Annotated in this window: 51 protein-coding genes and 3 tRNA genes (1 of these 54 only partly in view); 16 read left to right on the top strand and 38 right to left on the bottom strand. The window is 42.0% G+C overall.

Features of this window, described 5'->3' with window-relative positions:
• Window positions 1-57: 57 nt before the first annotated feature.
• The 6 genes from C727_RS0105340 to ybeD form a co-directional block, all read right to left on the bottom strand.
• A tRNA-Phe gene (locus C727_RS0105340) sits at window positions 58-133 on the bottom strand.
• Between the two features lie 318 nt (window positions 134-451).
• Window positions 452-527 (bottom strand) — tRNA-Thr (locus tag C727_RS0105335).
• A 34-nt stretch (window positions 528-561) separates the two neighbouring features.
• Window positions 562-637: transfer RNA gene (locus C727_RS0105330), tRNA-Phe, on the bottom strand.
• A 354-nt stretch (window positions 638-991) separates the two neighbouring features.
• Entirely contained in the window at window positions 992-1969 is a 978-nt protein-coding gene (gene lipA, locus C727_RS0105325; RefSeq protein WP_017444598.1) for a lipoyl synthase, read from the bottom strand.
• Window positions 1962-2609 carry a lipoyl(octanoyl) transferase LipB gene (gene lipB, locus C727_RS0105320; RefSeq protein ID WP_017444597.1) on the bottom strand — a complete coding sequence of 216 codons (648 nt, stop codon included), beginning with the start codon at window positions 2607-2609 and terminating at the stop codon, window positions 1962-1964. The genes lipA and lipB overlap by 8 nt, the downstream gene beginning before the upstream one ends.
• A gap of 3 nt (window positions 2610-2612) precedes the next feature.
• Entirely contained in the window at window positions 2613-2876 is a 264-nt protein-coding gene (ybeD, locus tag C727_RS0105315; protein ID WP_017444596.1) for a DUF493 family protein YbeD, read from the bottom strand.
• A gap of 161 nt (window positions 2877-3037) precedes the next feature.
• On the opposite strand from ybeD, the gene C727_RS0105310 reads away from it, so the two are divergent.
• Both C727_RS0105310 and C727_RS18055 read left to right on the top strand, forming a co-directional pair.
• Window positions 3038-4168, top strand: a complete 1131-nt coding sequence (locus C727_RS0105310) for an FIST signal transduction protein (RefSeq protein WP_017444595.1) — start codon at window positions 3038-3040, stop codon at window positions 4166-4168.
• Window positions 4168-6000, top strand: coding sequence for a putative bifunctional diguanylate cyclase/phosphodiesterase (locus C727_RS18055; protein ID WP_017444594.1), 1833 nt, complete (start codon window positions 4168-4170; stop codon window positions 5998-6000). Before C727_RS0105310 ends, C727_RS18055 begins: the two co-directional genes overlap by 1 nt.
• Here the strand turns inward: C727_RS18055 and C727_RS0105300 are convergent.
• The 10 genes from C727_RS0105300 to leuS are packed head-to-tail and all read right to left on the bottom strand — an operon-like array spanning window position 5993 to window position 16555.
• Entirely contained in the window at window positions 5993-7147 is a 1155-nt protein-coding gene (locus tag C727_RS0105300) for a serine hydrolase (RefSeq protein ID WP_017444593.1), read from the bottom strand. The genes C727_RS18055 and C727_RS0105300 overlap by 8 nt on opposite strands.
• A gap of 55 nt (window positions 7148-7202) precedes the next feature.
• Window positions 7203-7976: a septal ring lytic transglycosylase RlpA family protein gene (locus C727_RS0105295; protein WP_017444592.1), complete on the bottom strand. Its 774-nt coding sequence runs from the start codon at window positions 7974-7976 to the stop codon at window positions 7203-7205.
• Window positions 7976-9085 carry a rod shape-determining protein RodA gene (rodA, locus tag C727_RS0105290; protein ID WP_017444591.1) on the bottom strand — a complete coding sequence of 370 codons (1110 nt, stop codon included), beginning with the start codon at window positions 9083-9085 and terminating at the stop codon, window positions 7976-7978. The genes C727_RS0105295 and rodA overlap by 1 nt, the downstream gene beginning before the upstream one ends.
• Window positions 9069-10973 carry a penicillin-binding protein 2 gene (mrdA, locus tag C727_RS0105285; RefSeq protein WP_017444590.1) on the bottom strand — a complete coding sequence of 635 codons (1905 nt, stop codon included), beginning with the start codon at window positions 10971-10973 and terminating at the stop codon, window positions 9069-9071. Before mrdA ends, rodA begins: the two co-directional genes overlap by 17 nt.
• 6 nt (window positions 10974-10979) lie before the next feature.
• A complete protein-coding gene (rlmH, locus tag C727_RS0105280) occupies window positions 10980-11450 on the bottom strand; it encodes a 23S rRNA (pseudouridine(1915)-N(3))-methyltransferase RlmH (RefSeq protein ID WP_017444589.1) in 471 nt (156 codons plus the stop codon).
• The gene (gene rsfS / locus C727_RS0105275) at window positions 11447-11767 is read right to left on the bottom strand and encodes a ribosome silencing factor (protein WP_017444588.1); all 321 of its coding nucleotides are present in this window, start codon (window positions 11765-11767) and stop codon (window positions 11447-11449) included. The genes rlmH and rsfS overlap by 4 nt, the downstream gene beginning before the upstream one ends.
• Before the next feature lie 26 nt (window positions 11768-11793).
• Window positions 11794-12438: a nicotinate-nucleotide adenylyltransferase gene (gene nadD, locus C727_RS0105270; RefSeq protein ID WP_017444587.1), complete on the bottom strand. Its 645-nt coding sequence runs from the start codon at window positions 12436-12438 to the stop codon at window positions 11794-11796.
• A complete protein-coding gene (gene holA, locus C727_RS0105265; protein WP_017444586.1) occupies window positions 12431-13480 on the bottom strand; it encodes a DNA polymerase III subunit delta in 1050 nt (349 codons plus the stop codon). The genes nadD and holA overlap by 8 nt, the downstream gene beginning before the upstream one ends.
• A gap of 4 nt (window positions 13481-13484) precedes the next feature.
• A complete protein-coding gene (locus C727_RS0105260) occupies window positions 13485-13961 on the bottom strand; it encodes an LPS-assembly lipoprotein LptE (RefSeq protein WP_017444585.1) in 477 nt (158 codons plus the stop codon).
• A 2-nt stretch (window positions 13962-13963) separates the two neighbouring features.
• The gene (gene leuS, locus C727_RS0105255; RefSeq protein ID WP_017444584.1) at window positions 13964-16555 is read right to left on the bottom strand and encodes a leucine--tRNA ligase; all 2592 of its coding nucleotides are present in this window, start codon (window positions 16553-16555) and stop codon (window positions 13964-13966) included.
• A 177-nt stretch (window positions 16556-16732) separates the two neighbouring features.
• Here leuS and C727_RS0105250 point away from each other — a divergent pair, with 177 nt between their 5' ends.
• Window positions 16733-17215: a zinc ribbon-containing protein gene (locus C727_RS0105250; protein WP_017444583.1), complete on the top strand. Its 483-nt coding sequence runs from the start codon at window positions 16733-16735 to the stop codon at window positions 17213-17215.
• A gap of 10 nt (window positions 17216-17225) precedes the next feature.
• Here C727_RS0105250 and C727_RS0105245 read toward each other — a convergent pair whose 3' ends face one another.
• Entirely contained in the window at window positions 17226-18059 is an 834-nt protein-coding gene (locus C727_RS0105245; RefSeq protein WP_017444582.1) for a CvfB family protein, read from the bottom strand.
• 146 nt (window positions 18060-18205) lie between these two features.
• Here C727_RS0105245 and C727_RS0105240 point away from each other — a divergent pair, with 146 nt between their 5' ends.
• The 4 genes from C727_RS0105240 to C727_RS0105225 all read left to right on the top strand — a co-directional run bounded on the left by C727_RS0105240 (window position 18206) and on the right by C727_RS0105225 (window position 22123).
• Entirely contained in the window at window positions 18206-18928 is a 723-nt protein-coding gene (locus C727_RS0105240; protein ID WP_017444581.1) for a YebC/PmpR family DNA-binding transcriptional regulator, read from the top strand.
• A 230-nt stretch (window positions 18929-19158) separates the two neighbouring features.
• Complete coding sequence (locus C727_RS0105235; RefSeq protein ID WP_017444580.1) at window positions 19159-21306, top strand: methyl-accepting chemotaxis protein; 2148 nt, start codon at window positions 19159-19161, stop codon at window positions 21304-21306.
• A gap of 158 nt (window positions 21307-21464) precedes the next feature.
• Window positions 21465-21755: a hypothetical protein gene (locus C727_RS0105230; protein ID WP_017444579.1), complete on the top strand. Its 291-nt coding sequence runs from the start codon at window positions 21465-21467 to the stop codon at window positions 21753-21755.
• Between the two features lie 2 nt (window positions 21756-21757).
• The gene (locus C727_RS0105225; RefSeq protein WP_017444578.1) at window positions 21758-22123 is read left to right on the top strand and encodes a hypothetical protein; all 366 of its coding nucleotides are present in this window, start codon (window positions 21758-21760) and stop codon (window positions 22121-22123) included.
• A gap of 4 nt (window positions 22124-22127) precedes the next feature.
• Here the strand turns inward: C727_RS0105225 and pyrC are convergent, their stop codons facing one another.
• The 10 genes from pyrC to C727_RS0105175 form a co-directional block, all read right to left on the bottom strand.
• Window positions 22128-23165 carry a dihydroorotase gene (gene pyrC / locus C727_RS0105220; protein ID WP_017444577.1) on the bottom strand — a complete coding sequence of 346 codons (1038 nt, stop codon included), beginning with the start codon at window positions 23163-23165 and terminating at the stop codon, window positions 22128-22130.
• Between the two features lie 26 nt (window positions 23166-23191).
• Window positions 23192-24634, bottom strand: a complete 1443-nt coding sequence (gene tldD, locus C727_RS0105215) for a metalloprotease TldD (protein ID WP_017444576.1) — start codon at window positions 24632-24634, stop codon at window positions 23192-23194.
• Between the two features lie 9 nt (window positions 24635-24643).
• Window positions 24644-25459, bottom strand: coding sequence for a carbon-nitrogen hydrolase family protein (locus tag C727_RS0105210; protein ID WP_017444575.1), 816 nt, complete (start codon window positions 25457-25459; stop codon window positions 24644-24646).
• A 17-nt stretch (window positions 25460-25476) separates the two neighbouring features.
• The gene (locus C727_RS0105205) at window positions 25477-29337 is read right to left on the bottom strand and encodes a YhdP family protein (protein ID WP_017444574.1); all 3861 of its coding nucleotides are present in this window, start codon (window positions 29335-29337) and stop codon (window positions 25477-25479) included.
• Window positions 29337-30812: a ribonuclease G gene (rng, locus tag C727_RS0105200; protein WP_017444573.1), complete on the bottom strand. Its 1476-nt coding sequence runs from the start codon at window positions 30810-30812 to the stop codon at window positions 29337-29339. The genes C727_RS0105205 and rng overlap by 1 nt, the downstream gene beginning before the upstream one ends.
• Window positions 30813-30814: 2 nt before the next feature.
• Window positions 30815-31378 carry a Maf family protein gene (locus tag C727_RS0105195; RefSeq protein ID WP_017444572.1) on the bottom strand — a complete coding sequence of 188 codons (564 nt, stop codon included), beginning with the start codon at window positions 31376-31378 and terminating at the stop codon, window positions 30815-30817.
• Window positions 31378-31854, bottom strand: a complete 477-nt coding sequence (gene mreD / locus C727_RS0105190; protein WP_017444571.1) for a rod shape-determining protein MreD — start codon at window positions 31852-31854, stop codon at window positions 31378-31380. The genes C727_RS0105195 and mreD overlap by 1 nt, the downstream gene beginning before the upstream one ends.
• Window positions 31855-32724, bottom strand: a complete 870-nt coding sequence (gene mreC / locus C727_RS0105185) for a rod shape-determining protein MreC (protein ID WP_017444570.1) — start codon at window positions 32722-32724, stop codon at window positions 31855-31857.
• A gap of 5 nt (window positions 32725-32729) precedes the next feature.
• Window positions 32730-33773 (bottom strand): rod shape-determining protein, encoded by a 1044-nt coding sequence (locus tag C727_RS0105180; protein ID WP_026052574.1) that lies wholly within the window; start codon window positions 33771-33773, stop codon window positions 32730-32732.
• Between the two features lie 124 nt (window positions 33774-33897).
• Window positions 33898-35820 carry a lytic transglycosylase domain-containing protein gene (locus C727_RS0105175; RefSeq protein WP_017444568.1) on the bottom strand — a complete coding sequence of 641 codons (1923 nt, stop codon included), beginning with the start codon at window positions 35818-35820 and terminating at the stop codon, window positions 33898-33900.
• Between the two features lie 142 nt (window positions 35821-35962).
• Between C727_RS0105175 and C727_RS18050 the strand changes: the two genes are divergently transcribed.
• The 3 genes from C727_RS18050 (at window position 35963) to C727_RS0105160 (ending at window position 40146) form a co-directional block, all read left to right on the top strand.
• A complete protein-coding gene (locus C727_RS18050; protein ID WP_017444567.1) occupies window positions 35963-38113 on the top strand; it encodes a 3-hydroxyacyl-CoA dehydrogenase NAD-binding domain-containing protein in 2151 nt (716 codons plus the stop codon).
• 1 nt (window position 38114) lies between these two features.
• Window positions 38115-39275: an acetyl-CoA C-acyltransferase FadA gene (fadA, locus tag C727_RS0105165; RefSeq protein ID WP_017444566.1), complete on the top strand. Its 1161-nt coding sequence runs from the start codon at window positions 38115-38117 to the stop codon at window positions 39273-39275.
• 82 nt (window positions 39276-39357) lie between these two features.
• Entirely contained in the window at window positions 39358-40146 is a 789-nt protein-coding gene (locus C727_RS0105160; RefSeq protein WP_017444565.1) for a TIGR04219 family outer membrane beta-barrel protein, read from the top strand.
• A gap of 36 nt (window positions 40147-40182) precedes the next feature.
• Here C727_RS0105160 and C727_RS0105155 read toward each other — a convergent pair whose 3' ends face one another.
• Together C727_RS0105155 and crp are read right to left on the bottom strand one after the other, a co-directional pair.
• Window positions 40183-41004, bottom strand: a complete 822-nt coding sequence (locus tag C727_RS0105155; RefSeq protein WP_017444564.1) for a hypothetical protein — start codon at window positions 41002-41004, stop codon at window positions 40183-40185.
• The gene (crp, locus tag C727_RS0105150) at window positions 40991-41623 is read right to left on the bottom strand and encodes a cAMP-activated global transcriptional regulator CRP (protein WP_017444563.1); all 633 of its coding nucleotides are present in this window, start codon (window positions 41621-41623) and stop codon (window positions 40991-40993) included. Before crp ends, C727_RS0105155 begins: the two co-directional genes overlap by 14 nt.
• 223 nt (window positions 41624-41846) lie before the next feature.
• Between crp and C727_RS0105145 the strand changes: the two genes are divergently transcribed.
• Both C727_RS0105145 and C727_RS0105140 read left to right on the top strand, forming a co-directional pair.
• The gene (locus tag C727_RS0105145; RefSeq protein ID WP_017444562.1) at window positions 41847-42686 is read left to right on the top strand and encodes a mechanosensitive ion channel domain-containing protein; all 840 of its coding nucleotides are present in this window, start codon (window positions 41847-41849) and stop codon (window positions 42684-42686) included.
• 16 nt (window positions 42687-42702) lie between these two features.
• The gene (locus tag C727_RS0105140; protein ID WP_017444561.1) at window positions 42703-43464 is read left to right on the top strand and encodes a DUF481 domain-containing protein; all 762 of its coding nucleotides are present in this window, start codon (window positions 42703-42705) and stop codon (window positions 43462-43464) included.
• Between the two features lie 32 nt (window positions 43465-43496).
• Here the strand turns inward: C727_RS0105140 and ftsX are convergent, their stop codons facing one another.
• The 3 genes from ftsX to ftsY are packed head-to-tail and all read right to left on the bottom strand — an operon-like array spanning window position 43497 to window position 46326.
• Window positions 43497-44480, bottom strand: coding sequence for a permease-like cell division protein FtsX (ftsX, locus tag C727_RS0105135; RefSeq protein WP_017444560.1), 984 nt, complete (start codon window positions 44478-44480; stop codon window positions 43497-43499).
• The gene (gene ftsE / locus C727_RS0105130; protein WP_017444559.1) at window positions 44477-45157 is read right to left on the bottom strand and encodes a cell division ATP-binding protein FtsE; all 681 of its coding nucleotides are present in this window, start codon (window positions 45155-45157) and stop codon (window positions 44477-44479) included. The genes ftsX and ftsE overlap by 4 nt, the downstream gene beginning before the upstream one ends.
• An 11-nt stretch (window positions 45158-45168) precedes the next feature.
• Window positions 45169-46326 carry a signal recognition particle-docking protein FtsY gene (ftsY, locus tag C727_RS18045; RefSeq protein WP_017444558.1) on the bottom strand — a complete coding sequence of 386 codons (1158 nt, stop codon included), beginning with the start codon at window positions 46324-46326 and terminating at the stop codon, window positions 45169-45171.
• A 128-nt stretch (window positions 46327-46454) separates the two neighbouring features.
• Here ftsY and rsmD point away from each other — a divergent pair, with 128 nt between their 5' ends.
• The 3 genes from rsmD (at window position 46455) to C727_RS0105105 (ending at window position 49356) form a co-directional block, all read left to right on the top strand.
• Entirely contained in the window at window positions 46455-47069 is a 615-nt protein-coding gene (gene rsmD / locus C727_RS0105120) for a 16S rRNA (guanine(966)-N(2))-methyltransferase RsmD (protein ID WP_017444557.1), read from the top strand.
• 7 nt (window positions 47070-47076) lie between these two features.
• On the top strand, window positions 47077-48987 hold the full coding sequence (locus C727_RS18040; RefSeq protein WP_017444556.1) for a TIGR00341 family protein: 1911 nt from the start codon (window positions 47077-47079) through the stop codon (window positions 48985-48987).
• A gap of 159 nt (window positions 48988-49146) precedes the next feature.
• A complete protein-coding gene (locus C727_RS0105105; protein ID WP_017444554.1) occupies window positions 49147-49356 on the top strand; it encodes a cold-shock protein in 210 nt (69 codons plus the stop codon).
• Window positions 49357-49532: 176 nt separating this feature from the next.
• Here the strand turns inward: C727_RS0105105 and C727_RS0105095 are convergent, their stop codons facing one another.
• Entirely contained in the window at window positions 49533-50081 is a 549-nt protein-coding gene (locus C727_RS0105095; protein ID WP_017444552.1) for an NUDIX domain-containing protein, read from the bottom strand.
• A 128-nt stretch (window positions 50082-50209) separates the two neighbouring features.
• Between C727_RS0105095 and tesB the strand changes: the two genes are divergently transcribed.
• A complete protein-coding gene (gene tesB, locus C727_RS0105090) occupies window positions 50210-51082 on the top strand; it encodes an acyl-CoA thioesterase II (protein ID WP_017444551.1) in 873 nt (290 codons plus the stop codon).
• Window positions 51083-51093: 11 nt separating this feature from the next.
• Here tesB and C727_RS0105085 read toward each other — a convergent pair whose 3' ends face one another.
• The 5 genes in view from C727_RS0105085 to C727_RS0105065 are tightly spaced (at most 23 nt apart) and all read right to left on the bottom strand, a layout consistent with a single transcriptional unit that may run on beyond the window.
• Entirely contained in the window at window positions 51094-52749 is a 1656-nt protein-coding gene (locus C727_RS0105085) for an HD family phosphohydrolase (protein WP_017444550.1), read from the bottom strand.
• 15 nt (window positions 52750-52764) lie between these two features.
• Window positions 52765-54996 carry a CHASE2 domain-containing protein gene (locus C727_RS0105080; RefSeq protein WP_017444549.1) on the bottom strand — a complete coding sequence of 744 codons (2232 nt, stop codon included), beginning with the start codon at window positions 54994-54996 and terminating at the stop codon, window positions 52765-52767.
• A 13-nt stretch (window positions 54997-55009) separates the two neighbouring features.
• Window positions 55010-55846 carry an MBL fold metallo-hydrolase gene (locus C727_RS0105075; RefSeq protein ID WP_017444548.1) on the bottom strand — a complete coding sequence of 279 codons (837 nt, stop codon included), beginning with the start codon at window positions 55844-55846 and terminating at the stop codon, window positions 55010-55012.
• Window positions 55836-57080 carry a FecR family protein gene (locus C727_RS0105070; RefSeq protein WP_017444547.1) on the bottom strand — a complete coding sequence of 415 codons (1245 nt, stop codon included), beginning with the start codon at window positions 57078-57080 and terminating at the stop codon, window positions 55836-55838. Before C727_RS0105070 ends, C727_RS0105075 begins: the two co-directional genes overlap by 11 nt.
• Before the next feature lie 23 nt (window positions 57081-57103).
• Window positions 57104-57671, bottom strand: the end of a protein-coding gene (locus C727_RS0105065) for a surface lipoprotein assembly modifier (protein WP_017444546.1). The gene runs 785 nt beyond the window's last position; the window shows 568 of its 1353 coding nt (coding positions 786-1353); the start codon falls outside the window, past its right edge — the gene reads right to left on this strand; it ends in the stop codon at window positions 57104-57106.

Below are 57671 nucleotides of genomic sequence, written 5' to 3'. Positions count from 1 at the left end.
CTAGTCAGGTTATCAAAAAAATAAAACGTCTGGGATAATTTATTAAGGTAAGATAAATGGTGCCCAGAGGCGGAATCGAACCACCGACACGGGGATTTTCAATCCCCTGCTCTACCGACTGAGCTATCTGGGCATACTGTGCAACAATGTTAAGGTCTAAAAACCTTACATCCATGTAGCCTGTTCCCGGTCTCAGAATCAACACAAAGGGTCGCTTTGCTTCATCCCTTTGTTTCTTCGACTTGTTCTTTCTCTGAAAGAACAACCAACTGGCTATCTGGGCATACTGTGCAACAATGTTAAGGTCTAAAAATCTTACATCCATGTAGCCTGTTCCCGGTCTCAGAATCAACACAAAGGGTCGCTTTGCTTCATCCCTTTGTTTCTTCGACTTGTTCTTTCTCTGAAAGAACAACCAACTGGCTATCTAGACTTAAGCGGGTGTTTTAAATGGTGCCGACTGCCGGAATCGAACTGGCGACCTACTGATTACAAGTCAGTTGCTCTACCAACTGAGCTAAGTCGGCACATTTAAAAACAAAACAACAAACAAAACTAAAATGGTGCCCAGAGGCGGAATCGAACCACCGACACGGGGATTTTCAATCCCCTGCTCTACCGACTGAGCTATCTGGGCATACTGTGCAACAATGTTAAGGTCTAAAAACCTTACATCCATGTAGCCTGTTCCCGGTCTCAGAATCAACACAAAGGGTCGCTTTGCTTCATCCCTTTGTTTCTTCGACTTGTTCTTTCTCTGAAAGAACAACCAACTGGCTATCTGGGCATACTGTGCAACAATGTTAAGGCTTAATGCTTTTACATTCACACAGCAAACACTTGTTTGCTTTAGCTCTGCTGCGGGCGTGTATTAAACGGATTTTGCCCTACCAAGTCAACCTATTTATTTAATTTTTTTTAAAAAAAACTCATCTGACAGGCGCACTGTTCAAAGCTTGAACAACTGCGCCTCAAATCGCGTAAAAATCAATCAAGGTGTTACTTTACCAACGGCTTCACCGGCTGCTTGCAAGTCAGCATGATAGCTAGAGCGCACCATAGGTCCACAAGCAGCATGACTAAAACCAAGCTTGTTGGCAGTCTCTTCTAAATAATTAAACTCATCAGGCGTAACATAGCGCTTGACTGGCAAGTGGTGTTTAGAAGGTTGTAAATATTGCCCTAACGTCAGCATGTCTACATCGTGCTCACGCAAGTCTTTAAGCACTTGCACTATTTCTTCGTTTTTTTCGCCCATCCCCATCATTAACCCTGATTTGGTTAACACTGAAGGGTTAGCGGCTTTAAATTCTTTTAACAGCTTAAGAGACCATGCGTAATCTGCACCTGGACGCGCCATTTTATATAATCTCGGGGCGGTTTCTAAATTATGGTTAAACACGTCAGGCGGACATTTATTTAAAATATCCAAAGCGATTTCCATTCTACCTTTAAAGTCTGGCACTAATACTTCAATTTTGATATCTGGGCTGTATTTGCGAATAGCAGCAATACAATCAGCAAAATGTTGTGCCCCACCATCTCTTAAATCATCGCGATCAACCGATGTAATTACCACATATTTTAGATTCATTTCGGCTATGGTTGTACCCAACTTTTCGGGTTCGTCTTGATCCGGTGGTAAAGGTTTACCATGAGCCACATCACAAAACGGACAACGGCGGGTACAAATATCGCCCAAAATCATGAAGGTCGCGGTACCATGGTTAAAACATTCAGCCAAGTTAGGACAAGACGCTTCTTCACAAACCGAGTGCAAGTTATTTTTTCGCATTGTTTGTTTGATATGTTCAATCTTGTCTGTCGTTCTTGGTAATTTTACCTTGATCCAACTCGGCTTAGGTAACATATCTTCTTTTTCGGTAGGCAGTACCTTAACCGGGATTAAACGCATTTTATCTTCATCACGCATTTTTACCCCGGCAACCGGGCGCATGGGTTTATTCATTTTCCAAACCTTTTACTTGCTGAATTTGCTCATAGCCAAGTGCTTGAATAAGGATTTGAGACAACTTATCTGCAGCCGTCTCCAGTTCGCACAGATCACTCAATTGACTACATTGAGTCATTTCAAGCCCCTGGTATCCGCAGGGGTTAATCCGATTGAATGGAGTCAAATCCATATTGACGTTGAGCGCCAAACCATGAAACGAACAGCCACGTCGGATCCTTAAACCTAACGAGGCAATTTTTTGTTCATTGACGTAAACTCCGGGTGCATCTTTTTTGGCATACGCGCTTACGCCTGATTCTTCTAACAAACGAACAATACTGTTTTCTATTATAGAAACTAAATCACGAACACTGATTTTGGCACGACGAATATCTATTAAGGTGTAACCCACAAGTTGACCAGGACCATGATAAGTGACTTGACCACCACGATCGACCTGCACCACTGGGATATCACCAGGCATTAATAGATGTTCACTTTTACCCGCCTGTCCCTGAGTAAAAACAGGATTATGCTCTACCCACCAAAGCTCATCCGCATTTTCGGCTGTTCTTTGTTGTGTAAAAGCTTGCATCTGCTGCCATATTGGCAGGTAGTCTTGTCGCCCTAAGTGACGAATAATCAGTGTCGACATTCGTTATAAAACCATTCTTACTGTATCTATGTCAGACAAAGCTTGATAGAGTGACTCAATCTGAGATTTACTCGTTGCAGTAATGGTAATAGACACTGATTGATAATTCCCTTTACCACTAGGTTTTGATGTCGGTCGATAATCACCAGGCGCATACTTTTGCACAACTGCAACCACTTTATCAATCAGTTGCTCGTCGGTATGACCCACTACTTTAAACGGAAATTGGCACGGAAATTCCAGATATTCATCAAACTTTGTTTTCATTCGATTAAAGTACTCAAGTTAAATTCAAACAGTATTTTTAGAAAGCAAATTGTAACATTGATATCGGTGAATTAATATTCATACTTGTTTATAGGTTATATTCTTGCAACAGCATAAAGATAAGCTAGACTAAAGCTTAAAACCTGTATACAAGGAAGCGTATGGTGGCTGTTGTTTATTCATGGCACTCCGAACAATCAGACCTATCAGAACTGTACCAAGCAATTATAGCTGCTGAACAAGCAGGGGCTGGCTGCATCTTATTATTAGCTTGCGCCGAAAATGACATCGACTCACAAGATTATGACCAGCTTTTAACTTCTGCCAACTGTGCAATCTTCGGCGGGATTTATCCGGGTTTATTTTGGCAAAATAAACTGTTGCGTAAAGGTCATATTGTAATTGCTTATCAAGCTAAGTTTTCTTTACATTTGTTTACAGACATTAGTCACCCAGAGCAGCTCAACGACGTTAAACTAGAGCAAACAATCGAAGAACAATTAGATTGTAGCCAACAAAACTATCTTATTTTTAGTGATTCAAATGCGTCTGGATTAGAAACTTATATCGAAAAATTATATTTATGTTTAGGTGCCGCAAAAGTTATCGGCAGCGGCGCAGGTTCACTATCGTTTGATGCCAGACCTTGCATTTTTACCCCGCGAGGTATGCTTGCCGATGCCCTGTTAGTAGTAGCGCTGCCACATCCACTGAGCACAACCACGGCGCATGGCTGGGAAGCCATAAGCGATCCTTTTTTGGTCACTTCAGCAGAACACCATAACGTGCATTCAATCAATTATAAATCCGCATTTGACGTCTACTGGTCTGCGGTTGAAAAACTGACCGGACAAAAATTGAATACGTCTGAATTTACTCGAATTGCACAGCAATTTCCGTTAGGCATACTAAGCGAAAGTGGTCAGATGATAGTCCGGGATCCAGTAAAAACCAATGGTAACACATTGGTTTTTGTTGGCGATATGCCCAACAACTCCCTCATTTATATTTTACAAGGCAAACCCAAACATTTGATTAATGATGTTAAAGAAAAAACGCTCACGTTAAAAAGTGCTATGCCCCTTAGTGAATTCGATAGCTTATTTATTGTCGATTGTGTTAGTCGGGCGATTATTATGGAAGATCAATTTAAACAAGAATTGGATGTTATTTATAACACGGCAGGTAGAGTCAAGTATACTTATGGTGCCTTATCTATCGGTGAAGTCGCAAATAGTTTATCGGGTGCTTTTGTATTACTGAATAAATCCACTGTGCTTGGGGCTTTTTAATGAATCAAGCACTTTTTATCATCTCTTTGCAGCATGAGCTGTCAATGCTGATCGGCAGTCAATTGGATTTATCTTTAGTTTGCAAACGTTTTTTAAAAGTGTGCAATCATCGCATGTCGCTCAATAGCTGCCATGTGATTTTGAAAAACCAAAATAAACTGTTTTTACCCAATTGGCACGCCACTCGGAAAGATTTAATTTATAGTATGCCCAAACGGTTTGAAGGTGCGCCATGGACCGAATCTAAACTTGCAATGGCGCAACTAGATAATATATTAGAAAATCATAATCGCTGCGAGCAAGCAGTTATCTCTAAACAAAGTCAGTTAGGGGTATTAACCTCATTCCGGTTAAAAGACCTAGGTTATTTAATTTTACATACTCAAGTCCAAGTGCGGGATGAATTAGTTCATTCTTTATTGCCGATTACAGAAAAACTCGCCAATTTTTGTTATTCCTGCTGTATTCAGCAACAATTGGTTGCCGAGATGCAAGCTCGAGAGCAAGCTGAACATAAAATTAAACATCAAGCAACGCACGACAGTCTGACCAATCTCTATAACAGGGAGCATATCAGTGTACTGATACAACAAATTGCCAAACATGCCGAAACAAACGGCACCCAATCCGCATTAATCTTTACCGATCTCAATAACTTTAAACCAATTAATGATACTATGGGCCATGCGATGGGAGATCAGATCCTCATCCAAGTGGCCTATCGTTTACATAGGCTTAAAAATAACAAAATCCACATTGCTCGATTTGGTGGTGATGAGTTTATCATTGTTGTCAGTGATCTGGCTCAATCGGTTGCCGAAGCTAGATCTAAAACATTTAATTTTATTGAGCAAGTGCAGCAACTATTTAGTTTGCCAATCAGAGTGCAAGCCAAGTCTTATCAAATATCTATGAGCATAGGTTTTTGCTTGTTTCCTTATGCTGCAAAAACACCTGCCGACGCCATCACTTTTGCAGATATTGCTATGTATGAAGCAAAACGCAGCAAAATTAGCGCGGGTATTGAATATAGTCCGAGCATGTCAGAAATATTAGCGACCAAAGCCGCCAACGTAGAAATTGTGAAACAAGCACTTGCAAATAACGGTTTTGCGCTCTTTTACCAAGCTCAATATCACGCAAACAAACAATTAATAGGCGCTGAAGCGCTTATCCGTTGGAACCATAGCTCAAACGAAAATTCACAAGCCAGTGAGATAATAGGGATTGCAGAAGAAAACAACTTGATTTTGCAAATAGGCGATTGGGTTTTAGATGCCGCTTGTGGCCATATTGCTCAGTTAGAGCGCCGAGGTTTACCAACCTATTTTGATGCTATCTCTATTAACATCAGTCCAAAACAACTGATAACAGACAATTTTTTTGAAAAAATACAGCTATTATTAAAAAAACACAAAATCCAAAACCATCATTTAAAACTTGAGATCACAGAAAACATTCTCATTGAAAACTTTGATCAAATCGTCCCCGTCATAAAAGCATTAAAAAGCTTAGGTGTGCAAACTTCTATTGATGATTTTGGTACGGGTTATTCATCTTTAACTTACTTAAAAAGCCTGCCAGTTGATGAACTTAAAATTGATCGAAACTTCGTTGTGGGTATTCATAACAACCCAGAGAGTCAAGCGATTGCGCAAATGATTATTGCGTTAGGAAATACCTTGAATATGCAGGTTTTAGCTGAAGGCATTGAAGACGAAGCCGAGCTTATTTGTTTAAAAGCGCTCGGCTGTCACCTATTCCAAGGTTATTATTTTGCTAAACCCGCGCCGTTTGAACATTTAGCGGGTTCAGTACTACAACCTATTTAAGTTTAAGTTTTATATAATCAATAGCCTTAGACATAAGGCCACCTTCTGGTACAGCTTCTAATGTGACCAGAGGGTATTGTGCAATGTCTTCGTCGTTGATGGTTAAAAATACCTGACCGACCACTTGCCCTTTCTCTAACGGTGCGGTCAACTCGTCATCTAATTGAATATTAGCTTGTAATTTTTTTCGTTGGCCTCTAGGCACTGTCACAGTCACTTCATGTGCAATACCTAAAGCGACCGTTTCTTGATCTGCCATCCAAACCGGCTGGTCCGCAAATTTAGTGCCTGCTTCATAAGGGGTAATAGTTTCAAAAAATCTAAAACCATAATTAAGTAGCTTTTTGTTTTCTTCTTTACGGGCTTGCGCTGATGTTGACCCCATTACTACAGAGATTAAACGCATGTCACCTTTGGTAGCCGATGTGATTAAACTATATCCGGCTTCTTCAGTATGGCCTGTTTTAATACCATCAACATTTAAACTTTTGTCCCATAACAAGCTGTTGCGGTTATATTGTTTAATGCCGTTGAAGGTAAAAGATTTTTCGGCATAAACAGCGTACTCATCCGGCACGTCTCGAATCAAAGCTTTTGCCAGAATGGCCATGTCGCGTGGCGTTGTAAAGTGCTCTGACGACGTTAAGCCGTGACTGTTAGCAAAGTGGGTTTGTGTCATACCTAATTTTTCGGCATGAGCATTCATTAAAGCGACAAATGCACCTTCAGTGCCCGCGATATGCTCAGCCATGGCGACGCACGCATCGTTACCGGACTGAACAATAATACCTCTGTTTAAATCCGCAACTGATATTTGTTTGCCAACTTCAATAAACATCTTTGAAGATTCAGGGAAGTTTTTTGCCCATGCATTTTCGCTAATAGTCACCATATCGGTTTCTTTAATGTTACCCGCCTTTAATTCCATACCAATCACATAACTGGTCATCATTTTGGTTAAAGAAGCGGGTGCTAATTGCATATCAGCATTTTCTTCAGCAATCACATAATCTGTCGTGTAGTCGATTAAAATATGCCCTTTTGCATTCACCTGCGGCGCTCTAGGTGTTAGCGCTTGAACGTTAAATTGAAGCAGTGTAAAACAAACCGCAACACCGAATGTAAGTTTTTGAATCATTTTTTTCATAAGTTAAATATTGTTAATTTCATTCTGGTGGTTAGATTTTTATATCATATCACCTTTATTGGATTGTCGCACCGACCGCCTCGACCTTGTTCAAATGTCGGGCATCTGGATAACCATAATCAAGTAAATCCTGTATGACTTTATCGGCTTGGGTAAGCTCGTCCATCGGACCTGCTACCAGCCAAAAAATTCCGTCACGCTGTAGAATTTTTGTAGGTACCTGGAACAAAGCAGCTATTGCCATGCTTTTTTCTTGCATATTTTCTGCGTCTTTACCTTTTGCCACTTGGATATAATACCCAGCAGCAGAATGCAGACTTTCTATTTTAACCCGCGCGGTACCTGTTTGATAAACCCCTAATTTAAAAGCAGCAGCATACGATAAATCAATGATACGGCCGGCGTGAAAAGGTCCCCTGTCATTAACACGTACTATGGCTTGTCGGCCATTCTCCAGGTTTGTAACTTTTACATAGGTGGGTAAAGGTAAGGTTTTATGAGCGGCTGTCATCTCGTACATATCATATGTTTCACCGTTTGATGTTAAGTGACCATGAAATTTTTTTCCATACCAAGAGGCTATGCCTTCTTCACTAAAACCATCCGCACTTTTTAAAACTTTATAATCTTTACCTAATAAGCGGTAATCGCTATTCCCACCTCGGGTAGGTTCTTCATAAACAGGGGTTGGATCAAAGAGCTCTTGTTCCAGCGGAGCCCGTTCTGGTGCAATATCTTGTTCTATTTTATAACGGCCAGCATTTGGATGTGGCTCCTTGGCACAACTGGCCAGCCATAGGCAAAAAAACGCGATAAACAACTTATCCATTAAGCATCTCGTAAAAATCTTTTATGGGTGCTGATAGCCATTAATATGCCAAAACCAGCTAACAGTGTCACCATAGAGGTTCCACCATAACTAACCAACGGCAGAGGCACCCCAACCACCGGCAAAATACCGGATACCATACCCATATTAACAAACACATAAACAAAAAACGTTAACGTAATACTGCCGGCTAATAATTTAGTAAACATATCGGGCGCTTGTGCTGCGATCACCATACCGCGAGCAATCACCCATAAATATAGCGCTAATAATACAATCACACCCGCCCAACCGAACTCCTCAGCAAATACCGCAAAAATAAAGTCAGTGTGGCGCTCAGGTAAAAACTCTAATTGTGATTGAGTGCCGGCTAACCAGCCTTTTCCCCAAAAACCTCCAGATCCTATTGCTATTTTTGATTGAATAATATGATAACCCGAGCCTAAGGGATCACTTTCTGGATTTAAAAAAGTGAGCACTCGCCGCTTTTGATAGTCATGCATGTAAAAGTACCAGACTAACGGTGCCAATGCTGAGACTAACAGCACAAAGCCAGCAATTAAACGCCAACTCAAACCAGCTAAAAACAATACAAAAATACCAGACATAGCAATTAACAATGAAGTGCCTAAATCTGGTTGCTTGGCAATTAATAAAGTTGGCATCACAACTAAAAATAAAGCAATGCCAGTATGTTTTATACTCGGGGGTAGTGGACGTTTAGAAATATAAGCAGCCAACATTATCGGCAGCGCCAACTTCATCAATTCTGAAGGTTGAATTCGCATAAACCCTATATCTAACCAACGCTGTGCACCTTTACCTACGGCCCCGAACAACAAAACCGCAACTAATAATAAACAGGCTAAGGTAAAAAATACCGCCGCTCTATGAGCTAAAAAGGACGGAGGTATTTGGGCAACTGCCATCATCACAAAAATGGCTAAACCTAACCGTATCGCTTGCCGAACGATTAAATCCATATTCTGACCCGAAGCACTATAAATGATAAATAAACCAACCACCATTAAACTGACTAACGCCAATAATAACTGGGCATCAATATGAATTTTTCTCAGCAAACTTTTTTCATCATTCATTGCTGACATTTTTATACGCCTCTAACGGGTTATCTGGGTAATTTGCAAAATAATAATCCATCATAATACGAGCAACAGGTGCTGCATTTTTACCGCCTCCACCTACGTTTTCAATAACAACCGCCACTGCAATACGTGGGTTATCAACAGGGGCAAAACCAACATAAAGTGCGTTATCTCGGTATTTTTCGGCAATTTTTTCAGCATCATATTCTTCATTTTGAGCGATGCGGATCACCTGCGCGGTGCCGGTTTTACCGGCTGATTCATATTCAGCGCCTTGAAAGGCTTTATGTCCCGAGCCTGTAATTTTGTCGACAACCCCATGCATCGCGGTTTTAATCACTTGCCAATTATGCTCACTCACCCCTTCCACCGGTTTACGATCAACAGCTGGCACGGGCAATTCACCGGTTTTTGTGCGGGTTGCATTGAGCATTTTTGGCTCATAAACCAGCCCTTGATTAGCGACTATGCTAGTGGCAAAAGCCAATTGCAAGGGCGTCACTGTCCAATAACCTTGACCAATGCCTATACTTACCGTGTCCCCGGCGTACCAAGGTTGGCGATATCTGCCGTATTTCCATTCACGAGACGGTAAAATCGCGGTGGATTCTTCATAAATATCTATACCTGTGTGCTGGCCAAATCCAAATTGCGACATAAATTCGTGGATCCTGTCCATTCCTAAACGCACAGCAAGATCGTAAAAATAAACATCACAAGATTCTTCGATTGATCGGTAGATATCAACCCATCCGTGCCCCCACTTTTTCCAATCACGATATTTATGGGCGATGTCTCTTATTTGATAATAGCCTGGGTCCCAAATCCGTGTTTTGGTCGTCACCATTTGATCGTGTAACCCTAATAATCCCATGATAGGTTTAATAGTAGAGGCAGGTGGGTAGCGCCCCTGAGTGACACGATTAATCAGCGGCCGGTCAGTATCATTTAATAATTTTTTATAATTTTTGCTGCTGATCCCGTGCACAAACAAATTAGGATCATAACTAGGATTACTGTACAAAGCTAAAACGCTGTTATCTTTAGTATCTAAAACGACAACAGCACCTCTATTTTCGCCTAAAGCGTCTTTAGCGACTTGCTGCATTTCAATGTCTAAACTTAATACTAAATCTTGCCCTGGTTCAGGTGCTTGTTCAGACAGAGTTCTAATAATGCGGCCGCGGTTGTTCACTTCTACTTTTTGATAACCGACTTCACCGTGCAGTAGGTCTTCATAGTATTTTTCTAAGCCCTGTTTACCAATATCAAAAGTGCCTTCATAACGAGCTGTTTTGCCTTCAAGCTCTAAATTATCAGCGTCTTTTCGATTGATTTTGGCAACATAACCGACCGCATGCGTGGTCAACTCTCCATAAGGATAATAGCGCTTTAACCTGGCTTCGATATAAGCGCCTTTAAGCTTGTGTTGGTTAACAGCAATGATAGAGGCTTCTTCTTCGCTGAGTTGAGATTTAAGCACAACCGCTTCAAACTTTCGCCATTGGTGTTTAACCTGCTCTCTAAAGTCGTCTAGCCGGGATTCTTCTATCGGTATTAACTCAGCAACCCGACTAAGCAGTTGGTCCATATCAGCGACTTCTTCAGGGACAATTTCCAGGCTATAAAAAGTCGCATTATCGGCTAAAATTCGACCAAAACGATCGTATATCAAACCTCTATTCGGTGGGCTTGGCAATACTTTTATTCGGTTACCATCGGCACGTGTTTGATAATCTTCGTATTGATCTATTTGAATGCTATGCAGATTAATCAACAAAATTGCACCTAAGATCACAATCACAAACAAGCTAAATAAGGCGCGCCGATTAAACAAACTGGCTTCGGCCAGGTGGTCACGCATCGCTAATCGTCGACGTCTATGCCACATAATTGGTTATTCTCTATGGTAGGGATGGTTTTGAGTGACACTCCATGCACGGTACAAACTCTCAGCAAGTATGACTCTAACCATAGGGTGCGGCAAGGTCAAATTTGACAGCGACCATTTTTGTTCAGCTTGCGCAATACATTCAGGAGCCAGCCCTTCAGGCCCACCAACCAACAAACTCACATCACGACCATCGAACTGCCAGCTTTGTAGCTGCTCAGCTAATTGTTCAGTACTCCAAGGTTTCCCTGTGACTTCTAACGTAACGATTCGATTACCTTTATTGACTGCTGCCAGCATCTGGCTGCCTTCTTTTTCAAGGATGCGTTTGATATCGGCATTTTTTCCCCGCTTCCCCGCAGCAATTTCCACTAGCTCAAGCGCACAGTCGCGGGGAAAACGTCTTTGATATTCATTAAAACCCTGGCTAACCCAAGATGGCATTTTTTGCCCAACTGCAATCAGCTGAATTTTCATTGCTGCCAGAGTTTTTCTAATTGATAAAGATCACGCATTTCTTCCGTCATCACGTGCAAAACCACTTCACCAAAATCAACTAACACCCACTCGCCTACATCTTCACCTTCGATGCCATACGGACGGATCTGTTCTTGTTTAGCTTCGTCAGCAACATGGCGGGCAATGGATTTAACATGCTGTTTTGAATTGCCTGAGCAAACCAGCATATACTCCGTAAATGTAGATTTTTCGCGTAAGTCCAACTCAGTGATATCATTGGCTTTTAGATCATCGGCTTTATCTTTAATAAAATCTTTAAATTTTTCTAATTGCAAAAGTTACTTACTCCTATGAATTCAACTCAGGTTGAATATAAATCATGTTCAATTATATACTGATTAACCGCCGGCGGCAGTAGACAAGTAGAGTTCAAACCTGCTTTTACACGAGCTCTTATCTCACTCGACGATATTTCCAATAACGGGCTATCAACAATAAAAACCCTACCTTGGCGCTGTGTTTTAAGCTCATCAACCTGCTGCACTAAACGTTGTTGCACAAACTCAGATACCGCTGCTGGCAGTTCTAATTGATATCCGCCACGCTGTAAAACGATGAGATGACAAAAATCTGTCAGTTGCTGCCATTGATGCCAAGTGGCGAGCTGTTGGAGCGAATCCATGCCTATTACAAACCCTATGGCCTCGTTTGCATAAGTTGCATGTAATATCTGCACTGTTTCTATTGTATAACAGGCTTTAGATCGTTGGAGTTCTCTGTCATCCAGCCGTAAACGGTGATCTATTGATAAACTAAGCTCACATAATTTCTGTCTTTGCACTGCCGTTTCATTCGGGGCTGATTTATGTGGTGGCAAATAATTAGGTAATAAAAATAATTGTTCTGCCTGACAGCTTTCCAATGCTTGAATGGCGCCATGCAAATGACCATTATGGATGGGGTTAAAAGTCCCCCCTAAATACAGTCTCAACGCATATTTAGACATGGTTCGCATCCGCTAGCTGAATTTTAGTCAACGCGGTGAGCTTTTCATCACCAGAAAATAACGCACAGATATGCATTAACTCAAAGTAGGGTTCAGCTATGCCACTGCTTTTATAGCTGAGCTCAAAATGCGCTATCGCCTGTTGAATCATTTCTAAATTAGCCAACGACAACCGCTGTAAAGCGCGTCGATATAGTGCTTTTCGATTCTCCCAAATCCTCAGCTTTTTACATTGCACATCAAAAGCTTGCCCCGCACTCGCAAGTTGACTAAGCGTATCTAGTTCTTTTTGCAGCATCCACAATATAATGACAGGCTCAAGTTCTTCACCAGCCAAACGGCGAAGTACTTGTGCTACTTTTTTACGATTATCGTTTAACAGATCATCAGCCAGCTGAAACACAGTAAAACGCGACTGATCGCCAACGACGGCGGCCACTTTATCAACACCTATTTTTTGTTGGTCATAAACTAACGCTAAACGTTCAACTTCTTGGCTTGCGCCCGCTAAATTGCCTTCAAATAAATCACAAAGCAGCTCAGTTGCTTGCCCAGTAACATTAAGCTGGTGTTTGGCAAATGCTTGATTAAACCACGCGGGTAATTTAGCTCTATCAATTTCATAAATTGGAAGATACCAAACATCAGCTTCGGGTAGCGATTTAAACCACTTGGTTTTTGTCTGCTCGGCGGCCATTTTTCCTCCCCAGACAATGAGCAGGTTTGGATTATCGGCTAACTCACACCATTGTTTAAAAAATTGCCCCCCGTCGCGGCCAGGTTTAGCTTTTGGCATTTCGACTTCGATAATTTTTTGGCTTGCAAATAACGACAATGCCTGCGTTTCATCTAACACTTGTTGCCAACTAAAGTTATCTTCAAAATGAAAACGCACCCGCTCATCAAACCCCTGCTGGCGACAAACTCGTCGAATTTCGTCCAATGCTTGCTGCTGTTGATAAACTTCATCTCCGAACAAGAGGATCAGTTTAGGCAAACCTCGCTGCAATTGCTGAGTAAGCTGGTTAACATACAACCGCATCAGCTTAACGGACCCCTACCGAAGATAATCGTAAGACGATTTGTTCTGCCGCATAGCGGCGAAGTTCGGCTTTTAAAATATCCATTTCTTTAGATTTTGCCATCACTGCGTCTGGGTCATCTTGATAATCACGAACAACTTCTGTGGTGTAGCTGTTGACCTTACCATCGACAAATACGAGCTGATATCTAACCCGATAATCAAGCTCGTACTCAGCAACCTGAGCGTTCGGAAATAACGATAATACCGAACGCTGTAAATCCACCGACTCAATGGTCAATTTAACACAATCTCGCTTGTCGTTTGACAAATTTACCTGACTGCGCTGCAAGCGCATCGCAAGTTCGCGTCCCAATTCAGGCGCAGCTTCAGCATCAAGACACATATTGCGTAAGTCTTGTGGCACTGTATAACTGCCGCGTAGATTAAAACCACAACTTGCAATACCAAAAAGCAATATCAATAAGGTAAATTTTTTCATTATTAGTTAGCCACTATGTTTAATAGCTTACCTGGTACATAAATTACTTTACGAACCGTTTTACCATCGATAAAACGTGCAACATTTTCATCGGCTAAAGCGAATGTTTGCACATCTGCCTGCGCAGCGTCTGCAGCAACCGTGATTTTACTACGGACTTTGCCGTTCACTTGCACAACAATAAGCTTTTCGTCTTCCACTAGAGCCGCTTGGTCAGCACTTGGCCAAGGTGCTGTTTCAATGGCTGTTTTCTGCCCCAAAGCCTGCCACATTTGATGGCACGCATGTGGAATAATCGGGTTAAGTAAAAGCACTAAGTTCTCAAGCGCTTCTTGCATCAAAGCCGTATCTTGAGCAGATTCAACTTTAAACTTACTGACCTGATTCATAAACTCCATCACAGCAGCCACCGCTGTGTTAAAGGTTTGGCGGCGACCAATATCATCCGATACTTTTGCAATGGTTTTATGCAACGAACGACGGAAGGCCTTTTGCTGGTTGTTTAGCTGTTCTACTTGCAAAGTTTCGTCTTTTGGACGCTGGCTTTGCTCATAAACAGCACGCCACAAACGTTTAATAAATCGGTTTGCACCTTCAACACCCGAATCAACCCACTCTAGTGTTTGTTCTGGTGGTGCTGTAAACATCATAAACAAACGAACGGTATCAGCACCATATTGCTCGATAACGGTTTGCGGGTCGATACCATTGTTTTTTGATTTAGACATTTTGCTCATACCAGCGACTTTCACTGGCTGACCGTCACTACGTAAGATGGCGTTTATAATTCGACCTTTGTCATCTAATTCTGTGTCTACATCGGTTGGTGCATACCAGGTTTTACCACCTTGAGCGTCTTCGCGGTAGTAGGTTTCGGCTAATACCATGCCCTGGCATAATAACTTTTTAAACGGTTCATCAGATTCAACCAGCCCAACATCACGCAAAAGTTTATGAAAAAATCGAGAATACAATAAATGTAAAATTGCGTGCTCAATGCCTCCGATATACTGATCCACTGGCAACCAGTAATTTGCTTTGTTTGGGTCTAACATAGCGTCATCAGAATTTGGCGAACAATATCTTGCGTAATACCAACTTGATTCCATAAAAGTATCAAAGGTATCTGTTTCTCGCTGCGCTGGTTCACCCTGATAATCGTATTTGGCAAATTCAGGATCTGATTTAATCGGCGAAGTGGTGCCATCCATAACCACATCTTCAGGTAGGCGAACCGGAAGCTCTGCTTCTGGTACAGGTACAGCATCGCCATTCGCTAAATTGATCATTGGGATTGGTGCCCCCCAATACCTTTGACGGCTTACCCCCCAATCACGTAAACGAAAGTTTACTTTCACCTCACCGGCGGCAAGTGTTTGCAATTTTTTAGCCACCGCATCAAACGCAGCGTCAAAATCTAAACCGTCAAATTCACCCGAATTAACTAAAACACCTTTTTCGGTAAACGCTTGTTCGCTTAAATCAACTTTACTGTCACTGCCATCAACAGGCGCAATCACTTGTTTGATTGGCAAATTGTATTTTTGTGCAAATTCATAATCACGCTGATCGTGTGCAGGCACTGACATCACTGCGCCTGTGCCATAATCCATCAGGACAAAATTTGCAGCCCAAACTGGCACTTCTTCACCGCTTATTGGGTGAATCGCTTTCAGGCCTGTATCCATACCTGCTTTTTCTATGGTGGCTAAGTCGGCTTCAGCTGTTTTAGTGTTTTTGCATTTTTCAATAAACTCAGCCAGTTCAGGGTTGTTGCTGGCAGCTTGCAAAGCCAGCGGATGCTGTGCGGCCACAGCAACGTACGAAACCCCCATTAGCGTATCTGGTCGTGTCGTGTACACTTTAAAAGTGTTTTTGCCGCTACTGAGTTTAAACTGAATTTCGATCCCTTCAGAGCGGCCAATCCAGTTGCGTTGCATCGCTTTTACTTGTTCTGGCCATTCATCGAGTTGATCTAAATCATCTAACAACTCTTGCGCATAATCTGTAATTTTAATAAACCACTGCGGGATCTCTTTTTGCTCAACCAAAGCACCAGAACGCCAGCCGCGTCCATCAATGACCTGCTCATTGGCTAATACCGTCTGGTCTACTGGATCCCAGTTCACGGTTGCCATCTTTTTGTAAACCAGCCCTTTTTCATATAACTTGGTAAATAACCATTGTTCCCAACGGTAATATTCTGGTTGGCAAGTGGCTAATTCACGTGACCAATCATAACCAAAACCCAGTTGTTTAAGCTGGTTTTTCATATAATCAATATTCTGATAAGTCCACTTTGCCGGGGCAGTTTTATTTTTGATTGCGGCATTTTCAGCAGGCAAGCCAAAAGCATCCCAACCCATAGGCTGCATTACATTTTTGCCTAACATGCGCTGGTAACGACTGATGACATCACCAATGGTATAATTACGCACATGCCCCATATGTAGCTTACCACTAGGATATGGGAACATAGAGAGGCAATAAAATTTTTCTTTGCCTGGCTGTTCTTTAACTTCGAAGACTTTATTTTGTTGCCAGTACTGCTGGACTTCTTGTTCTATTTTTTGCGGGTTATATTGCTCTTGCATGCATCGAATCCGAAATATTAACGTCTGAAAAGTAAGCTGATTTGCCTTTTAAGCCGTATAGGATAACTTACCAGTCGCTAAGACGCCAATAGCGGTTAAGCGGATAATTAAAAAATCTGCTATAAATAAATTAAACTCAGCAAATCAGGCAATAATATACAGAGTGCAGGAGGATTTATGCAATCATCAAAAAACGGCTATCAGTCTCTGCAAGAAAAACTCCGCGCTTGGCTAAACGAAGGCCAGCAGCAGACCCAATCTCTGGTCGAAGGCATTGAGTTTTTGCGCGAATACGTGCAAACCGGTTATGAAATAAACCGTGACGATTTAACACTCAGCCTAGAGTATTTGCAGCGTGATCTCGCTTATTTTTATGAAACCTACCACTACGAAGGGCAAGAGTCGGCTTTTTATTTAGCCGCAAAAGACAATTTTTGGCATACACTTGCAGAAATGACCGACCGAACTCAGCTCGAGTGGCGTGAATTTAGCTCAGATATGAACCACAAAGGCACCTATCAGGCGGGCGAAGAAGTGGCTTTTGGCCTATTAAAATGCCAGCACTGCGGCGAAACGATTGAAATTAATCATGTGCAAAAAATCCACCCTTGTTTTAATTGCCAGCACGAAAACTTTAGTCGCATCGCTGCAGCGCCATAGCGCTGAGGTATTAACTGTCGGTATTTAGGCGAATGCCATCATGCAAAATCACAATGCGTTTTTGTTTGTATAAGCTGCCAATGGCTTTTTTAAATGCACCTTTACTGATATTTAATATCGCTTTGATCTCAACTGGGCTGCTTTTATCGTGCAACGGCAAATAACCGTCATTTTGTTTTAGTTGCTGATAAATTAACTGGCTATATCTATCCATAGTTTCGCTATGTGATTGCAACATTAAATCGATTTTACCGTCATCACGAATATGTTTAATAAAACCTTGTTTATGGCTGCCAAAATATAAGGTTTCAAAAACTTCGTTGGCATAAATTACGCCTCTGTGTTGATGGTTAATGATGGCGTTATAACCTAAGTCGCTACGATTCAAAATCACGAGTTCAACGGCTTCGCCTTTTTTATAAGGTGGTGGCGTTAAATCTAAGTACTGATCAACTTTCGCCGTTGCTGTTAAGCGGTTTTGCTCATCAACAAACAAATACACCAAACAACGCCGATCAATTTCAACGCTTTGTTTTTGTTCACTCAACGGCAACAATACGTCTTTATCTAACCCTAAATCTAAAAATGCGCCATAAGGACTAATGGCAGAAACCCGTAAGCTAGCGAACTGACCAGCTTGGGCCGGCACTTTACGCATCGTGGCTGTTAAGCGATCTTTTGAATCGTAATATACAAATGCCTCGATTTGCTGATCGAGCTCAATCTTACCTAGAGCCCATTTGCGTGGTAAAAAAACTTCGCCATCTACCCCACCATCTAACCAAAAACCAATTTCAGATCCACGGATCACTGTAAGCCGATTCACGCGGCCGAATTTTAGCATACCTTACCCCAGTCTAATTTTATCGCCTATATCTTAACATTGTTTGCGTTTGATTAAGCTAATTTATCGGTTAGGCTGGCTTAATTTACCCGAATACCGTTAAAATACTCGGATAAAATTTCATAAACTAACCAATTGAGAAGAATATGGGACGAAGTTTCGAAAATCGTAAAGCCGCTATGGCAAAAACACATGGCGCTAAAACTAAAGTGTACTCGCGTTATGGTAAAGAAATTTATGTAGTTGCAAAAAATGGTGGCCCAGATCCAGATGCCAACTTACAATTGCGTCGTTTAATTGAAAAAGCTAAAAAAGATCAAGTACCAGGTCATGTTATCGATAAAGCGATTGATAAAGCGCAAGGTGGTGCCGGCGAAGACTATCAACCCGCTCGTTATGAAGGTTTTGGCCCAGGCGGTTGTATGGTGATTGTTGATTGTTTAACCGATAATTCCAATCGAACCTTTGCCGATGTTAGGAACTGTTTTACTAAAACTGACTCTAAACTGGGTGCACCTGGCTCTGTCATCCATATGTTTGATCACCAAGCCGTCTTTTCATTTAAGGGTGATGATGAAGACGCCGTATTAGAAGCTTTATTAATGGCCGATGTTGATGTAACAGACGTAGAAAACGAAGACGGCATGTTAACGGTTTTAGCCCCCCAAAGTGAATTTTTTAAAGTTAAAACCGCACTTTCCGAATCATTTGACAACCCAAATTTCGAAATTGAAGAAATCACCTTTAACCCTCAAACCACAACAGAGGTCTCGGGTGATGATGTAGCCACATTCGAAAAATTTATGAATATGCTCAATGATGTTGATGATGTTCAAGAAATCTATCATAACGCGGATATTATTGAGTAAAAAAGTTGCACCAAAAAACACCACAAATCACCAATGCAGTGCAACACTAGACACTGCATTGGCCTATCTTTTAGACATATTTTAGATTTTGCACAGTGAACAGACATAAACTTGTTAAATTGCACCAAGTTAATACGAATTTATAATCCTTTATTTAATTTTTAAAAGTTAGGCATTCTTATTGCATAACTTTATCAAACGTTCAATTTTATTCGTCTCAAGGTTTGCCGATGCAGTTAAAAAGTCGTTTGATGCAGCTCAGTTCTAAAGAAAAATCTTGGCTCCCCTGGTTTGGAGCTAATGGTAAAATCGCATTAGGTTGGTCATGTTTTGTTAACCGCAGCATGTACCCAGCCGTTGAGCAAACCTTTGAAGGCATAGCTGCCACCCGTGTTAAAATATTGCAAATGTGGGTGCGTTCTCATTGGGAACATCTGGAATCTGTTATTGAGTTATTAGACTTGCAAACGCTGAATAATAACCAAAGTTTGCTTCTTAAGAAAAAAGCCAGTGCGCCAGATATTTCTGAGTTATTTTTGCTCGACCCTGATGGCAAAGTCATTTTATCTACTTATTCAGGTCGCGCCGGCAAAATACATCAACAAAACAAAGCACTCCAGAGAGCAAAAGATAGCAAGTTCTTACATGGCCCCTATACCGACAATTTAACGCTTGAAATAGGCCCCTCAAGCTCCAAGTTTCACGACGAAGTGACACTGATGTTTTATCAACCCATTCGGATGGATGGGAAAACCATTGCGTTTTTGTGTGCTCGTGTACCCAATGATGTACTGGGCGATTTGATTCAACGTGAAGCGGGCCACATTTACCAAGAATCTGGCGATAACTATTTGTTTATGGTTAAGTCTGATTTTGATCCCAGCATCCAAATTGGCACGGCACTTTCTCGTTCAAGGTTTGAAGATAGTACTTTTAGTCATGGTGAAAACTTAAAGTCCGGTATTCATACCGGCTATGGTGTTGTTCAAGTTAGACGTCATACCGAATTTGAAATCCGCTTTACCGACCCAGCGACCGGCCAATTGCACCCTGGGGTGCGTGAAACCATACGCAACGGCGAAAACCTCTTTGTCACCTACCCTGCATATTCTGATTACCGTCATATTCCGGTGATAGGTAAAGGGGTTACCTTTTCACTTGAGGGATCTGATGATACCTGGGGCATGATGTGTGAAGGGGATTTAGAAGAAGTTTACCGCCGCCGCTCAATTAACCTGGGTTTAATGAAAGTTTATTTAACTATGCTGATAGTTATTTTAGGCACAGAGCACGCTTTATTAACCTTAACTGACTTACCACAATGGTTGGCTACTGGCATTACCGCTGGCTTAGCAATAGTCAGTTGTTTTGTTTTTTCCGCGTTTGGAACCAATAAAGTCAGTAAAAGACTGAATGAAATGACCTCAGTGATCCGAACAATTGCTGAAGGAGAAGGTAATTTAAGTCAACGTTTAGATGCCAGCCGCATCAAACATGACGAAACGGGTGATATGAGTCGCTGGATCAACAGTTTTATCGACAACCTAGATGGCATTGTCGGCCAGGTCATTAGTGCATCATTAAACGTAAAAGAAACAAATGAAACCATGGTCGAGCGGAATCAGGAAGCGCGCACGAGTTCTGCTCAGGTTCACCAATCGATGCAACATATGCAAGAGTTGATCGAAAAACAACGAGAAGTCATTTTAACGGCCGCAGATACCGCGGAAAATATGAAAACGACGATGGCAAATGTCGTTAAAAAGGCTAAAGAAGACTATCAAGATGCGCGCGCCGGCACCCAAGCGATACGGGATATCGTTGATAAAACCGCGCATAGTGTGCAGTCGATCGATGCGCGTATGGGTGAAATCGGCAATATCATTAATGTGATCACTGAAATTACTAACCAAACCAACCTACTGGCATTAAACGCCGCCATTGAAGCCGCAAGAGCAGGCGAACACGGACGAGGGTTTTCTGTGGTTGCCGATGAAGTGCGAGGGCTTGCTAGTCGCACCGCTGAAGCAGCACAAGATATTCAGTCTATGATTCAGGGTCTGCAAGGAGAAACTCAAGAGGCCGTAAACTTTATGGAATCAGGGGTTAAAGATGTTGATCAAAGCCTTAAATTAACCGAAGCGGCTTCAAGTGAAAACCAAGAGCTGCATGCGATTGTTGAGCAAATGTTTGAAACCATTAGTGTGATCGAGCAAAACAGTTCGCGTAATGGAGAAACAGCGCGTAACGTTACCGAAGTCAGTGCTAAAATGGCTAAAGCCATTGACGAACTGGCCGCTAGCTCTAACTTGGTTGACACGACCGCCAACCGCCTCCAACAACTTGTCAGCACCTTTGAAGTTAGCAGCCACAGATAGAGGGGTGCACCCCCCTCTTTTTTGCAAGTACAAATTTATCGACCTACCTATGGGCACTTTGATCAATTTTCTGTAAACTACTCATTTGTTTAAAATTACCTTATCTATTTTTAATGGTCTAAAATAGTTAAGTCGAAGTCAAAAACGAGGATCTCGGTTTGTTTGATAATAGCCAAACTTTTTCAGTTACCAACAGCACAATTCAGTTACGCGATCCAAGAAAAGAGCTTTTATTAATTACCGCACCTGAGTATAAAAATATTTTAGTGACACGCTATACTGTTGAACTGACAGACATGCAACCCGAGCGTCGTCCACACGTTAAGAACCTCTATTTGCACGAAGTTTTTAAACGGGAAAAAACCTTCTTTTTTGTTAAAACCGGTGAAACTGAATACCAAATTGATTTAAAATATACCGCCAAACCTATTTCTCAACTGAAGTTTTAAACATGTTCGAGCATATTTTGCAGTGGCTCTCTGAGAACCAGTTTTACGTTAATATAGCTTTTGTTTTTATTTCTTTTATCGCCTTATTGGTATTATTGCGGCCTCTGCTACTTTGGTATTTTGGTTATTATAAAACCCACCGAGAGCTGTCGTTGTTAAAACAAGAAGTGACGCAACAATCAAATCAAATTGCAAGCTTACAAGCTCAGCTTAATCACACCAGTGTCGCTAAAGATCCAACAGAGGCCAGTGTAACCATCGGCAGTGAGCAAGTGCCACAGTTAACGCATCAGATTGAAACGCCCAAAACCGAAAAAAATAAAAAAAAGGCCCGTGAAAAACACGAGCCTTGGTTAGATTTAAGTTAACTGTTTATTCAGCTGCTAGTTTCCAATTGACTTGCTGGCCGGCAAAAAACGGTACCATTAAACTGCCGTCAGCTAATGTTAATTGTTCTGGCAAAGTCCAGCTTTCTTTGACCAAGGTTATCTGACCTGAGTTACGGGGTAAACCATAAAAATCGGGTCCATTATGGCTAGCAAAAGCTTCTAATTTATCTAATGCGCCTAAATCATCAAATACCTGCGCATATAACTCAATCGCACTCCAAGCACTATAACAACCGGCGCAGCCACAAGCTGACTCTTTTTTAGATTTTTCATGCGGTGCTGAATCCGTGCCTAAAAAGAATTTTTTAGAGCCAGATTGCACTGCAGATCGCAACGCCTTTTGATGCGTATTTCGCTTTAATACAGGCAAACAATAGTTATGTGGTTTAACACCGCCCACTAATAAATCGTTGCGGTTTAATAACAAATGCTGCGGGGTGATAGTTGCCGCTAAATTATCTGGACCAGCAAGAACAAACTCTGCCGCATCTGCGGTCGTAATATGTTCAAAAACGACTTTAAGCTGAGGGAAACGGCTCACGATATCTTGTAAATAACGCTCAATGAATATTTTTTCGCGATCAAAAATATCAATTTCATGGTCAGTCACTTCGCCATGAATTAATAACAGCAACCCTTCCGCCGCCATAGTTTCAAATACAGGGTACAAAGCGGTTAATGTTTTAACTGCAGCATCTGAATTAGTCGTCGCACCTGCTGGATATAACTTGCAAGCAACTGCGCCAGCGGCTTTGGCCGCTTTTATATCAGCGGCTGTCGTTTGATTCGTTAAATATAACGTCATTAATGGTTCAAAGCTTTGCCCATCAGGCAGCGCTGCTAAAATACGCTCACGATAATTATTTAACATGTCCGCGTTGGTAACCGGCGGCACAAGGTTAGGCATAATGATTGCGCGGTTAAAACAGCGTGCGCTGGCTGGCACAGTTTCCTGTAACATAGCACCATCGCGCAAATGCAAATGCCAATCATCTGGTGTTTGTATGGTAATTTTATTCATTATTTTATTCCTGTATAGACTGCTGGCTATTGGCCTGTACCGCCAACGACTAATTCATCAAGCTTCAAGGTCGGTTGACCAACCCCAACAGGCACACTTTGGCCGTCTTTGCCGCATACGCCCACGCCTAAATCCAGTTTTAAGTCATTGCCAACCATAGACACTTTTTGCATAGCTTCTTTGCCATTGCCAATCAAAGTTGCACCTTTAACTGGTGCAGTGATTTTACCATCTTCAATTAAATAAGCTTCAGAGCTAGAAAAAACGAAATTACCTGACGTAATATCAACTTGACCGCCGCCAAAGTTTGGGGCATATAGGCCTTTTTTAACTGAGCGAATGATTTCTTCTGGATCGCTCTGCCCACCCAGCATATAAGTATTAGTCATTCGCGGCATTGGCAAATGAGCGTAACTCTCGCGGCGCGCGTTACCTGTTGAAGCCACGCCCATTAATCGAGCATTCATTTTATCTTGCATGTAACCACGTAAAACGCCTTTTTCTATCAGAACATTATAACCACCGGGTACACCTTCATCGTCAACATTCAGTGAACCTCGGCGATTGGCGAGTGTGGCATCATCCACAATAGTGCATAGGTCAGAAGCCACTTTCTGTCCCATCTGTCGACTATAAACAGAGGAGCCTTTGCGATTAAAATCACCTTCTAAACCATGACCAACAGCTTCATGCAACAAAACACCAGGCCAGCCAGAGCCTAATACGACCGGCATGCTTCCGGCCGGTGCAGCGACCGCTTCAAGGTTCAATAGTGCTTGGCGCACCGCTTCTTTCGCATAACTGTGATATCTAGGTTGCTCACCGTAAGGTTCAAAAAAGTAGCTATAATCAGTACGACCGCCTCCGCCACAAGAACCTGATTCGCGACGCCCATTATGATCGACCAATACAGTACAGTTTAAGCGCACCAGAGGCCGCACATCTGTCGCTAATGTGCCATCACTCGCGATAATTAATACTTCTTCGTAAACAGCAGATAAACTGGCGATCACCTGACTGACTTTATTGTCTTGCGCGCGCGCAACCGCCTCAAGATCTTTTAACAACTGAACCTTTTGCTCTGGTTGCAAACTGCTAAAAGGGTCTTGTGCTTGATAAATCTTTTTATAACTGACCTCAGGTGCCGTTTTAACGCGAAAGCTCGCACCTGAACGGCTGATACTGCGTGCGGCATCGGCCGCTGCGCGCAATGCAGTGGCGTTGATTTCATCTGAGTAAGCAAAACCAGTTTTATCACCATCTACGGCTCTTACCCCCACCCCTTTTTCTAGGTTAAACGAAGCTTCTTTAACAATACCGTCTTCTAATACCCAAGATTCGTGACGACTCGATTGGAAAAATAAATCAGCATAGTCCAGTTTATGCTGATGCATAAAAGATAAATTTTGTTCTAGCGTATCAACATGCAGATCGTTTGCGATCAACAGGTTATCAACAATTGTGCTCATACGACTCACTTAAAATAGTTTACGATGTTTTAAATTAGGCATTTTTGCCCGTATTTCATTCAACCGGTTTAGCTCAACCGTGGATTCAGCTAGGCCTGTAGCCATTTTTTGACAATGTAAAATTTCGCCCCAAGGGTCGACTACCATAGAATGACCATAGGTTTGACGACCATTTTCATGTTGGCCTGTTTGATTAGCTGCTACCATAAAAACTTGATTTTCTATCGCACGGGCTTGCACCAAGGGTTGCCAGTGAGCGGCCCCTGTCAACTGGGTAAACGCACTTGGTACACAAATGATATCGGCACCTTGTGCTTGCATCGCGCGGTAGAGTTCGGCGAACCTGAGATCATAACAAATACTTAACCCTATTCTGCCAAGCTCAGTATCCACCACCACAATTTGCTCGCCTGCTTCAGTCGTTGCACTTTCATGGTAATGACGTGTTGAGTCAGCCACTTCAACATCAAATAAGTGCATTTTATTATAATGTGCAACACAGCTTCCATCGGGCGAAAATAGCAAGCTTGCCGCCAGTATTTTATTGTTTTGTTTGCTTTTTAACGGCATGCTACCAGCAAGGATCCAAACCCCTTTTTTTTTCGCTTGGTTGGCAATAAAGTGTTGAATTGCACCTTGGCCAAACTCTTCAGCAACCGTTAATTGCGCATTTTCATTGCCACCAAAACAGGCGAAACATTCAGGCAATACGACCAAAGTAGGTAGGGTTTTATTGAATTGATTGAGTTGCTCACCCAGCCAACGAAGGTTTTTTTCAACAGAAGGTGCTGAAGTCATTTGCACGGTAACTAACGAAATCTTCATGTTTGCCCCCATTGCGTTTATTTTTTAGTGTTTTTTAACTGTTTATTTTTCGGGATTTTAATTTCTTTGCTCTCCCGTCCAGTTTCAACTACCTTAGGAGTGTCAATAGTACCATGAATTACAAATTCTATTTGTGAAATTACATCAGCCGATTCGATCACCTGATCTATAGCTAACGCAGCAATACCAGTGACAGGGTTAACCATCCAAGCAATTAAAACCGGTAAGCTTGACGTTATTTTTGGGCTAAATTTAACTTTATAATTGAGAGTTTCATCAACTAAATTGGTACTACCACGAATATCCATATTCCCGGCCACACCATCCATATGTGTATTGTCAGTATGCACCACCCCATTTTGAATGGTTAAATCTCCTTTCAAACTGTTGTAGAACAGGCCTTTACTAAAAACGTCCCGAAAATCTAAGCGGAGCTTTCTGACCAAAGAATCAAGGCTTAATAAGCTTAATAAACGTGCACCTTTATCTGAAACTTCGGTTAAATAACCTTCACCTAAACGCCAATTAACTTCCCCATTCATAAGACCAGTTTGCAAAGACATAGGTGCATTTGGCCAACTAAAACTAAATTCAGCATCTGCTCTAGAGTCTCTAATCGCAGAGCTTAGCTGATAATCACGCAACCACCAGCCAAAATCATCACTGTGCAACTTGCCTTTTAGCCTAGTTTGACTTTTATTATTCGCTCCCATTCGCCAAACGCCATTGGCTTCAACCCAATTACCACGATAATTTAATTTAAAACCCTGCAACGAGATATCTTGTGGGGAAGTACGGACTAATTTTAAATCAACTTGGCCAAGATTTTTTTCTCTAAATTGGCATTGACGGCAAGTTAAACTAATATCTGGCAAACTGTTAAAAATATCTCGAATCTCTTGCTCGTCATCCGCACTTGGCACTTGTTCAACTAACTCTGATAACTGAGGATCGAACCGCATACGTTCAGCTGATATTTGAATACCCTCTCGGTATAAATCAGTATTGAAAGTGATTAACCCATCAAACTGCTCTGCACGCAATTTAATTTGCCAATTGTCGTTGCGGCGCTGCAAATCAATATCTGTATTATGCCAATTCAGAGGACCTAAGCTGAATTCGCCCAAACGACCACGTACCCGCTCAGGTAAATCTATCACTGGCTGTTCACTACTTTTTTGCTGTCGTTCACTATCTTCAGTGATATCGCTGAGTAAACTTAAATACGATGAAAAATCAGCTTGTGGCAGGTATACAGCAATGTTGAAACCTGTCGCTGGTTGCGATAACAAATCTTGCCCGAGCACCAAATAGGCTCGGCTAAAACGAGCCATTTGATGCGGAAGCACGGCATTAAAGAATAAATTTTCTCCTGACTCTAGTTCGATTTGGCTGATGTTTTGGTCACCTTTGACCAAGAGTCGGGTAAAGCGCTGAAAGTCTTTGTGTTTGTTGTAAGGTTGCGGCAGTGAAATTTGAACCCCTTGCAGATCCGACACCATATCGAGACGATAACTAAAACCTTCGTTAGGAAAAGTTAACGCTAAATGTCCTTCAACCTTGGCGTTGCCTTTCAGTCTATCAGACATTTTTAAATAACCCGTTTGCGCCAATATGGCATCAACAGGCCAGTCGCCAGATAAAGCTAAATCAACCTGATACCCTGAGTCTAATTGTTGGCCAGTTAAATCCACTTGGTAAGGGACTGGCCCCCAATCAAAAGACAATTTTTTGGCATCTAGCTCGTCCATATCAAATTTGAGCAAACCATTAATATGAGTGAGTTCAAAGTCAGGTCCGCTGATGGTCATTTTATTATTGGCAAACCAGATCTCACCACTTGCATTTAAATCACGACTACGTTGCAAAGGTATCATAAGGTTAAGCCTGTGTTTAATGACACCTTCAATATTGAGCTGTTCCAATGCTGTGCCAACTGACGTTTTCAAACTGCTATTTAAAAGAATATTAGTTGCTTGGCTGGCTTCAGCTTGAACGTCGGCGGCAATCGTTAATGTAATATCTGGGTCCAATAAATCTGGAATATTGGCGTTAAACTTAATTAATTTGGCCCCTAATAACTCACCTTGTTCGCTCGTGAGCGATAAACTTTGGTTGTTAAACGTAAGTTGCATCGCCAAATCATTCGCTACCGGCCAATCAGGTTGAAATTCAAATTCACTGTTTTGCAGTGTCAGTCGAGCCAACATTTTTCCGCTATGATTATTTTCAAACGGAAAATCGACTGGAGGCCCTTCAAAAACCAATTGTGCCTCGGCGAGTTGGCCGCTTATTAAGGAACGTGATAAATATGCGTAGGTTTCAGCGCCCAGAATTTTTTCTGGCAATAACTTTTTAACGTCTGTCAGTGCCATTTCGGGTAACGATATAAACATCGACAATTGGTTTTCACGCTCTATTTCATTATGCAATACAACAGAAAAATCAACGGCATGATGGTTAAATTCAAATAGCTCAGGTTGCACTAAAAAACGCCAGTTTTGCTCGCCAAGCTGTTTCAACCGAGTAGTAAACTGGGCCGCCAGGGTAACTTCATTATCCGCATAAATCGCTGGCCACTGCACCGATTGTTCAGGCACCTGCCAAGCGACATTAACAAAGGATTGATCGCCGATAAATTCGGCGGTGACATTATCTAGTTTGGGCAATGACATTTTTGGTTTTAATGAAAGGTCGATCAGGCGACCACGAGTTAACCAGCGTTCATCATTAAAATACGAAAAATATACAGATTCGAGTGCAGGCTGCCCACCTATCGCTGACATCAGTTCGCCGCTCTTAGCTGGCAAGTCTAACAGTGGTAAAATACTTTTAAGCGGCTGAAGGTTTAGGCGTTCACTGTACATATGCCAGTTTTGTTTTTGTTTACGTAGCTGTAAATTAATATTCGCCCAATACTCATCTCCTTGAGCGATACTTAAATCTTCTAAATAAAAGCGTGCTTCTCCTTCACTAAACGCACCTTGCAAGTGACCACTAACTAACTCTAGCTGAGCTGATTTGTCACCGATAAACCAGCTAACTTCACTTGGCTCTAGGTTTAATAAAAAATCCTGCGGTCGACTATCAGCAATGTTAAACCAGCCTTCAAACCTGACTTTACTTTGCAAATTTTTAACGTTTTGGTTTAAAAAAGGTTTTAACCAAGGCACTAAGTTTACGCCATCTGACTTAAGATAAAATTGGCCATCATATTGGCTTTCTGAGCTACCGTTGAGCTCTATCATAAACGCTAATTTATCTTCATTTAGCCCTTCTAAAGAAAATTCCCCAATACTTTTATGTTGCTCATCCTGATTAGACCATTTAAGTTGATGAACTTTAATTTGATGTGCTTCGCCACTGGTGGAGATCAAAGTAATATAGCTGTGGGTTACATCAAAACGATGAAAACGTTCTAGAAAAATTGACTCTAGTAGATCAAGTACTGCAATTTCTTCACCAGTTTTTTGTGCTTGATTCACTTTTTGCAAATCAATCACTAGCTCCACCCCATCCAATACAAAGTTATTCACTATGGGTTTTTGGTTTAGTAGGCTCTGCCAAAAATTAAGCTCTAAATCGACTGAATCAATAGATACTTGGACACCGGTTTTTTCACTTTGCTCAACGATAAAAGAAAAGTCTTGCAGCCTAGCTACCGGACCTGTTGCATTCCAGCCTGCGGATAAAGATTCAACGGCAATGGGTTGCTCAATTTGCGCTGATACCCAATCGACTAAGTAGTTTTTATATTGGCTAGTGTATGGTAATAATAAGCGCGCTAAACTCAATAATAATGCGAGTGTTACCAGCAGCAAAGCAGCTGTTAGCCAGATTTTATGAATGATAAAAACAAGCGCGCGTGTGATTTTCACTAAATCATAACCACGTCATAATGTTCTTGGCCATATAAGGCTTCCCCTTGCACCTTAATTTGTTTGCCAATAAAAAGCTCCAATTCAGCCATCGAATGTGACTCTTCACTGAGCATATACTCACAAACACTGGGTGCGGCATAGATGATGAATCTATCTGCATCATAAGCTCTGTTCACTCTGACCACCTCACGCAGAATTTCGTAACATATGGTTTCAGTCGTCTTCAAGCTACCTCGCCCTTGGCAACAAGGACAGGCATCACACAAAATATGCTCCAAACTTTCGCGGGTTCTTTTGCGAGTCATTTCAACCAAACCAAGTTCAGAAAACCCATGCACATTGCATTTAGTTCGATCGTGTGAAAGCGCTTGCGTTAAGCTATGTAGTACGCGTCGTCGATGATCTTCTTTAACCATATCGATAAAATCAATAATAATGATACCGCCCAAGTTTCGTAACCTAAGTTGTCTGGCGATCGCCTGCGTTGCCTCTATATTCGTATTAAATATAGTATCTTCTAAATTACGATGTCCAACAAAGGCACCTGTATTAATATCAATAGTGGTCATGGCTTCGGTTTGATCTATGATCAAATAACCACCCGATTTAAGCTGTACTTTACGCTCTAGCGCACGCTGGATTTCGTTTTCGACATCAAAAAGGTCAAAAATAGGTCTAGCACCAGGGTAATATTCCAGCGAACGACTTAAATTAGGTACGAATTCATTTACAAACTCAAACAGTTGTTCGTATGCCAACTTAGAGTCAATTCGAATACGCTCTGGCTCAGTGCCAATAAAATCCCTTAAAATTCGAAACGCCAGGGTGAGATCTTCATACAAACAGCGAATTTTTCCGCTACTTTTTTTACGTTTAAGAATTTTATTCCAAACCCGTTGTAAAAATTGCGCATCCTGAATAAGTTCTTCTTCATCAGCCCCTTCTGCGGCTGTTCGGACAATGAAACTGCCATTTTCGTCATTCAACTGACTGACTAATTGTTTTAGCCTATCTCGCTCTTCAGCCGATTCAATCCGTTGTGAAACACCTAAATGTTGAGCGTCCGGCATGTACACTAGATAGCGTGAAGGTATAGTAATGTCTGTTGTCAATCGTGCCCCTTTGGTGCCGATAGGATCTTTGACAACTTGCACCACTATGTCTTGACCTTCTTTTACCAGCTCTTTTATATCACGAACAGGCAGTTGGCTCTCGTCTAGTGCTTGCTCTGTATCTATTTCATCGTGGATACGAATATCAGAGGCGTGCAAAAAAGCCGCTTTTTCTAAACCAATATCGATAAAAGCCGCTTGCATTCCAGGTAAAACTCGACTGACACGGCCCATATAAATATTACCAACGATGCCACGATTGCCTTGGCGCTCAATATGGACCTCTTGCAGACTGCCATTTTCAACCACTGCGACCCGGGTTTCTGTTGGGGTGACATTAATTAGCAGCTCAGCACTCATAGTTAGCCTATCTTTTTTAATAATTCTGATGTTTGATATAAAGGTAATCCAACAATCGCAGAATAACTGCCATTGATGCTTTTGACAAAAGCGCCGGCCAGCCCCTGAATGCCATAACCGCCGGCTTTGTCTGCTGGCTCACCCGTTTGCCAATAGGCCTGCATTTGGCTTGTACTCAAGGTGGCAAATTCAACGTCACTGATGACAAGTTCATGATGTAATTGCTCACCATGGCAAATAGCGACGGCTGTCATAACCTGGTGGGTTCGACCAGATAGAGACTGCATCATGTGTAAAAAATCTTGCTCGCCTTTAGGTTTCCCAAAAATCTCTTGTTCGCATACTACTATGGTATCGGCACCTAATACCCACCGGCTCTGATCACTATTGTGCCAACCTCGTTGCGCTTTTTCGTTGGCTAAACGGACCACAAACTCAGCGGGTAGTTCCCCTGCCATACGACGCTCATTGATTTCGCCATCAATCGTGGTAAAAGTCACATTTAGTTGCTGTAAAAGCGCTTTGCGCCGCGGTGAGCGTGACGCTAAATAAATAGCGGTTTTCATTAACGGATCCTTAAACCTCGGCGATATTTTCTTAATACAACAAAAATAACTGGCCACATCAATAAGTTAATTAAAATTGACCAAAGTTCCTGCGGGATAAAATACGCTGTGGTTAAAAAGTGCTGAACCCAATAGTCAGTTAAATGATAAAATGCACTGACCAAAGCAACAATAAAAGCCTGTTGCCATAACGATAAGTTCCTAATTTTTAGATAATTAGCAAGCGCTATAAATGCAATCATAGAATACACTAATGCATTAATGCCCAGCGTACTACCGAGTAAAATATCTAATAAAAACCCACATAACCAAGCAGTAACTATGCCACACCGATTTGGCAATGCTATCGTCCAGTAAAACAAAACCAATAACAACCAATCCGGTCGATAGGTATCTATTTGTTCTGGTAATGGTAACATTTCTAAAATAAGGGCTACCAATAATGTAATAATGATTAAAAACCGTGAACCTATCATTTATTTAACCCCACTCGCCATCGGGGTTTGATGCTTGTCGGTCGGTCGTTTTTGTGGTGGCCATAATAACAGCAAATACCGAACTCTATCTAATTGAGCAAACGGACGGGCGATAATACGAGCAAAACGTTGGCCTTCATTGGAGATCACAGAAGTGACTTGAGCGACGGGATACCCTTCGGGGTATCTTTGGCCTAACCCTGAGCTCAATAAAATATCACCTTCGCGGATATCGGTTGAATGAGGAACATAAGCTAACTCTAATCGCGATAGTGAACCACTGCCCACAGCAATACTGCGTACTTGGTTACGCTCAATCCGTACAGGAATTGCATGCGTATGATCAGTAATTAACAATACTCGACTCGTCGTACGACTCACTTCAGTAATTTGACCAACAATGCCATTCTCATCGAGCACAGGTTGCCCTTCAAATACACCGTCTGCAATGCCTCGGTTTAATACTAATTGATGGCTGGTTGGATTATTTTCGACCGCCATCACCTCAGTAACCATTTTTCTAAAATCTTGTCTAAGGGGCGAATCTAATAATGCCCTTAACCTGTCGTTTTCTCGTTGAATGAACTCCATTCTTTGAATACGTTCATTCAGGACCAAATAAGACTCGCGCAACCGTTGATTTTCGGCTAACAAGTCGCTGCGTGATGATAAAGATTCAGATGACCAGTTAAAAAACTTTTGAGGAAAATTGGCCGCATATATGATGGGACTCACAACAGAGTTAAGATAGGGTCGGACACGGTCAAAACCCTCAACCCTATGGTCAAGAAACATAACAACAAAAGCTAACAGCACTGCAAATAAAGCTCTCGTTTGCAGTGCTGGACCATTAGCAAATAATGGGGTCATTCGGTTTATTCATAAGCAAACAGATCGCCACCATGGACATCTATCATATCAATTGCTTTACCGCCACCACGGGCAACACAGGTTAAGGGATCATCAGCGACCACAACTGGAATGCCTGTTTCTTCCATTAACAAGCGGTCTAGGTCTTTTAATAAAGCTCCACCACCGGTTAAAACCATGCCACGTTCACTAATATCAGAGGCTAATTCTGGAGGAGATTGCTCAAGCGCCACCATAACCGCGGAAACTATGCCTTGCAGAGGCTCTTGCAAAGCTTCTAAAATTTCATTGCTGTTGAGGGTAAATCCACGTGGAACCCCTTCTGCAACATTGCGGCCACGCACTTCCAACTCACGCACTTCATCACCTGGATAAGCAGAACCAATTTCGTGTTTGATACGTTCAGCAGTGGCTTCCCCTATCATGCTGCCAAAGTTCCGGCGCACATAAGAGATGATGGCTTCATCAAATTTGTCACCACCAATTCTCACTGATGATGAATAAACAATGCCGTTCAATGAGATGATTGCTACTTCTGTGGTACCGCCACCAATATCGACCACCATAGAGCCGGTAGCCTCAGAGACAGGTAAATCCGCACCTATTGCGGCAGCCATAGGCTCTTCAATCAAATACACCTCACGCGCGCCAGCACTTGCAGCAGACTCTTTTATCGCCCTTTGTTCAACTTGAGTTGCGCCACAAGGTACACAGATAAGTACTCGAGGGCTCGGACGTAAAAAATTATTTTCATGAACCTGTTTAATAAAATACTGCAGCATTTTTTCAGTCACATAAAAATCTGCAATGACACCATCTTTCATTGGCCGAATTGCTTTGATGTTACCTGGGGTGCGCCCCAACATTTGTTTAGCCGCTGCACCAACGGCAGCAACTGACCGCTGACCACCCGAACGCTCTTGGCGGATCGCCACAACAGAGGGTTCATTTAATACAATACCCTGGTCTTTAACATAAATAAGTGTATTAGCTGTCCCCAGGTCAATAGACAGATCGTTTGAAAATACGCCACGAAGCTTTTTAAATATCATGGGATGTTGTCCCTTCAGAAATAGCCGACAAAAAAATTGCCGCTAACTTTACCAACGCGCCGCATTCAGGGCAAGTAAAGCCAGCGAATATTGCATGATTTATCACGCCTTGCACTATTAGTTAATCGTTTGCGGTGACCTGCTCCTCAATAATTCGACTAAAGATGTCATTTGGCTGCTGTTCAAGCATTTCATATACCTGCTGGTACGCCAATACCGCTTTTACATAATTTCGGGTTTCGGTGTACGGAATGTTTTCAATCCAGACTTCCATTGGCATACTACCTTGTTCAGGTCGCCAGTCCTGCACCCGCCCCCAGCCAGCATTATACGACGCGATGGCTCGAGGCACACTGTTATTCATGCGTTTTATTAAAGATTTTATATATCCTGTTCCCATTTTGATATTGGTCTGAGGATCATATAGCTTACGGGTATCAAACTTGCGACCAGCGAGCACTTTGGCGGTGGCTGGCATAATTTGCATTAACCCACGAGCACCAGCACCTGAACGAGCATCAGCGGCAAACGAGCTTTCGCGTCGGGCGATAGCCATCGCCAAACTCGGCGCTATCCCGATGTCTTTACTCGCAGCAACAAATTCTTTTTGGTAGGCTTTAGGAAAACGTAACAATACGTCATTATTATAACCAGCAAGTGAAATACCACGCAGGGCTTGATCGTACCAATGCCACTTATGCGCCAGATAAGCCGCATGGCCCTGCTCCTCTTTGGTTAACGTTTGGCGGAATTTATACCACTCATGTCGAGCCATCCAGTCGCGCCCCAATTGCAAAAATTCATATGCACGCTGCGCACTGGGGGCTGTTTGAACCGCTTTTTCCAAGTCAGGCTTTAGCTGAATGCTGTCATGGTTGAGCTGATATTTAGTCCCTAAACGTGCGGCAGCTAAAAAGCCATAATAATGGCGTAAACCAGCAACTTCGAGCATGATCTCACGGGATTTTTTTAAATCGCCCAATTCGTGATAGGCTCGCGCTAGCCAATATCTATGCCCAGCTTCTGCGCGCTGCTCTTGATTTAAACCATTGATAAAAGAGATCAACCTCGACCAGCTTTGCTGGCGAACCAAAGTAGCCAAGTGCCATTGACGAGTTTTTTCGGTCCCGGCTTCTGGCGGTATCTTTTGCAGCCAAAAGAGCGCTTGGGGGTGTTGATCACTGGCTAACGCAAGGCCAAAAGTGATTGCAATTTCGGCCTGCTGCGCTGGCGTAAATCGTTTTTTATCCGCCAATCGCTGATAATGCTTTAACGCTCGCTCTGTATCTCGCCAAATTAACCGTTGCAGACCATATGCATGAATTTCAATCCACTTATCGCCGCTATGTTTGACCATTTTTGAATTTAAAATGGTCGCTGGATTCCGCCGAGTTCTATGCCAAGCGGTGGCCCACTTTCGCTCACCAGCCGGGAGCAAACGAGTGAGATAGGGGATTAACGAGTGGCTACCGCCATCAGCGGCTTTTTTTATTCGCGCTCTGACCATATCGTGAGTACGCAAACCGGCATCAGCCCAAACTTTAAACAAAGGGTCACAAGCTTTCGGCTGAGATTTATTTACACCCCATAAATCCGCAACTTTATCTGCGATGGATTCTATTTTAGCGCCCAGCTGCAATTCAAATCTATGCTGGTAACAAGTCAAATGCGCATCTGAGGTCGGTTTAAAGGCATTTAAATAAGCCACGGCGTCTTTTTTTTCAATAAGGTAATTTAACCAAGCTTTGCGAACTGGCCATTCCATTGGAGTGCTTTCATAGATACGCAAAAATTCGTTAATACGTTTCTCATTTGCGCGAAACGCATGGTTTTTTAAATAGGCCATTTCGATATACGGCATCAAAGGATAATCCGCCAGTGACTCTCGCCACTTTTGCACAGTGCGCCAGCTCCCAGAAGCGGCTTGTTGCTCGGCGATTACAAAGTTTTTCCTCTGAATTTCAATGGGCTGCTCAGCCATTGCCTGCAGCGGCGTAAACAGTAGCAGTACGCGCCACAATGAGCGAGTTAACCTAAACTTCATTTGATGTTAGTTTCCTTGGAGTTAGTGCTTGTTTTTCGACTCAACTTAACCAACAGAGGTTCAAAAATCAAACAGACGTTTGAATAAACCACAAAAGTGATTACACTCAAATCTATGTCTGCCGAACGTTTTAGAGGGTTCTATGTTGTATCAGGGTAACAACCTTTATTTAAAAAGACTAGAGTCAAACATTTTACAATTAGTATTTGCTTCTGCTAAAGGGGTGAATGTTTACGACTCGGCTACCCTCGCAGAGCTTGCGAGCGCAATTCAAATAATTAAACAAAAAAACGCAACTGGTTTAATTATATCTAGTGACTGCCCAGCTTTTATTGCAGGTGCTGATATCACTGAATTTTTAGCTAAATTTAAACAACCCGAGCCAGTTCTCAAACAATGGTTGGCGCAAATTTGCAATGAATTTAATCAGCTTGAAGACCTTCCGTTCCCAACCGTTTCAGCGATTAATGGTTTTGCTTACGGTGGAGGCTGTGAAACTCTGTTAACCACCGACTATCGCATCGCTGATCAGCAAGCATCTATTGGTTTACCTGAGGTTAAATTAGGCATAATGCCAGGTTTTGGCGGTAGCGTACGTCTACCTAGACTCATAGGTTTAGATAATGCACTGGAGATGATTTTAACCGGTCGCGCAATAGATGCAAAAAAGGCACTTCAGCTTACGCTCGTCGATGCGGTGGTCAGTACTGATAAATTGTTACTCGCGGCCATTGACTGTATCCACAGAGCTGCTAGCGGTGATTTAGATTGGCAACAAAAACGTGCGGCTAAATTACAAGCAGTGCCAATCGCTGGAAACGAGCGGCAGATGTGTCTTGTTACGCATCAGGCTAAACTGGCATCATTGCCTTCACAAAATCACCCAGCCCCCCATGCAGCCTTACGCTGTATCGAAAAAAGCCTAGATGAAAAACGCGCCGAGGCATTATTAAATGAACATGCGTATTTTAGCCAACTAGTGCAAACCCCACAGGCCACTGCGTTGGTTCGAGTTTTTTTACATGACCAAGCGGTTAAAAAGAAAGCCAAAAAAGCCCACAATACCGGTGCAGTCGGTGATTCCATATTAGTCTGTGGTGCTGGCATTATGGGTAGTGGCATCGCCTATCAGGCACTGACAAGCGGCCTCAATGTTACCTTATTTGACAGCCAAATAAGCGCATTAAAACGCGCTGAAGAAAAAATACAAATCCAGCTACAAAAAGATTTTAAAATGGGTCGTCTAAAACCAGCTCGGCTGACTGAATTACTGGCAAAACTAGCATTTCGTTCAGACTTAAATGGTTTACCGCAACAAGATTATGTGATTGAAGCGATTGTCGAGCAAAAAGAAGCTAAACAAAATTTGTTAAAGCAAATCGCTCCCTTAGTATCTAAACAAGGGGTCTTGTTAAGCAACACCTCAAGTATATCGATCGGCGAATTAGCGCAGGCCCTGCCCAACCCCAGACAATTTTGCGGATTACATTTTTTTAATCCAGTGCAAAAAATGCCACTGGTTGAAATTATTAAACAGGATAAGGCCACTGAAAAAACGCTCTCCAAAACCCATCAACTTGCCAAACGGCTAGCAAAAACACCGGTTGAAATAAATGATGGTGCTGGTTTTTTGGTAAACCGTATTTTGTTCGCGTATCTAAATGCCGTTCATCAATTATTTTTAGAGGGCGCATCCATAGAACAAGTCGATCTGGCATTGAGTAAACAGTTCGGCTGGCCGATGGGGCCGTGCGAGCTATTAGATATTATTGGCTTAGATACCGCGGCTAGTGTGCAAAGTATTTTAACGAAGGCTTACCCAGAGCGTATGCCAGAAACTAAGATTAATCTTTTTAAATTATTATCTGCACAGCAAAGACTAGGCAAAAAAACAGCGGCTGGTTTTTACCAATATCAAGCTGATAAACACGGTGTTATGCAAAAACGAAATGATGGGTACTTACAGCAACTGCAAAACGAGCTCAATATCAAACAACAGAATTTCAGCTCGCAACAAATTATTGACAGATGCCTGTTACCTTTTATTTTTGAAGCCGTTTATTGTCTGCAAGAAAACTTGGTCAGTAGCGTTTCTGAGGTGGAGATAGCAGCACTTTATGGGCTCGGCTTTCCGGCATTTAGAGGTGGACCTATCTGTTATCTAGAACAAACAGGTATCGCCACCATAATAAACAAAGCAAACAAACTCAAACCGCTCTCAGCCGCTTATCAAGTGCCACCCAAATTGACGTCAATGGCCGTGAGTCAGCGTAGTTTTTTTGAGGAGGCATAAGATGCAAGAAGTTGTCATTATAGATGCAGTGCGAACGCCAATGGGACGCTCAAAAGGGGGGATCTACCGTCAGCAACGTGCTGAAACGCTTTCTGCTGCAGTGATTCAAGCACTATTAACCCGCAACCCTGAAGTTCCGCCCGAACAAATAGAAGATGTTGTATGGGGATGTGTGATGCAAACGCTTGAGCAGGGTTTTAATATTGCTCGCCACGCAGCAATATTAGCCGGTTTACCGTACTCAACTGCGGCGGTCACTGTAAATCGGTTATGCGGCTCATCAATGCAAGCTTTACATGATGCAGCGCGGGCAATCATGACAGGCATGGGAGATATTTTTATCGTTGGCGGTGTTGAGCATATGGGGCATGTGCCTATGACTCATGGTCTAGATTTTCATCCGGCGCTAAATAAACGAAGTGCTCAAGGCGCAACAAATATGGGTTTAACCGCCGAACTACTGGCGACAAAGTTTTCGATCAGTCGCCAACAGCAAGATGAGTTTGCCGCGCGCTCTCATCAGTTAGCTGCGACCGCGCAAAACCAAGCTTTATTCGATAATGAAAAAATTTCAGTTGCTGCCCACAATGCTGACGGATTTTTGATGTTGGCACAAGATGACGAAGTCATTCGAGCAGACAGCGAAGCCGCTAAACTTGCTAAATTACCACCTGCATTTAGCTCGCAAGGAACAGTAACAGCGGGCAACGCATCTGCTTTATCTGATGGTGCAGCTGCGCTATTGATCATGTCAGCTGACAAAGCTAAACAATTGGGGTTACAACCGATGGCGCGAGTTCGCAGTATGGCAGTGTCGGGTTGTGACCCATCAATTATGGGGTATGGCCCAGTACCTGCTACCCTAAAAGCGCTAAAAAGGGCCAATTTATCGCTCAATGAAATTGATTTATTCGAGTTTAACGAAGCTTTTGCCGTACAAACGCTTACAGTTTTACAAGCGCTTGAGTTAACCGCTCAATTGGATAACAAAATTAACCAACATGGCGGTGCCATTGCGCTTGGTCACCCACTTGGATGTTCGGGTGCACGTATTTGCACCACCCTGTTACACCTAATGCAACAACGCTCAGTTAAACTTGGGCTTGCCAGCATGTGTATAGGCATGGGCCAAGGGATCACGACAATTTTTGAACGGGTTTAAAATTATGCCCCTTAAATACTTAATTTTAGTATTAACGGTGATAAGATAAATACATCACTCAAAATGTAGTTAAGGGAACCCAATGAACAAAACGAACAAACTAAAGCTTGCTTTAGCAAGCGCATTATTAGTCGGCAGTATGCAAGCTAAGGCAGACACAGTATTAGGTCTTTATGCGGGCGCTCAGTACTGGAATATCGAACCTGAGGGGCAATTTGGTAGCAGTGCAGATGATCAAGAAACTTTTGCTTTTGATGATGCTGGCAATGCCTCTTATTATGTAGCGTTAGAACATTTAGTACCCATTATCCCCAACATTAAATTACGCCATAACCAAATGGAAGATTTACAAGGTGGTGGTGTGATTGATAACTCTTATACATTTGCAGGTCAAACTTATCCAGAAAATACTAATGTGTCGGTAAATGCAGATTTAAGCAATACCGATTATATTTTATATTACGAGCTTTTTGATAATGGATTATTCAGCTTTGATTTTGGTTTAAACGTTAAACACATCGATGGTTTAATCCAAGTCACAGGCGTACCCGAAAATAACTCTAGCGGCACCTCAGCCAGCAGCAGCGAAGACTTTAGCGGTTTTGTCCCTATGGGTTATTTAGCCGCTGAAGTCGCTTTGCCGGGCACAGGTTTTTCAGTTTATGCAGATGGCAGCCTTTTAACGGTTGGTGATCATTCATTAACCGATTATCAATTGGGTTTAGCCTACGAGTTTGTTGATAATTTGGCCGTGGATATGAGTGTGCAACTCGGATACCGCAGCTTTGCTTTAGAGTTAGATGATTTAGAAGATATTTATTCAGATCTTGAATTTAACGGCGCTTATGCCGGCCTGCAAATTCATTTTTAATGACAATCAAGGTTGCGCTTATTCGTGCAACCTTGATTAAAACTGCACAACAAACAAACCATCTATCTCTGACTGACGTAAATTAGCCAATATTGCCGCTGCTGCATTTTCCGAAATAATTAAATCACTGCCGTTCACTTCCCTCACCTCGACTATCATAGGTTTATAGCCACTTAGATCCGCCGTTTTTGCCCGCCAAACAAAGGCTTTTTTATCCTGCTGCGCCAAATCACTCGATTGCAAAACTAAGTGTCCCTGCTCAGTATATATTTTTGTTTGCAGGGTCGCTGAATAATTTTTTTGCCCAACAGCAAAGATAAACGCGCGCTGAATCGCTTGTGGGTATTGTTCCGTTTTATAACGCTCAACAATATCTGATTCAGGTTCGAGTAAAGGCAATAAAGCATTGCTTAAATCTTGTTTGCCAACACATTGTTCTACAAAGTTATTTAAACACACGCCCAAAGTAACATCAGCTGTTACCCCACCGTTAACCGTTTGGACACTTGATGATTGTACAAAGGCTCCTTGCAAACTGCCTTGCACTCGGGTCGCAAAAGTTTGATTCAATGAACTCAGCTGAGCTAATGTTTGCTCCTGTGTAATTGGCAAATTAGCGATTTGCTGACGAAGTGATTCTGCTGCTTTTTTTCGAGCAATTTTTTGCGCTTCAAATTTTGCTTGTACTTTGTTGTTTATTTCACTTTTATCGATCTTGCCTGTCGCTTGTGCGGACAAAATATCACTTTTTAACAAATAAGGTGCAGCACTGAGCGTTGGGCTAAAAAAACTCAGCGCCCATGTCAAACCACCAGCAATCAACTTATTTTTTGTTGTAACTAAGTTAGCGAGTGCCATAAATTACCATGGTTTTTCCGTGTGCTTCAATTAACCCTTGTTCTTCTAGATTTTTTAAAACACGTCCAACCATTTCACGTGAGCAACCAACAATTCGGCCCAACTCTTGGCGGGTGATTTTAATTTGCATGCCATCTGGGTGTGTCATCGCATCTGGCTGTTTACATAGATCCAATAATGCCGCGGCCACGCGCCCAGTCACATCTAAAAAAGCTAAATCAACCACTTTACGTGACGTATCACGTAACCTGTGGGCCAATTGAGTAGAAACTCTAAATAATATCTCTGGGTATTGTTTAACTAATTTTTTAAAACGCTCATAACTAATCTCGGCGACTTCACATTCGCTGCGGGCACGCACAAACGCACTTCGAGATTGACCATCAAAAAGCCCCATCTCACCGTAAAATTCACCAGGGTTTAAATAAGCCAAAATTAACTCACGGCCTTCTTCGTTTTCAACACTCACACTGACAGAACCATCTAGTAGCAAATACAAAGCATCAGGTTCATCCCCAGCACAAATAATAGTGCTTTTGGATGGATAACGTCGTCGAGTACAATGTTTTATAAATGTTTGCAACTCTTCATCGTTTGCAACATGGTATGGCATCGTCATGGCTAATCTCTCATTCCTAAATTTTGTGATATATCACACAACTTTTATATTTTCCCCTTATAATACAATTTATCAGAGAAAAAGCACTGAGTTCTCTGATAATCTTGCACGCGAAAATATAAAGTATCGACTTAGTGATAATATTTTAGTAATAGTTATCTACTTTTAAATATTTATTATTAATCATCTTAACCTCTAGGTCTGTTTAAAAAAAGGAGATCATATGGAAAACATTACAACTTGGTTTAACGATAACCAAGAAATGTTATTAGGCTATTTAATCAGTTTTATAACGGCTATTCTGATTTTATGGATTGGCTTTAAAATTGCTCGTTATTTTGCAGGCCTGACCACACGGGTGCTAAAAAAACGCTCTGTTGATGGGGCTGTTGCTTCATTTGTTGCGAGTCTGGTTCATGCAATTGTGGCAGCCGCGGTTATTATAGCTGCGCTGAGCCATGTTGGCATTCAAACCGCGACTTTTGTTGCCATCTTAGGTGCAGCTGGTTTAGCAATTGGTCTGTCATTGCAAGGTTCTTTGTCTAACTTCGCCTCGGGTATTTTAGTGACTGTTTTTCGTCCATTTAAAGCAGGTGATTTTGTCCAAGCCGGCGGTGTATCAGGGGTCGTGAAAGAAATTCAGATATTTTCTACCATAATGACAACGCCAGATAATAAATATGTTGTAGTGCCTAACTCACAAATTACGGGTTCGCCAATCACCAATTTTTCAAAATACGATACACGTCGTTTAGACCTGGTGATTGGTGTCAGCTATGATGCTGATCTCCAACAAACTGAAGATTTATTAAAAAGTATTTTAGATAACCACGAGTTGGTATTAAAAGACCCCGGATACACTGTTGGTGTTGGCGAATTAGCAGATTCTTCAGTGAACTTTTTTGTTCGCCCTTGGGTAAAATCATCTGACTACTGGGCGTTATATTATAATTTGCATAAAACGATCAAAATTGAATTAGACAACGCTGGTATTGGAATTCCGTTCCCGCAAATGGATGTTCATTTGCACAAAGACGCGGAGCCAAGCAAAAAAGCAAAATAAAGATTAAGGATAAAAGATGAAAAAAACATTAACATACACTGGTTTAACCAGCGCTTTATTATGTGCATTAACAGCAAACGCTGCTGAAAAACCAAGTGTCGGTGAAGTTGAACTAGGCATTATTGCGACCTCAGGTAACACTGAGACCACGTCAATAAAAGGTAAAGTGAGTATCACTCATGATATGGAAAATTGGCGCAATCAATACCAATTAGATGCTCTGTATAAAAAAGACGAGATCCAAACTGAAATAAACGGCCAAACCGTTGATCAAGAACAAACGACGGCTCAGCGTGTATTTGCATCTGCTCAAGGTGATTACAAACTTAATACTGAACATAGTGCATTATTCATTTATGGTTCATATGAAGACGATAGATTTAGTGGTTACAATTACCAAAGCACAATTGCTGCGGGTTATTCAGATCAGCTGTTTGAAAATGATGCATCGTTTTTAAAATACAGCGTTGGTCCAGGTTATACCTTCAATGAGCTTGAAAAAACAGGTGAAACAAATGAAGCCGTTGTGATGCGGTTAGCAGCTGAGTATCAATACAAACTCAGTGAGAATGCAAAATTCACCCAGTTGTTAAGTACTGAAGCAGCTTTTGATTCAGATGAAAATACCCGTACCAAGTCGGAAACCGCTGTGAGTGCCAAGTTAATGGGTAACCTTAGCCTAAAAGCGGCGTATACCATGACGCATAACTCAGAAGTAGCTGAAGATAAAGAAAACTTAGATACTACAACCAGTATCACATTGGTTTATTTATTTTAATAGCCCAACCGACTTTGCTTGCAAAGTCGGTTTTAACTCTCAGGCTCTATCTGTTTGATTTGTCCACGCACCACCAGATATGAACCGGCCAAACCTAAGCCCATACTGATCCCTAATAAAAACAACATTTCATTAGCAGACAGGCCAATCAGTATATAGTCACTCTGGTACAGACTGGCAATTTCAGAAATCGCACCCGATAGATTCCAGCGGATCACTTCAATGCTTAACCAAGCAATCAAGCCACCAAAAAAACCGTACCATAAACCTGTATACAAAAAGGGCCGATGAATATAAGCATTTGTTGCACCGACAAGTTTTTGCACTTCGATTTCTTCACGGCGATTAACAATAGATAAACGTATGGTATTACCCACAATCAGTAACACGGATAAACACAATAATAAAGTTAAAGCACTCATGGCGCTTTGTACTAAACTGACGATTGCATTGAGCCGTTTTAACCAAGTAATATCCAGCTTACCAGCATCTACGTTAGCCGCTGATTCTAACTCTTCTAACAAAGTTTGTGCTGCTGAGGCTGTGCGATAATCAGCGGCTGGTATCACCAATACAACATCAGGCAAAGGGTTTTCATCCAACAAACTCAATGCTTGGTTAAAGCCTGAGCTTTGACTAAATTCGGCAAGCCCAGCACTAGCAGAAATAAACTGCACCGCTTCTATTTTATGATTTTGTTGCAAACGTCTGACAAATTCAGCCGTTTCTTGTTGCGAGCTTTGTTGTTTTAAAAATAAACTAATTTGTGCGGCGTTCTGAAAGCTGTCTTCAACTGATTGGGTATTTTTAACAATCACATACAAGGTTGCTGGTAAAGTGAGACTAACACCAAGCACAGCAACGGTTAGTAGCGAGGGGATGGGATCTCGCCAAATGCCCCCGAGCGAAGCCAGCCACTGACGAACATGGGCAAGAAAAAAAGCCGTGATCTTTTGCCATATGGTGAGTTTACGTTCAGTTGCGCCTGAGCTTCGCCGTTTAAATAATAAACTCATGATGACTGCCCTGTTTGCATAAAGTCCTGTTTCATTTCGCCATTTTTTAATGTTAGCGTGCGATACCTAAGACGAGCAATTAAACCTAAATCATGAGTAGCTATTAATACACAAGCACCAGCACGATTAAAATCTTCAAACAAGCGCAAAATATCAACAGATAATTCAGGATCTAAATTACCGGTTGGTTCATCCGCTAACAATATAGGTGGAGAATTAACTATCGCCCGGGCAATGCCAACCCGCTGCTGCTCACCGCCAGATAACATATGTGGCAAATACCTTTGTTTACTGGTCAGCGAGACTTTTTCAAGTGCCGCCATGACACGGTTGTGAACTTCCCGCCCACTATACCCTTCAATGACTAGTGGTAGCGCAATATTATCAAACACAGTTTGCTCTTTTAACAACCTGTGATTTTGAAATATCATACCAATATCACGCCGCACATATGGAACTTGCCGCGATCCAATGCGACTGAGTGCGTGGCCATTTATCAAAATTTCGCCAGCACTTGGGCGCTCCATTATCGAAATTAATTTAAGCAAGGTACTTTTGCCAGCACCCGAATGACCTGTTAAAAAAGCCATTTCTCCCGCCTGTAAATGAAAGCTCACTTTTCTAAGAGCGGTTTGGCCACCGGCATAGGTTTTAGATACTTGCTCAAATTTAATCATGATAGTTCGCTTTACTGAGCCTCTTCTTCTGTAAATAATGCTTCGATAAAATCATCGGCATTAAAGGTACGTAAGTCTTCAATCGCTTCACCCACACCAATATAACGGATGGGTAGTTTAAACTGATCAGCAATCGAAAAAATCACTCCCCCTTTAGCGGTGCCATCAAGTTTTGTCAGGGTAATGCCAGTTAAACCAACCGCTTCACCAAATAACTTAGTTTGACTGACCGCATTTTGCCCAGTGGTGGCATCTACCACTAACATAACTTCATGCGGGGCCGCTGAATCAATTTTTTTCATTACGCGGACTATCTTTTTTAGCTCTTCCATTAAGTGCGTTTTGTTTTGCAAACGCCCCGCGGTATCGGCAATTAATACATCCGTTTGTTTTGATTTAGCCGAGGCGTACGCATCATATAGCACAGATGCGCTGTCAGCGCCTGTATGTTGAGCGACCACCGCAATATTGTTTCGCTCACCCCATACTTGCAATTGTTCAACTGCGGCAGCCCTGAAGGTATCCCCAGCCGCCAGCATGACAGACTTACCCTGCGCTTGGTACTGACGCGCTAATTTGCCAATTGTTGTGGTTTTACCAACTCCATTTACGCCAACCATTAAAATAACAAAAGGGCCATTTGGATTTTCAGGCACCAAAGGCTGTTCAACTTGTTTTAAAATAGCCGACATACGATCTTTTACCACTGAGTAAAGCGATTCAGCTTCTTTTAATTGTTGTTTTTCGGCCGACTCGGTCACTTCGTCAATAATTTTTGTGGTTGTTTCTATGCCAACATCAGCCATCAACAATTGAGTTTCGAGATCCTCATACAATTCATCATCTATTTTTTTGCCTTTAAATAAATTTGCAAGTCCGCTACCGATAGAGAGTTTGGTGCGTTTTAAACTCGATTTTAGGCGCGCAAAAAAACCGACTTTTGGCTCAGCTTCAGTATTGTTTTTTTCAACCGATTCAACTGGGGTTTCAGTCACAAGATTGCTGTTCGCTGAGACGTCAGTTGATTCACCTGCTTTGGTTGCAATTTCAGCCCTTTCATCAATCGCAGTTTTGTTTGGGTTTGATTCTGCTGCCGGCTCTACTTGTTTTTTTTCTGATTTTTCATTTTTTCGGCCAAACCAGCCGAAAAGACCTTTTTTTTCACTCATCGAATATCATTTCTCTTTTCATAGGACTTAGGATCGGCTCAACTAATTCAAGCAATTGGATGTGAATACTCCACAGACCCCAAGATTATTGTACAATAACCATTAAACAGAAAGGTTTCAGGTTGATAATGGTATCACGCTCCCCGAAAAGACAAAACAAAGCAAAGCATAAAGCGTCACAAAGTTCTGGTTCAGTTCGGATTATTAGTGGTTTGTGGAAAGGCCGCAAGCTCCCCGTCGCAGACGAAATAGGTTTACGCCCGACCACGGATAGAGTCAAAGAAACACTTTTTAACTGGTTGATGTTTGATGTCCGTGATGCCAAAGTCCTGGATTGTTTTGCCGGTAGTGGTGCTTTGTCTTTTGAGGCAGCTTCACGCGGGGCAGCTAAAGTTGTAATGACAGAGTTATCAAAAAAAGCCTGCCTGCAACTCACAAACAATATCAGCCAGTTAAAAGCGCCAGCCAATTTATTTAGCCTGATTGAAGGCAATGCGCTTGTTTACACTGCTCAGCCAGCCAGCGAAGTATATGATATTATTTTTATCGATCCGCCTTTTAGACAAAATTTAATTGCTGAGCTTTGCAATAATTTACAGAAAAATGGCTTTTTATCTACTCAGAGTCTGGTATATATAGAGCACGAAGCAGAGCTAACCGACCTTGTTTTACCTGATAATTGGCACTTGCTAAAATCATCTCGGGCGGGGCAAAGTCAGTTCAACCTTTATCAAGTAGGTTAAATCTTATATGGCAAATAAGGATCCCAAACCATTTATCATCACCCCTGATGTGCGTGTTTTTTTAATCTGCGGGCAGGCTGCACCAAACGAACTTACTTCATTATTGTCCGAACGACTGCCAAAAAAAACGATTACCGAGTGCCCGGTCAACAATTTTTTAAACGGTGAACTTGAACTCGGCCCGGCCGATCTATGCATTTTATATCTCAGTGACAAAGACAATTACCAAGTACTTCCGTTAATCGCGTCGTATCAAGCAAGTGTTGCTTTATTGCCGCATCCAGATGCGCCTCAAACTGTCATTGGTTTTGGTATTCATTTTGAACTTGCCGAAGCCATTGCTGATATTTTTACCCAACCGACTCACTTAGTCGATGTTTTAAAGTGCAATCAAGAGATGGTTTTAAACTCAGTCGAAGTGGGTGATTTTGTTGGTTTAAGACCTGTGCGTATGAATCCACCGAGTTTAATTGATCGAGTCCGTAGCTTTGGCCGCCGCTGGCGTCAGATACGCAATCAAATACCCTTTAAAGTTACCCTTAGCACAGCCAAAGGTAAATCAATCACTACAGCGGCGACGGCTATTTCAATTATTGAACACGCCAGCAATACGCGTTTTGTGCAACAGTTGATTGGAGAGTCGAATATTAATGATGGTATGTTCCATACCGTTTTTTTAGCACCCAGAAGTTTGCGCCAATTATTTGTTGGTTTAATTAAAAGTGTTTTTAATCCATCAAGCCGACTACCTGATTTTATTGGCCATATCCGCACGAATCAGATGCAAATCACAACGGGCAAGCCGATCGAGTTTAAAATTGATGGCCGCCAGCACTTAGACTCAAAACTCACATTAGAGATTGAAAAATCAGCCCTTAGTTTAATACCGGGGCGCTTTCTACAGATTGAGCGCAGCGCTCCTCAGGTGAAAGAAGTTTTTCGAACCCAACATTTACCCACAGCAGATGCTGTGGCTGAGCTAGATAATAAAAACCTGCCGTGGAACATTCACGCCGGCACCGAAGAGTTTAGAGAACTATATCAATCGCTGCGGGAGAACGCGCTCGCATCTGGAAATTTTTTAACACTAATGGCTCTGTCAACTATGTTGGCAACCGTTGGATTATTTGCTAATTCCGCCCCAGTTATTATAGGTGCTATGATTTTGGCTCCTTTGATGGGGCCTATAATTTCGTTAGCCATGGGCACAGTCCGCCAAGATCAGACCTTATTAACTCAGTCGAGTAAAACCCTTTTTTTAGGTTTAGTACTGGCATTATTTTCAGGTAGTTTAACCGCTCTGGCGATCCCGTTAGATAGTATGACCCATGAAATGGCTGCTCGCATATCGCCAAATTTATTAGATCTAGGCGTAGCAATTATCTCTGGGGTCGCTGCCGCCTACGCAAATAGCCGAATTGAGATAGCAAAAAGTTTGGCCGGTGTTGCAATTGCGGTTGCTTTAGTGCCGCCACTGGCAACCACTGCAATCGCCCTCGCTTGGCTCGATTTGGATATGCTTGCTGGCTCTTTTTTATTATTTTTAACCAACTTATCAGGCATTGTATTGGCTGCCGCTATCACCTTTTCTTGGTTAGGTTTTTCACCATTTAAGATGGCACAAAAGGGATTAATTATTCCCGTTTTGGTCACAGCCCTAGTTTCAGTGCCGTTAGCCATCAGTTTTGTCCGTATGATGGATAAAAATTCCTGGTCTAATCAAATACGTTCAATCGAATTAGCTCAGGGCACTATCACTAACTTAGAAATTCAGAACTCGTCTCCTATTTTGGTAAAGTTTGATCTAATTGTTAAAAACTATCCAACTGAGGATGAGTTAAACGAAATAAAACAATTACTTGAATACGAACTTGAACAAGCAGTTACAATCCAAATGACACTTGTTCTGGAACGCTAGTAGCCCCTTAAATTGGATGAAAAAATTAATTCGCAAAAAAACAAAAAAAGTGGACGACATTTAACCAATTTTATTGCTACAATGGATTTGCGTGATAACGCAGCAGAAAAATTACCAGATCGTTTGGTAGTTTAGTTTTACTTTTTGTAAGAGAAAAAAATGTCAAATCAAGTTAGCGGTACAGTAAAGTGGTTCAATGATGAAAAAGGTTTTGGATTTATTGAACAAGAAGGTGGCAAGGACGTATTCGTTCATTACAGCGCAATCGTTGCATCTGGACGTAAAACCCTTCGTGAAGGCCAAGCAGTAACTATGACTGTTACTCAAGGTCAGAAAGGTCCTCAAGCTGAGAATGTTGTACCGGCATAAGGCTGTTAAATCTTTTGTGATTTAACCATTAGATGTTAAAGTCGACAAACCTTTGTCGGCTTTTTGTCTCCCCCTTCTGCTTCAAGTTTATAATCTTTTTATTTTGCCCTCTTTCTGGTTTTAATTTGCCATGTTGCATATTGCCGCCATCAAAAAAACAGCGGCTCCTTACGCGTTTAAAAAACACCTTCTAATTTTAACTTAAATAATGCAGCAACCGATATAGCATCATGGATACGACCTGATAATGCATACTCATACGCTTGTTGCAGAGGCATTTTTACTAATTTTAAATCTTCTGTCTCTTCCGGCGCGGCGTCACCAAATGTTAGGCCGGTCGCTAGGTATACAATGACTTGATCGTCAGTAGAAGAGTTAGATAAGGACATCTGTAAAAAAGGTTTAAGGTGCTTTGCCGTGATGCCTGCTTCTTCTTGCAGTTCGCGCTGAGCCGTCACTTCGCTTGCTTCACCTTTTGGACAACCACCTTCGATTATCTCCCAGCTATATTTATTTAATGGATATCTCCATTGGCCGACCAACCAAGTATTGCCCTCTTCATCGACTGGCACTATGCCCACTGCTGAATTTTGGAATTCAACAACACTATAAATACCTTCAGTCGCTGCGGGTGTCAGTACTTTATCTTCCCTCACTTTTATCCAAGGATTTTCGTATATCTGTCGACTTGATAATAACGTCCATGGATTCTTTTCGTCTAACATACAGGATCTCCTATTCAATAAACATTTATGTTGCACAATAAAGCATAGTGCTTGTGAGTGCCAGATTAACTCAGCTATAATCCATATTAAGCAACTGGTCTTACCTGTAAAAAATAAGGAAAGTCATTATGAGTCAAGTACTTAACCAATTAGTTCAGTTAATGTCGCTAGAGGATATAGAAGCCGGAATATATCGAGGTGCGTCACAAGATCTTGGTTTTGGTGCGGTTTTTGGCGGACAGGTGTTAGGTCAAGCGCTGTCAGCAGCACAAAAAACCATTGATCCCGAACGCCAAGTCCATTCTTTACATGCCTATTTTTTACGCCCAGGTGATGTACGACAACCGATTGTGTATAAAGTAGATGTGATCCGTAATGGACGCAGCTTTTCGACCCGCCGAGTTGAAGCCATCCAACACGGCAAAGCGATATTTTATTTGTCAGCGTCGTTTCAGTTGCCTGAAGAAGGCTTTGTTCATCAACAATCAATGCCAGATGTGACACCACCCGAAGCATTAAAATCTGAATTAGAACTGGCACGTGAACACGCAGATTTAATTCCGTTGCCAATACGAGATAAGTTTACTTGCGAGCGCCCGATAGAAAGCCGCCCAGTCGAGCCATTTAACCCATTAAAACCTGCACCAGCAGAAGCAAGTCGCCATGTCTGGATACGCGCAAACGGGCAACTTGATGCGCCTCATCCAGTTCATCAATATTTATTGGCTTATGCTTCTGACTTTAACTTTTTACCTACTGCTTTATTGCCCCATGCCCGCTCATTTATGGATCCTGGTTTGCAGGTCGCTAGCATTGATCATTCAATGTGGTTTCACCGTCCATTTGATTTTTCTGAGTGGCTACTTTATCAAATGGATAGCCCTGTCACTTCAGGCGCTAGAGGTCTGGTTCGTGGGCAAATATTCAATCGTGCTGGAGACTTGGTTGCATCCACAGCTCAAGAAGGCTTGTTACGTGAAAAACTTAAGCTCAACAATTAGGTTAATGCTGCTTAACAAAGCGGCGGATTGCCTTTATACCCAGGTATTTTGCTCTCATCAATGGGATCTATCTGCTCGGGGGACAAATACACTTGAGCAAATTTAAGATAAACTTTTTGTTCAATGAATATGTCAAATAAATCAGGATCTATATGCTTGTCCAGTTTCATAAAACCTAAAATGCGTAAACATTCGCTCAACGTTTTGGTTTTTTTATAAGGTCGATCTGACGAAGTTAATGCCTCAAAAATGTCGGCAATTGCCATCATCCGTGCTGGCACCGACATCTGCTCGCGAGTTAGGCCAAGCGGATAACCGGTGCCATCCATCTTTTCGTGGTGGCCGCCAGCATATTCGGGGACATTCTTAAGATGATCTGGAAAGGGTAACGAGTTAAGAATTTTAATTGTGATATCGATATGCTGATTGATTATTTTACGCTCGTCATCATTTAGAGTACCACGCACAATGGTTAGATTTTTAACTTCATCTTTTGTTAATAGCGGTTGCCGTTGTCCATCATCCGATAAATAACAACGAGCCGCGATGTTTGCCACTCGGCTTATCGCTTCCTCGCTCATCAATTCACAACCAAAATTTATCGCTTGCAAAAACTTAAAATCGTCATCAAGGCGATTTTTTTCGGCTTCACACTCGGCCAGTAATTGAAGACGATCGCTTATTGGCAAGTTTAGTGATTGTTTAATTGTTTGAAGTTCTAGGTCTTTTTTAAATAAGCTAAACCTTGTTTTAATCAGTTCAATGCGATCAAAAACCGTTTCAAGTTTAGTTGCCTTATCCATAATATATTCTGGTGTCCCTACTTTGCCACAATCATGTAACCAAGCGGCGATACTGAGCTCATACATATCATCGTCGGACAAGTGAAAATCAGCCAGCGGACCAGCGGTTGTTTGATTGACAGCGTCTGCCAATAACATAGTGATTTCGGGTACACGGCGGCAATGGCCACCTGTATAAGGCGATTTTTGATCAATTGATTCAGCAATCAATTTAGAAAAAGTTTGAAACAAACTTTGCATATCAGCGACCAGTTTACGATTATTGAGCACCACAGAAGCCTGAGATGCTAACGCGCAAACTAGCTTTTCAACGGACTTAGAAAATGGCACTACCTGTAAATTACCATCTGGTGTTTGCACACGCGCATTAATCAACTGAATAACGCCAAACAACTTACCATGCGGATCTGACATGGGCACAGCTAATACAGACACAGTGCGGTAACCCGTTTGCTGGTCCATCTTTTTTGCTGCGGTGAGGTCGATACCTTGTTCATTTTGATAAACATCTTGGATATTAATCACTTTATTCAGGTTTGCAGCTTGTGCAACTAATGCTTGCTGATTAGCATGCCCATCGACTTTCAGCGGAATAGGTGCAAAGTTAACCGTTTTCTGACTACTGCCACCTAAGTGCAAATCAAGTGAATGGTTAATCAAGGTTTCAAATGCTAATTCCTGGTCGACCGTAACTGAATAAATAGTGCCACCATCTGCACCTGTTAATGCTTGTGCAGCCAGCAATATTTCTTCCAGCAGCTTATGGGTATTTTTTTCAATCGACAGTGAGGTCGCTACTCGAATCAAATAGTCTATTTGTTGATCAATACTCAAGCCTGCGGCAGGCATAACATGACGACTCATACATGTTGCTCTTTTCTATTTTTGGGTATGCGTATAACTGCCGTCCCAGCTTGCATCTGGCGGTTGTTGTTGGTAATGCTTAGTCCTAGTTATCATTAAATCATACACCAATCTGGGCGAAAACTCTGCCTGTAATTGTCTAAATTTTAATTCAGATTCACAAAAACGCTTGGCTAAATAGTCCTGATAAGCTTGCTGATGCAAACTAAGCTCTTGCATTTCGGCAATAGAGACTTGATCTTTGCTGCCGATTGGCTGATAGATAAAAACCGCTTGCTGCTTTCCTTTGACTTTAACTTTATCAATGGGTCTAAAAATTATGTCAGGACATAAGCTTTGGCATGTTCCGCTCACTAAAATATCTACACCATAATATTTAGTTAAACTTTCAAGTCGACTACCTAGGTTAACTGCGTCGCCCAACACGGTATAAGCGCGACGAAACTCTGATCCCATGTCGCCGACATTCATCTCACCGGTATTTAACCCTATACCCACTTTAACTGCTGGCCAGCCTCTGACGCTAAATTCACGACTTAACTGACGGCTAACCTGCTGAATTTCTAGCGCGGCTTTCACCGCATTTTGTGCATGTTGTTGATCATCTAATGGGGCCCCCCAAAACGCCATCACCATATCACCAACATATTTATCTATCGTGCCTTTATGATTGAGGATTGTTTTAGTGACGGGCGAAAAATATTCATTTAAAAGTTGTTTTAATTGGTTGGCAGATAAGCTTTCCGAAATATTGGTAAAGCTACGGATATCACTAAAAAGAACCGTTAACTCCTTTCTTTCACCAGCAAAACTAACTTTTTCTGGTGCCGCTAACATCTTGTCGATATGTGCTGGTGGTACATATTGACGGAAGAAATTTTTAATCATTTTTTTCTGGTTATTTTCGGTAAAATAGCCAATTCCGACCTGACAAACCGTTAATAAAAGGACCAAAGACAACGGCAATAACAATGGAAATACCAAATTCAAGTAGTACCATGCAGCCAAGTTCACAGCAATGACAAGTGCTACACCAAAAATTCCGATTAAAGCAATGCTGAGCGGCTCAAGCCTCGGCATTAAAACACTTAATAACATGCCTACTAACAAAATAAATAGTGCGCTTAGTTGCAGCGCCATGTCGGGCTGATATTTAATTAAATGCGGCAGTAATAAGGCTTCGGCCACGTTTGCGTGCACTTCTACGCCAGGAAACTGCAAACCAACAGGCGTTTCTCGTAAGTCGGCTAAACCCACTGACGAAGTGCCGATAAAAACGATTGCCCCTATTAATTCAGATTGAACGAGCGGTTGCTGAATAAGATCTGTGGCCGAAAAATATGGAAAGCTCTTTTCTTGACCCCGATATGGAATCAAGATCCGGGCCTGCTCATCAGTGGGTATCCAAGTTTGATCTAACATTAATCCTGTGATGTTATAATAGTTGGCATAAGGTTCAGCTTGCAACTGGATCTGGTCTATAAATTGATAGGCTCGCACTGCAGCCAAAGCCAGAGATGCATATAATTGATCTTCGTATCGCATCACTAAAGACGCTCGTCTAATAGAGCCATCTGCATCTGGGCTTGAGTTAATATAGCCTTGACTAAAATCAAAATGGCTTTGTTTTGCCGCTGCTGCTAAGGTTGGCGTAATACCCACATAAGCGGCTTTATTTTGAATGCTAAGTTGTTTTATCGGCACATCAGCTGACAATGTCAGAGTTTTATTCGGTAACACCCCTGCACTTGCCAGAGCATCATCTTCAAACAAGCCACCAAGCACTATATCTCCAAGCTGAAACGTTTGACTCAATTGATAATCAGCGTCAAAGTTTTTTTCTAATTTTTTTAATTGACTGGTTAACTCAGGATCATTCGTATTGAGCAATATTTGACGAACAGGATTGCGCTCTTTTTCGGTTAGCATAATATCAACCGCAACGACAGCAGCCCCAGAAGCAAAAATGTGCTCAATTAATTGGGCGAGTTTGCTCCGGCTCCATGGAAAGCGTCCTTCTGCGCGAATACTTTTTTCATCAATATCAACCACAGCAATGGATGCTTGTTCGCTTTCAGGCCTTGGGGATAATAATAAATTAAAACGCAAATCGTATAAGATAGCATCTACACGCGCTATTTGATTGCCAATAGGATTGGACTCCGGCAATAACTGCAATGTACATACTAACCCAGATAACAACAAACCAGCCAGTACAGAGGTGTGTTTAAAACTCAGTTTGGGCATTATACATGCTCCATTAATAATCCAATACTAAGCCTTCGTACGCGGCAATAATTTCGATTTCTGGCGTTCTTTCAGCGGCTATTTGCTGCATTTTTTTCAATTGCGCATCAACTGACTCATCATTGCGAGCCAAATCATGACTATATAAAACGCATTTTTTAACCTTAGCATCTTGCGCTAACATAATAGCCTGCTCAACTAGGCTATGCCCCCAGCCATGTTTAAACGGCATGTCTGATTCTGTATATTGAGCATCATGAATTAACACGTCTGCCGCAGCTATAAAATCAATCCACTGTTGGTAACTGGTCGCTTCTGGGTATGGTGGGTAGAGCTCATTATCAGTTACATAAGCCAGTTTACAGTCAGGCGTTTGAATACAATAGGCGCTGCCGGCCGAAGGGTGATTGAGCCGCTGACGACTTATAGTCGCTGGACCTATTGACCAAGTATCCGCCTCGTTATGGGTATCTATTTTTATATTCGCTTTTAAATCAGTATGATGCAGCGGAAAATAAGTGCCTGACATTTGCTCAAGAATCGCTTTATCTGCTGTGGGTTCGGTTAAACCAGGTGTGATCACCAACCGCCGCTGCGATTGATGGGCCGGTAGGAAAAATGGAAAGCCTTGAATATGATCCCAATGGTTATGACTTAACAGCAAATGAATAGGGGTATCTTTTTGTACCAACTTATGGCCAAGTTCCACTATGCCAGTACCAGAGTCTAAAATCAGATCAGTTCCATCTTTTAATTGCACATGAACACAAGCTGTATTACCGCCATATTTAATATACGCAGGGCCCGCTGCTGGCATAGACCCACGCACACCATAAAACTCAATCCTCATTTCGACCCGCTTCGTCTAATGTAAACTGACCACCGGCTTGCACTTGGCTATTCTCAACTTCCTGCAATTTAATGGCCCCACCTATTGAATCTTTATCAATAAACTGAGCTTCAATTTCACCTTCAGCAAGATTATCTCCATGAGCGGCAAAATTTACTCCAAGTTCTAATTCAGCTTGCCTGATAGCGCCGTTAAAACGCGCATACCATTCACCTTTTTCGTCATTAAATGACAAAAAGCCATCCTCTATTGTTTGTTTATCAAAGTTGACTTGAATACCCATTTGGGCATCGGTGACGGCTCCTAAATTACTCGCAAAAGAATGATCGCTCAAATCAAACTGAGCCTGTCCCACTCTGTCGATAATAGGGCTAGGGTTTTGCGCATCGTTTTCTAAATCGACTTTGCTTGCTTGCTCATTGGTTTGCTCACTCGCAAGCTCAGGCAGTATTTCAAGTGACAGCACATCAGCTGACGCTTGCTGTCCTGTCTTATTAGGATCTAACATCTCTGGCACCATCTGGGCTGTCTCAGTATTATTTGCTTTTTGCTCAGATTGCTGGTTCTTATTACTGTTCGATGCATCGGTGTCATTCTGACTGACGGGTTGTTCGGCGTTTGGTGAAAAGTTTGCAGGTGGATTTAATAACTCTGTTACTTCGCCGGTTTCGCTAACTTGAGCATAACTAAAGTCTTCACCTAAACCTAACGAAACTTTTTCTTGGTCGGATCCAGTTACCAGCAGATCTATTGCACCATCCCAAACCGCGATAAATAATTCACCATCAATAATTTCAATCTCAAAATGAGTGCCGCGAATACCTATACTACCCACAGGTGTATTCATCTGGTAACTGCCATCATGACTTTTTAAATGGCCGCTAATACTTCGCACACCACCAGTGATCAGCTTCATTATAGCCGACCCTTTGCCTGTTTCCGGGTCGTACTGATAGCTGGAAATCTCTAACTGGGTATTTGCTTTAACCGCTAATAACCCTCCATCAACCATCTTAAATTGGGCGCTGCTGTTGTTGCCAGTTGTGACTGTATCAACTTTATAAACAGGATCACGGCGTGTTAATGTACGACTTTCTGCACTGGCCGTCGCTTCTACTTGGCCTTTTGCAATAATGGTTTTACCGGCGGGTTGATCGGCGCACACAGGCCAAACAAACAGCAAGCTAACTAACGTAAAAAAATGAGCGTGAGCGGATATTTTTTTTGTCTGCATAAGTGTCTCCAACGGTAACACCATTAAAAGCGGTATTTAATATCGCTGGTAAAAATGTTTCTATCATAACTATATAAAAATTGATTGCTCAGTTTATCATTGCGTTTTGCGGTCAAGTTAACAGATAACTGAGTATTTATTTGATAACCAACTGACACCTGGTACTGGCGCATATGATCTCTACGTTTTTCAGCAAAAAATGGCTGTAGACCGTCGATCCCCAAAATCGTGCGGTTGAGTTCACTATGAATGGACTTTTCGTATTTCCACCCTGCACTAAATGAAAAATCTGCAATCTTTTTTGAGGCTTTCAAGCCAATGCCAACGACAGAGCGCTGATAATGCTGTGAACGCTCATTAAAGTTTTTAACATCCTCTTGTCGTGCTGATAAAAATGCTTGTGCATTTCCACCCCAAGCTTGCTGTTGAAACGAAAATTTAAGTGATAAGCTGTTTAAGTCTAGGTTGTCATTTTGCTGGTTATTAGCAATAGAATAACTGGCATCAAATAATACTTTTTGTCGGTCATTTAGCGCATATCCAAAGCGCCCACTTAATGCCACTAGATTGTGATAATCCTCGCTGCCAAAC

The organism is Gayadomonas joobiniege G7, from assembly GCF_000300815.1.
GTDB classification, from domain to species: Bacteria; Pseudomonadota; Gammaproteobacteria; order Enterobacterales; family Alteromonadaceae; genus Catenovulum; species Catenovulum joobiniege.
This window is presented reverse-complemented; position numbering and strand designations above follow the sequence as displayed.

What these genes read in the sequence shown, in the direction of transcription:
- rsmD (WP_017444557.1), top strand. Translation starts at nt 46,455, where the DNA reads ATGGTATCACGCTCCCCGAAAAGACAAAACAAAGCAAAGCATAAAGCG.
- C727_RS18040 (WP_017444556.1), top strand. Translation starts at nt 47,077, where the DNA reads ATGGCAAATAAGGATCCCAAACCATTTATCATCACCCCTGATGTGCGT.
- pyrC (WP_017444577.1), bottom strand. Translation starts at nt 23,165, where the DNA reads ATGAATAAAATTACCATACAAACACCAGATGATTGGCATTTGCATTTG.
- lipB (WP_017444597.1), bottom strand. Translation starts at nt 2,609, where the DNA reads ATGTCGACACTGATTATTCGTCACTTAGGGCGACAAGACTACCTGCCA.
- C727_RS0105300 (WP_017444593.1), bottom strand. Translation starts at nt 7,147, where the DNA reads ATGAAAAAAATGATTCAAAAACTTACATTCGGTGTTGCGGTTTGTTTT.
- C727_RS0105225 (WP_017444578.1), top strand. Translation starts at nt 21,758, where the DNA reads ATGTTCGAGCATATTTTGCAGTGGCTCTCTGAGAACCAGTTTTACGTT.
- C727_RS18055 (WP_017444594.1), top strand. Translation starts at nt 4,168, where the DNA reads ATGAATCAAGCACTTTTTATCATCTCTTTGCAGCATGAGCTGTCAATG.
- C727_RS0105085 (WP_017444550.1), bottom strand. Translation starts at nt 52,749, where the DNA reads ATGAGTCGTCATGTTATGCCTGCCGCAGGCTTGAGTATTGATCAACAA.
- ftsE (WP_017444559.1), bottom strand. Translation starts at nt 45,157, where the DNA reads ATGATTAAATTTGAGCAAGTATCTAAAACCTATGCCGGTGGCCAAACC.
- C727_RS0105095 (WP_017444552.1), bottom strand. Translation starts at nt 50,081, where the DNA reads ATGTTAGACGAAAAGAATCCATGGACGTTATTATCAAGTCGACAGATA.
- fadA (WP_017444566.1), top strand. Translation starts at nt 38,115, where the DNA reads ATGCAAGAAGTTGTCATTATAGATGCAGTGCGAACGCCAATGGGACGC.
- mreD (WP_017444571.1), bottom strand. Translation starts at nt 31,854, where the DNA reads ATGATAGGTTCACGGTTTTTAATCATTATTACATTATTGGTAGCCCTT.
- leuS (WP_017444584.1), bottom strand. Translation starts at nt 16,555, where the DNA reads ATGCAAGAGCAATATAACCCGCAAAAAATAGAACAAGAAGTCCAGCAG.
- C727_RS0105195 (WP_017444572.1), bottom strand. Translation starts at nt 31,378, where the DNA reads ATGAAAACCGCTATTTATTTAGCGTCACGCTCACCGCGGCGCAAAGCG.
- tesB (WP_017444551.1), top strand. Translation starts at nt 50,210, where the DNA reads ATGAGTCAAGTACTTAACCAATTAGTTCAGTTAATGTCGCTAGAGGAT.
- C727_RS0105310 (WP_017444595.1), top strand. Translation starts at nt 3,038, where the DNA reads ATGGTGGCTGTTGTTTATTCATGGCACTCCGAACAATCAGACCTATCA.
- C727_RS0105245 (WP_017444582.1), bottom strand. Translation starts at nt 18,059, where the DNA reads ATGCTAAAATTCGGCCGCGTGAATCGGCTTACAGTGATCCGTGGATCT.
- C727_RS0105080 (WP_017444549.1), bottom strand. Translation starts at nt 54,996, where the DNA reads ATGCCCAAACTGAGTTTTAAACACACCTCTGTACTGGCTGGTTTGTTG.
- C727_RS0105145 (WP_017444562.1), top strand. Translation starts at nt 41,847, where the DNA reads ATGGAAAACATTACAACTTGGTTTAACGATAACCAAGAAATGTTATTA.
- C727_RS0105235 (WP_017444580.1), top strand. Translation starts at nt 19,159, where the DNA reads ATGCAGTTAAAAAGTCGTTTGATGCAGCTCAGTTCTAAAGAAAAATCT.
- C727_RS0105140 (WP_017444561.1), top strand. Translation starts at nt 42,703, where the DNA reads ATGAAAAAAACATTAACATACACTGGTTTAACCAGCGCTTTATTATGT.
- C727_RS0105250 (WP_017444583.1), top strand. Translation starts at nt 16,733, where the DNA reads ATGCAATCATCAAAAAACGGCTATCAGTCTCTGCAAGAAAAACTCCGC.
- C727_RS0105155 (WP_017444564.1), bottom strand. Translation starts at nt 41,004, where the DNA reads ATGGCACTCGCTAACTTAGTTACAACAAAAAATAAGTTGATTGCTGGT.
- C727_RS0105240 (WP_017444581.1), top strand. Translation starts at nt 18,206, where the DNA reads ATGGGACGAAGTTTCGAAAATCGTAAAGCCGCTATGGCAAAAACACAT.
- rng (WP_017444573.1), bottom strand. Translation starts at nt 30,812, where the DNA reads ATGAGTGCTGAGCTGCTAATTAATGTCACCCCAACAGAAACCCGGGTC.
- ftsX (WP_017444560.1), bottom strand. Translation starts at nt 44,480, where the DNA reads ATGAGTTTATTATTTAAACGGCGAAGCTCAGGCGCAACTGAACGTAAA.
- C727_RS0105070 (WP_017444547.1), bottom strand. Translation starts at nt 57,080, where the DNA reads ATGCAGACAAAAAAAATATCCGCTCACGCTCATTTTTTTACGTTAGTT.
- C727_RS18050 (WP_017444567.1), top strand. Translation starts at nt 35,963, where the DNA reads ATGTTGTATCAGGGTAACAACCTTTATTTAAAAAGACTAGAGTCAAAC.
- C727_RS0105105 (WP_017444554.1), top strand. Translation starts at nt 49,147, where the DNA reads ATGTCAAATCAAGTTAGCGGTACAGTAAAGTGGTTCAATGATGAAAAA.
- C727_RS0105295 (WP_017444592.1), bottom strand. Translation starts at nt 7,976, where the DNA reads ATGGATAAGTTGTTTATCGCGTTTTTTTGCCTATGGCTGGCCAGTTGT.
- ybeD (WP_017444596.1), bottom strand. Translation starts at nt 2,876, where the DNA reads ATGAAAACAAAGTTTGATGAATATCTGGAATTTCCGTGCCAATTTCCG.
- mreC (WP_017444570.1), bottom strand. Translation starts at nt 32,724, where the DNA reads ATGACCCCATTATTTGCTAATGGTCCAGCACTGCAAACGAGAGCTTTA.
- nadD (WP_017444587.1), bottom strand. Translation starts at nt 12,438, where the DNA reads ATGTCTAAATATGCGTTGAGACTGTATTTAGGGGGGACTTTTAACCCC.
- C727_RS0105175 (WP_017444568.1), bottom strand. Translation starts at nt 35,820, where the DNA reads ATGAAGTTTAGGTTAACTCGCTCATTGTGGCGCGTACTGCTACTGTTT.
- ftsY (WP_017444558.1), bottom strand. Translation starts at nt 46,326, where the DNA reads ATGAGTGAAAAAAAAGGTCTTTTCGGCTGGTTTGGCCGAAAAAATGAA.
- C727_RS0105260 (WP_017444585.1), bottom strand. Translation starts at nt 13,961, where the DNA reads ATGAAAAAATTTACCTTATTGATATTGCTTTTTGGTATTGCAAGTTGT.
- lipA (WP_017444598.1), bottom strand. Translation starts at nt 1,969, where the DNA reads ATGAATAAACCCATGCGCCCGGTTGCCGGGGTAAAAATGCGTGATGAA.
- tldD (WP_017444576.1), bottom strand. Translation starts at nt 24,634, where the DNA reads ATGAGCACAATTGTTGATAACCTGTTGATCGCAAACGATCTGCATGTT.
- rlmH (WP_017444589.1), bottom strand. Translation starts at nt 11,450, where the DNA reads ATGAAAATTCAGCTGATTGCAGTTGGGCAAAAAATGCCATCTTGGGTT.
- C727_RS0105210 (WP_017444575.1), bottom strand. Translation starts at nt 25,459, where the DNA reads ATGAAGATTTCGTTAGTTACCGTGCAAATGACTTCAGCACCTTCTGTT.
- rodA (WP_017444591.1), bottom strand. Translation starts at nt 9,085, where the DNA reads ATGTCAGCAATGAATGATGAAAAAAGTTTGCTGAGAAAAATTCATATT.
- holA (WP_017444586.1), bottom strand. Translation starts at nt 13,480, where the DNA reads ATGCGGTTGTATGTTAACCAGCTTACTCAGCAATTGCAGCGAGGTTTG.
- C727_RS0105160 (WP_017444565.1), top strand. Translation starts at nt 39,358, where the DNA reads ATGAACAAAACGAACAAACTAAAGCTTGCTTTAGCAAGCGCATTATTA.
- mrdA (WP_017444590.1), bottom strand. Translation starts at nt 10,973, where the DNA reads ATGTGGCATAGACGTCGACGATTAGCGATGCGTGACCACCTGGCCGAA.
- C727_RS0105075 (WP_017444548.1), bottom strand. Translation starts at nt 55,846, where the DNA reads ATGAGGATTGAGTTTTATGGTGTGCGTGGGTCTATGCCAGCAGCGGGC.
- crp (WP_017444563.1), bottom strand. Translation starts at nt 41,623, where the DNA reads ATGACGATGCCATACCATGTTGCAAACGATGAAGAGTTGCAAACATTT.